This window comes from Dermabacter sp., from assembly GCF_032550575.1.
Lineage (GTDB): Bacteria > Actinomycetota > Actinomycetes > Actinomycetales > Dermabacteraceae > Dermabacter > Dermabacter hominis.
This window is the reverse complement of the sequence record NZ_JAWFZC010000007.1, coordinates 1-57,671: the sequence shown is the minus strand read 5'-3', so window position 1 is coordinate 57,671 and position 57,671 is coordinate 1. Positions and strand designations below refer to the sequence as shown.

Annotated in this window: 39 protein-coding genes, 2 tRNA genes and 1 pseudogene; 27 read left to right on the top strand and 15 right to left on the bottom strand. The window is 62.1% G+C overall.

The window, feature by feature from the left end; genetic code table 11:
- The first annotated feature begins 14 nt into the window (after positions 1–14).
- Together trxB and E6X30_RS08655 are read left to right on the top strand one after the other, a co-directional pair.
- Positions 15–1,064, top strand: a complete 1,050-nt coding sequence (trxB, locus tag E6X30_RS08660) for a thioredoxin-disulfide reductase (RefSeq protein WP_016663515.1) — start codon at positions 15–17, stop codon at positions 1,062–1,064.
- Positions 1,061–1,405, top strand: a complete 345-nt coding sequence (locus tag E6X30_RS08655) for a hypothetical protein (RefSeq protein ID WP_101687205.1) — start codon at positions 1,061–1,063, stop codon at positions 1,403–1,405. Before trxB ends, E6X30_RS08655 begins: the two co-directional genes overlap by 4 nt.
- A gap of 1,783 nt (positions 1,406–3,188) precedes the next feature.
- Here E6X30_RS08655 and E6X30_RS08650 read toward each other — a convergent pair.
- The 8 genes from E6X30_RS08650 to rpmH all read right to left on the bottom strand — a co-directional run bounded on the left by E6X30_RS08650 (position 3,189) and on the right by rpmH (position 8,705).
- Positions 3,189–4,583, bottom strand: coding sequence for a ParB/RepB/Spo0J family partition protein (locus E6X30_RS08650; protein ID WP_101687204.1), 1,395 nt, complete (start codon positions 4,581–4,583; stop codon positions 3,189–3,191).
- A gap of 12 nt (positions 4,584–4,595) precedes the next feature.
- On the bottom strand, positions 4,596–5,465 hold the full coding sequence (locus E6X30_RS08645) for a ParA family protein (RefSeq protein ID WP_316336051.1): 870 nt from the start codon (positions 5,463–5,465) through the stop codon (positions 4,596–4,598).
- Positions 5,466–5,496: 31 nt separating this feature from the next.
- Positions 5,497–6,171: a 16S rRNA (guanine(527)-N(7))-methyltransferase RsmG gene (gene rsmG / locus E6X30_RS08640; RefSeq protein WP_096882320.1), complete on the bottom strand. Its 675-nt coding sequence runs from the start codon at positions 6,169–6,171 to the stop codon at positions 5,497–5,499.
- On the bottom strand, positions 6,171–6,695 hold the full coding sequence (locus tag E6X30_RS08635; protein ID WP_096882319.1) for a R3H domain-containing nucleic acid-binding protein: 525 nt from the start codon (positions 6,693–6,695) through the stop codon (positions 6,171–6,173). Before E6X30_RS08635 ends, rsmG begins: the two co-directional genes overlap by 1 nt.
- 9 nt (positions 6,696–6,704) lie before the next feature.
- Positions 6,705–7,802, bottom strand: a complete 1,098-nt coding sequence (gene yidC, locus E6X30_RS08630; protein WP_070457662.1) for a membrane protein insertase YidC — start codon at positions 7,800–7,802, stop codon at positions 6,705–6,707.
- 81 nt (positions 7,803–7,883) lie between these two features.
- Entirely contained in the window at positions 7,884–8,165 is a 282-nt protein-coding gene (yidD, locus tag E6X30_RS08625; RefSeq protein ID WP_070457664.1) for a membrane protein insertion efficiency factor YidD, read from the bottom strand.
- Positions 8,162–8,608 carry a ribonuclease P protein component gene (gene rnpA / locus E6X30_RS08620; RefSeq protein WP_226998092.1) on the bottom strand — a complete coding sequence of 149 codons (447 nt, stop codon included), beginning with the start codon at positions 8,606–8,608 and terminating at the stop codon, positions 8,162–8,164. Before rnpA ends, yidD begins: the two co-directional genes overlap by 4 nt.
- On the bottom strand, positions 8,568–8,705 hold the full coding sequence (gene rpmH, locus E6X30_RS08615; protein ID WP_016663525.1) for a 50S ribosomal protein L34: 138 nt from the start codon (positions 8,703–8,705) through the stop codon (positions 8,568–8,570). The genes rnpA and rpmH overlap by 41 nt, the downstream gene beginning before the upstream one ends.
- Before the next feature lie 343 nt (positions 8,706–9,048).
- On the opposite strand from rpmH, the gene dnaA reads away from it, so the two are divergent.
- The 4 genes from dnaA (at position 9,049) to E6X30_RS08595 (ending at position 14,331) form a co-directional block, all read left to right on the top strand.
- A complete protein-coding gene (gene dnaA / locus E6X30_RS08610; protein ID WP_070457667.1) occupies positions 9,049–10,638 on the top strand; it encodes a chromosomal replication initiator protein DnaA in 1,590 nt (529 codons plus the stop codon).
- A gap of 452 nt (positions 10,639–11,090) precedes the next feature.
- Positions 11,091–12,209, top strand: a complete 1,119-nt coding sequence (dnaN, locus tag E6X30_RS08605) for a DNA polymerase III subunit beta (RefSeq protein WP_016663527.1) — start codon at positions 11,091–11,093, stop codon at positions 12,207–12,209.
- Positions 12,210–12,223: 14 nt separating this feature from the next.
- Positions 12,224–13,546, top strand: coding sequence for a DNA replication/repair protein RecF (gene recF, locus E6X30_RS08600; RefSeq protein WP_034371299.1), 1,323 nt, complete (start codon positions 12,224–12,226; stop codon positions 13,544–13,546).
- The gene (locus E6X30_RS08595) at positions 13,540–14,331 is read left to right on the top strand and encodes a DciA family protein (RefSeq protein ID WP_316336034.1); all 792 of its coding nucleotides are present in this window, start codon (positions 13,540–13,542) and stop codon (positions 14,329–14,331) included. The genes recF and E6X30_RS08595 overlap by 7 nt, the downstream gene beginning before the upstream one ends.
- Before the next feature lie 282 nt (positions 14,332–14,613).
- Here the strand turns inward: E6X30_RS08595 and E6X30_RS08590 are convergent, their stop codons facing one another.
- Positions 14,614–16,719, bottom strand: coding sequence for a 5'-nucleotidase C-terminal domain-containing protein (locus E6X30_RS08590; RefSeq protein WP_316336033.1), 2,106 nt, complete (start codon positions 16,717–16,719; stop codon positions 14,614–14,616).
- 318 nt (positions 16,720–17,037) lie between these two features.
- Here E6X30_RS08590 and E6X30_RS08585 point away from each other — a divergent pair, with 318 nt between their 5' ends.
- From E6X30_RS08585 to E6X30_RS08550, 8 genes are all read left to right on the top strand, one after another.
- Complete coding sequence (locus E6X30_RS08585; protein ID WP_316336032.1) at positions 17,038–22,308, top strand: S8 family serine peptidase; 5,271 nt, start codon at positions 17,038–17,040, stop codon at positions 22,306–22,308.
- A gap of 599 nt (positions 22,309–22,907) precedes the next feature.
- On the top strand, positions 22,908–24,983 hold the full coding sequence (gyrB, locus tag E6X30_RS08580; protein WP_016663533.1) for a DNA topoisomerase (ATP-hydrolyzing) subunit B: 2,076 nt from the start codon (positions 22,908–22,910) through the stop codon (positions 24,981–24,983).
- Between the two features lie 71 nt (positions 24,984–25,054).
- The gene (gyrA, locus tag E6X30_RS08575; RefSeq protein WP_101687198.1) at positions 25,055–27,685 is read left to right on the top strand and encodes a DNA gyrase subunit A; all 2,631 of its coding nucleotides are present in this window, start codon (positions 25,055–25,057) and stop codon (positions 27,683–27,685) included.
- 22 nt (positions 27,686–27,707) lie between these two features.
- Positions 27,708–28,490, top strand: coding sequence for a DUF3566 domain-containing protein (locus E6X30_RS08570; protein ID WP_316336031.1), 783 nt, complete (start codon positions 27,708–27,710; stop codon positions 28,488–28,490).
- 115 nt (positions 28,491–28,605) lie between these two features.
- Positions 28,606–28,679 (top strand) — tRNA-Ile (locus tag E6X30_RS08565).
- Between the two features lie 43 nt (positions 28,680–28,722).
- A complete protein-coding gene (locus tag E6X30_RS08560) occupies positions 28,723–28,827 on the top strand; it encodes a DLW-39 family protein (RefSeq protein WP_316336030.1) in 105 nt (34 codons plus the stop codon).
- A 7-nt stretch (positions 28,828–28,834) separates the two neighbouring features.
- A tRNA-Ala gene (locus E6X30_RS08555) sits at positions 28,835–28,907 on the top strand.
- 194 nt (positions 28,908–29,101) lie between these two features.
- Complete coding sequence (locus tag E6X30_RS08550; protein WP_316336029.1) at positions 29,102–30,382, top strand: ATP-binding protein; 1,281 nt, start codon at positions 29,102–29,104, stop codon at positions 30,380–30,382.
- Between the two features lie 227 nt (positions 30,383–30,609).
- On the opposite strand, the gene E6X30_RS08545 is transcribed toward E6X30_RS08550, so the two are convergent.
- Entirely contained in the window at positions 30,610–31,389 is a 780-nt protein-coding gene (locus E6X30_RS08545) for a hypothetical protein (RefSeq protein ID WP_316336028.1), read from the bottom strand.
- Positions 31,390–31,494: 105 nt separating this feature from the next.
- Between E6X30_RS08545 and E6X30_RS08540 the strand changes: the two genes are divergently transcribed.
- Positions 31,495–32,700: a hypothetical protein gene (locus E6X30_RS08540; protein ID WP_316336052.1), complete on the top strand. Its 1,206-nt coding sequence runs from the start codon at positions 31,495–31,497 to the stop codon at positions 32,698–32,700.
- Positions 32,701–32,733: 33 nt separating this feature from the next.
- Here the strand turns inward: E6X30_RS08540 and E6X30_RS08535 are convergent.
- Positions 32,734–33,291: pseudogene (locus tag E6X30_RS08535) on the bottom strand (SCO6880 family protein); the annotation flags it as partial.
- On the opposite strand from E6X30_RS08535, the gene E6X30_RS08530 reads away from it, so the two are divergent.
- From E6X30_RS08530 to E6X30_RS08500, 7 genes are all read left to right on the top strand, one after another.
- Positions 33,278–33,676 (top strand): hypothetical protein, encoded by a 399-nt coding sequence (locus E6X30_RS08530; RefSeq protein ID WP_316336027.1) that lies wholly within the window; start codon positions 33,278–33,280, stop codon positions 33,674–33,676. The pseudogene E6X30_RS08535 and the gene E6X30_RS08530 overlap by 14 nt on opposite strands.
- Before the next feature lie 138 nt (positions 33,677–33,814).
- Complete coding sequence (locus E6X30_RS08525) at positions 33,815–34,054, top strand: helix-turn-helix domain-containing protein (RefSeq protein ID WP_316336050.1); 240 nt, start codon at positions 33,815–33,817, stop codon at positions 34,052–34,054.
- Positions 34,055–34,085: 31 nt separating this feature from the next.
- A complete protein-coding gene (locus E6X30_RS08520; RefSeq protein ID WP_316336026.1) occupies positions 34,086–37,688 on the top strand; it encodes a helicase-related protein in 3,603 nt (1,200 codons plus the stop codon).
- Positions 37,685–40,516, top strand: a complete 2,832-nt coding sequence (locus E6X30_RS08515; RefSeq protein WP_316336025.1) for a DUF1156 domain-containing protein — start codon at positions 37,685–37,687, stop codon at positions 40,514–40,516. Before E6X30_RS08520 ends, E6X30_RS08515 begins: the two co-directional genes overlap by 4 nt.
- Before the next feature lies 1 nt (position 40,517).
- Positions 40,518–41,306, top strand: a complete 789-nt coding sequence (locus tag E6X30_RS08510; RefSeq protein ID WP_316336024.1) for an Abi family protein — start codon at positions 40,518–40,520, stop codon at positions 41,304–41,306.
- Between the two features lie 12 nt (positions 41,307–41,318).
- The gene (locus E6X30_RS08505) at positions 41,319–44,720 is read left to right on the top strand and encodes a Swt1 family HEPN domain-containing protein (RefSeq protein WP_316336023.1); all 3,402 of its coding nucleotides are present in this window, start codon (positions 41,319–41,321) and stop codon (positions 44,718–44,720) included.
- Between the two features lie 11 nt (positions 44,721–44,731).
- Positions 44,732–46,450, top strand: coding sequence for an AAA family ATPase (locus E6X30_RS08500; protein WP_316336022.1), 1,719 nt, complete (start codon positions 44,732–44,734; stop codon positions 46,448–46,450).
- Between the two features lie 369 nt (positions 46,451–46,819).
- Here the strand turns inward: E6X30_RS08500 and E6X30_RS08495 are convergent, their stop codons facing one another.
- Both E6X30_RS08495 and E6X30_RS10370 read right to left on the bottom strand, forming a co-directional pair.
- On the bottom strand, positions 46,820–47,242 hold the full coding sequence (locus tag E6X30_RS08495) for a hypothetical protein (protein ID WP_316336021.1): 423 nt from the start codon (positions 47,240–47,242) through the stop codon (positions 46,820–46,822).
- Positions 47,243–47,245: 3 nt separating this feature from the next.
- Positions 47,246–47,410, bottom strand: a complete 165-nt coding sequence (locus tag E6X30_RS10370) for a DNA cytosine methyltransferase (RefSeq protein WP_396334972.1) — start codon at positions 47,408–47,410, stop codon at positions 47,246–47,248.
- Positions 47,411–47,626: 216 nt separating this feature from the next.
- Here E6X30_RS10370 and E6X30_RS08485 point away from each other — a divergent pair, with 216 nt between their 5' ends.
- On the top strand, positions 47,627–47,878 hold the full coding sequence (locus E6X30_RS08485; RefSeq protein WP_061212160.1) for a hypothetical protein: 252 nt from the start codon (positions 47,627–47,629) through the stop codon (positions 47,876–47,878).
- Positions 47,878–48,309 carry a TA system VapC family ribonuclease toxin gene (locus tag E6X30_RS08480; protein WP_316336020.1) on the top strand — a complete coding sequence of 144 codons (432 nt, stop codon included), beginning with the start codon at positions 47,878–47,880 and terminating at the stop codon, positions 48,307–48,309. Before E6X30_RS08485 ends, E6X30_RS08480 begins: the two co-directional genes overlap by 1 nt.
- Before the next feature lie 29 nt (positions 48,310–48,338).
- Here E6X30_RS08480 and E6X30_RS08475 read toward each other — a convergent pair whose 3' ends face one another.
- Positions 48,339–49,601: a GNAT family N-acetyltransferase gene (locus E6X30_RS08475; protein WP_316336019.1), complete on the bottom strand. Its 1,263-nt coding sequence runs from the start codon at positions 49,599–49,601 to the stop codon at positions 48,339–48,341.
- 57 nt (positions 49,602–49,658) lie between these two features.
- Here E6X30_RS08475 and E6X30_RS08470 point away from each other — a divergent pair, with 57 nt between their 5' ends.
- The gene (locus tag E6X30_RS08470) at positions 49,659–51,311 is read left to right on the top strand and encodes an ABC-F family ATP-binding cassette domain-containing protein (protein WP_316336018.1); all 1,653 of its coding nucleotides are present in this window, start codon (positions 49,659–49,661) and stop codon (positions 51,309–51,311) included.
- A gap of 231 nt (positions 51,312–51,542) precedes the next feature.
- Here the strand turns inward: E6X30_RS08470 and E6X30_RS08465 are convergent, their stop codons facing one another.
- Positions 51,543–51,830: an iron chaperone gene (locus tag E6X30_RS08465; protein ID WP_259853600.1), complete on the bottom strand. Its 288-nt coding sequence runs from the start codon at positions 51,828–51,830 to the stop codon at positions 51,543–51,545.
- A gap of 426 nt (positions 51,831–52,256) precedes the next feature.
- Here E6X30_RS08465 and E6X30_RS08460 point away from each other — a divergent pair, with 426 nt between their 5' ends.
- Both E6X30_RS08460 and E6X30_RS08455 read left to right on the top strand, forming a co-directional pair.
- On the top strand, positions 52,257–55,136 hold the full coding sequence (locus E6X30_RS08460; RefSeq protein WP_316336017.1) for a Cna B-type domain-containing protein: 2,880 nt from the start codon (positions 52,257–52,259) through the stop codon (positions 55,134–55,136).
- 543 nt (positions 55,137–55,679) lie between these two features.
- The coding region (locus E6X30_RS08455; RefSeq protein WP_316336048.1) for a YPDG domain-containing protein at positions 55,680–57,671 on the top strand (1,992 nt) is incomplete at its 3' end.

Genomic DNA, 57,671 nt, shown 5'->3' with positions numbered 1-57,671 from the left:
TGTGAAAGGACATCATGACCACCTCTGAGCCTCAGACCCCGATCCTCAACACCCTCGGCGGTGGCTTCGGCATCAGCCTTGCGGGAGCGCAGACCGAGGCGGCTGAAACTGCTTCGCCTGCCGACGCTTCGGACGCCCCCGTGCGTGACATTGTGATCGTCGGTTCGGGCCCGGCGGGCTACACCGCCGCCGTTTACGCGGCGCGCGCTGGGCTGAAGCCCGTGGTCATCGCTGGCTCGCTTGATGCTGGCGGCGCCCTCATGACGACCACCGAGGTCGAGAACTTCCCCGGTTTTCCGGAGGGCATCATGGGCCCGGACCTCATGGGCAACATGCAGGAACAAGCGGAGCGTTTCGGCGCCGAGATCCTGTTCGAGGACGCTACCGACGTTGAGCTCGCAGGCGAGATCAAGACTATCCGCACCGAAAGCGGTGACGTGTTCCGCGCAAAGGCCGTCATCATCGCGACCGGTTCCGCCTACCGCAAGCTCGGCGTCGACGGCGAAGAGCGTCTTTCCGGCAAGGGCGTGAGCTGGTGTGCAACGTGCGACGGCTTCTTCTTCAAGGACAAGGACATCTTCGTCGTTGGCGGCGGCGATTCCGCTGTTGAAGAGGCAACCTTCCTCACCCGTTTCGGCAAGTCCGTTACCCTGCTTCACCGCCGTGACGCCCTGCGTGCCTCGAAGATCATGGCGAAGCGCGCGGAAGATGATCCCAAGCTTCAAATCCGTTGGAATACCCAGGTCGTTGGCATCGAGGGCGATAACGAGCTCTCGCACCTCGTGCTTGAAAATACCGTCACCGGTGAGCGTGAAACGGTTCCTGCCGATGGTCTTTTCGAGGCGATCGGGCACCTGCCCCGCTCCGATCTTTTCAAGGGCCAGATCGATATTGACGACGAGGGGTACATCCTCTGCGAGGGTCGCACGACCCACACATCCCTCGAGGGTGTTTTCGCGTGCGGCGATGTCGTCGATCACCGCTACCGCCAGGCCATCACTGCTGCCGGTTCGGGTTGCTCGGCCGCTCTCGACGCAGAGAAGTACCTCGCCACGCTCGAGTGAGCGAGCGCGAATCCGACGGTTCGCTTTCGAGCCCAGCCGTCACGTTTCACATCCATCTCTATTGGGCCTCGTGGGCGGCGCCGTCTCTTCCTGCGCCGCTCACGGCCCGAGAATTGCGCGATCTTGATCTGCCGTCCGTAAGCGTTGATGCTCATGACGTTTCGGTTGCGGAAGATTCTGAGCAGCCTGGGCCGCAATTCTCGCCTCGCGTTCTTCCCACGTGGCGCATCGTTGCGCTTCGCGGTTCCGAAGTAGTGGACGAACGAGTGCTCGAAGGTGCGTGCCCAAAGTTTGCCGTCCGCGGTGCGCTCGAAGATTTGCGGCGCGATATTGCCACCTAACACGGCGCGAACCGCCGGGACTGACGGTCGAAACGCTCTCACCGTGCAGGGCGTTACGCCGTTATGCCCAGACTTATCCACATGGTTATCCACAGCAGCTCAACTTGTCGTGGGCATTCCGGGTATGCGTGTCTGACCAGGACTTTTGTCTATGATTGCGGCCTGTGCCGGACCGCCATCGGCGCCCGGATTCCTTGGGTGGGCTTTCTCCATCGCACGTTATCCACACACCTCTTCACATATGTGAGTTAACCACCGCAACTTCACGTGGAACCCCTCTTTCCCGTCTAGCACGTCGCCCCACGCCGCCGTCCTTACCTCGCCGAGGCGGTTCGTACGGTCCGCGGAACGCATCAGTTGTGGATAGATTCCAGAAGCGGTGGTAGCACTCGAAGGGCTGTTTCCCGTGAAACCCGACAGTGTACGAACAAACACAATTAGCGATCCCTCATGCGTCAAGAACATTTCTGAAGCTAGGGTTGCTTGCCCATAGCCTCGAACACCCTTCTAAGCACGCCTTGACTCCTATACACGACATTTCACGTGAAACATCGCCAACCGACTCTTTCTTCAGCCGCACCGCAACAGCGTTGAAAATGACTTGGGCTACCAACTACCGACAGGCGTCTGCGCGACGAATCACTGTGACGAACTCGTGGCTTGCTTTTCACCACGGTTCCACGTGAAACAAATGCGTCCGCACAAGTGCTCTTAATCGACATTGTGAAAACTGGCGACAACAACATAAGCCCGCACTTTGTGCTCCAGAAACGTTATCTAAAGGGCATAAAGCGGCGTTTCACGTGGAACACCGTTAATTGGAAATACGAATATAGACTATTCCGGAAACATCCGGCTGGAGCTAATCACGTACGCGCTTCTATCTCGCGTGTTTCACGTGAAACGGTTGCAAGTAGCCGTGCCGATACAGCCCAACTCGCAAATCGTCGTATCAAAAGGTTCTATGCCAATCCAGGCCATGTTTCACGTGAAACTTGTGCCAACAAATACTCGTCGTAGAGCCGACGATTCGTACGCTTCATGATGTTTCACGTGAAACAGCGAACCTGTCTGCGCCCACCGAACGCGTTCTAGCGTGCAGGCTCCATTTGCGGTACAAAGCGAGTTTTGATTGCTAGACACGTTTAGAGAGTTTGATGTGAACCTAACTTCCCGCAAGTGCACAGCTCTCATGAGCACCAACGGCACGGGAGCGCGTAGCCGAATTGATAGGCGCAACAGCCTCGCGGCCCAGCAGTAGGGTTCCACGTGAAACAACCAGACGTACACGAATCGACGAGTACCCGCTACATTATCAGCTTTACGCTTGCGAGGGTCTCTCGGTCTTAGTGGTTTCACGTGAAACGCACGCTCGCAGCTTTGCTCGAACACGTAACCCCGGCTTTACTAGAGAATATGTTCCACGTGAAACACCGGGGGTTGCAGCCGACGGTTGAAGCCTTGAAGTAGAACGGTGCGGCCAATCTACAGGTCAGAGCAGTGCGGGAACAGCTTGGGAGTTTGGCGGTAGTGCAGTGCCACCAGAGAAATCCAGCTAAGCGCAGTCGGCCACGAATCGCATAGGGTTCCGCGAATACGGCACAGTTTCACGTGAAACTAAAAAAGGACGCACTGAGGGCCAAAAAGGGTACGTCAAATAAAACTTCCGCACATATGCGACGATGCGGCAATCTGCCACGGCCAAAAACGTTACCGACGGTTCCCGGAAAACACTTCCGCAAATATTTGACGTCTACGAGTAGGCGTCTGGGACCTGAATTGTTCAGTCCTGCGGGAGATCGACGTCCTCGAGGCCGAGCTTCGCCACGATCCGTTCGAGATCGTCGAGGTTCGTGAACTCGAGCGTAACTTTACCTTTGCGCTTACCGACATCGATGCGCACCGGTGCCTCAAGTTTCGTTGACAGCTGCGAGGTCAGGGATACCACGCGCGGGTTGTACGAGCTACGGCGGGTCACCGTGCGGGTTGCAGACGAGGACTCAACACCGTTCGCGATAAGGCGCTCAACAGCGCGAACACTCAGGCCTTCACTCACGATCCGCTGCGCGAGCTCCTCCTGGAGCTGGACATCATCGAGTCCCAAAAGCGCGCGGGCGTGGCCCGCAGAAAGCGCGCCGGACTGGAGTCGACGCTGCACGAGGGGAGGGAGGCGAAGCAAGCGCAGGGTATTAGAAATCTGCGGGCGCGAGCGCCCGATACGATCAGCGAGCTCGTCCTGGGTGCAGTTAAAGTCCTCGAGGAGCTGGCCATAGGCGGCTGCCTCCTCCAGGGGATTCAGCTGCGAGCGGTGCAGGTTTTCGAGGAGCGCATCGCGAAGAAGGTCGTCGTCGGCGGTCGAACGCACGATCGCGGGAATCGACTTGAGACCAGCGCGTTTCGCGGCCCGCCAACGGCGCTCGCCCATGACGATCTCAAAGGATTCGCCATCGACGGAGTCGGTAACGGGACGAACAACAATCGGCTGAAGAACGCCGACTTCACGGAGCGAATAAGCGAGTTCGTCCAGTTCATCCTCGTCAAAAACCGTTCGCGGGTTGCGGGGATTTTCGCGGATCTCGGCGATCGGAACCTCGACAAATTCGGCGCCCGGCACGGGCACGAGACCGTCGTGAGACGTCTGTGGGGGCGCAGCGGTAACCTGCGCATCTGATTCCGACGGCACTTCGACCGGTGCGGTCGCAGCAGCTTTCGCTGCCTTTTCGTCGTCGGCCTTACGCGCTGCCGCTGCGGACTTCGCTGTGGCCTTCTTGCCATTTCGGCGCTTCGAGCGTGCATCCCGCGCCCACGAGTCAGCGAGCTCAAGATCGGCTGCGCGCCGACGCTCGCTCGACTTATCAGTGGATTCAGATTCGGAGCTAAAGAACATGTCGGCGCCGCGTGTGCCGGCTGGCTTCGACGCGGAAGCCTTGGGCTCAGCAGGGGCGGGAGTAGCGTCGGACGCCTTCTTCGAGGGTGAGGAGGACGCGGCAGGCTTGGGCGCAGCAGACTTCGAGGAGGCGCCGGAGCGCTGTGCCGAGGTGGGCGCCTTCGTGCCGGCCGACTTCGCGGAAGGCTCGGGCGTGGGCGTGCTCTGCGCCTCGGGCTTCTCGGTTGCGGCAGGCTCGGAGCTGGGGATCAGTGCACCGATACCCCGACCAAGGCCACGTTTCTTCGCCATGATCTCCTCGTTTCAGTTCTTAGGCTCGGGGCGACGGGAAATCTCGTGCGCAGCGGCGCGGTACGCGAGAGCACCCGTGCTGTTGGGATCGTAATTCAAGACGGTTTGCGCGTAGCTCGGGGCTTCCGAAATGCGCACCGACCGGGGGATGACGGTATCGAGGGTTTGCGTGGGGAAGTGCGCACGCACATCCTCGGCCACCTGGGCCGCGAGGCGGGTGCGGGCGTCATACATCGTGAGCAGGATCGTCGAGACCACAAGGTCAGGGTTGAGGTGCTTGCGGATGAGGTCGATGTTCTTCCACAGCATCGCGATGCCCTCGAGCGCGTAGTACTCGGCCTGGATCGGCATGAACACCTCGCGCGCGGCCACAAGGGCATTAATCGTCAAAAGCCCAAGCGAAGGCGGGCAATCGATGAGAACGTACTCGAGGCGAGGAAGGCCCTTTTGCTCGCGTTCCTCGAAGTAGTCGGCAAGCGCGTTCTTGAGCCTGGATTCGCGCGCCACCATCGGAACAAGTTCGATCTCGGCACCCGAAAGATCGATCGTCGCGGGGGCGCACTCGAGAGTGTCCGCCTCGGGAGAGGGGGTCACGATCGCCGAAAGCGGCTCATCCTCGATGAGCACGTCATAAAGCGAGGCGATTTCCGGATCGTGCGGGATGCCGAGAGCCGTCGACGCGTTGCCCTGAGGGTCCGAATCGATTACGAGAACATTGAGACCGCCCTTGGCGAGCGCGACCGCAACGTTGACGGCGCTCGACGTTTTACCGACGCCGCCCTTCTGATTCGCGACGGCCATAATGCGGGTGTGTTCCGGCGCGGCGAAGGTCGCCTTCTCGAGGCGCTTGCGAAGCTCCATGTCGTTACGAAGCTGCCGCATGAGCGGTGTTTCATCGAGAGAGTTCTTCTTCTCAGCCACGACGCGGCCCCTTTCGCCCCGATACCTCACGAACGTGTGCTCGTACCACTGTAGTAGGAACCTCCACGGATGGATCTCCGAATTCCTCAACGCGAACATCGCATGCGCCAAGACGGGCGAGGGTCTTTTCTGCCTTCACAACTTCGTCGCGCGCGCTCTTGCCCTTCATCACCACGAGCTCGCCGCCGATGCGCACAAGCGGAACGGTCCACTTCGCGAGCTTATCGAGCGCCGCAACGGCACGGGCCGTCACCGCATCGAACTCCCGCTCGCCATGAAGGTCCTCAGCGCGAGCGCGCACAACCTCAACATTGACAAGATCCAGCTCCTCGACCGCTCGCTCAAGGAAGTCCACGCGGCGCTGCATCGTCTCGATGAGGGTCACGTCAATATCCTCGCGGGCAATCGCGATGACGAGCCCCGGGAGGCCGGCACCCGAACCTACATCCGCGAGCGATTCGACGAGGCCCGCGGGCCCGAGGGCACGCACCATGAGGGCGCAATTGATGACGTGCCGCTCCCAAATGCGATCGACTTCGCGGGGCCCAATGAGGCCCTCTTCCGCTCCGCGGGTACGCAGAATTTCCGCGTACTGCTCAGCGAGTACATGACGCTCACCAAAAAGGTCGCGAGCGAGAGAGTCGAGGTGTGCGGGAGCAGGAAGCATCAGTTTTCGGGGTAGATCACGACGTGGCGGGTCTTGCCCTCACCGTCGGATTCCGAGTGCAGGCCGTGGCGCTTCGCAACATCGTGCACAACCTTGCGTTCAAACGGATTCATGGGTCGAAGGGGAACGGGAACCTCGCCGTTCTTGGCCTGTTCGACGGCCTTCTCGGCAAGTTCCTCAAGCTCACTCTTGTGGCTTGCGCGGAAACCACCGATGTCCAACATGAGGCGCGAGCGCACGCCCGTCTTCGTTTGAACGGCGAGCCGCGTGAGCTCCTGGAGGGCTTCGAGGAGTTCACCCTTCGGTTCGTTGAGGGCACTCAGCTCGGCGGCGCCGCGGATCTCCACGGATGCGCGATCGCCGTCGACGTCAATGTCGATATCGCCATCGAGATCGGCGATATCCATGAGTTCTTCGAGGTAGTCGGCGGCGAAGTCGCCCTCCTCTTCGAGGCGCGCGAGGCGCTCGTCGGCGGACGTCTGAGTGTCCACCGCGTCGTTGTCAAAAGTGTCGTTCTCGCTCATCGGGAATCCTTACTTCTTCTTGCGCTTCTTGCCGAGGGCGTTGCTCTGCTTCGAGCCGCCCGCCTTCTGTGCACCGTTTTGAGCGGCCTTCTTGCGTCGCTCTTCGATCGCCTTCGCTCGCTTCTCGCGGGCACGCTGGAGCATTTCTTCATCGCTCAGCTTCCGGCCGTTTTCGTACCGCTTCGGCTGCACGCGGATGCTCTCGGCTTTGGCCGCTTCCATCTCCTGCACGCGCTTGGACTTCTTCGGCGTGAAGTCAAGCGGCTCAAGACCCTGCTTCTCACGCTTCTTGTTGATGCGCTCGTGGCGAGCCTTTTCAGCGGCGGAACCGGGGGTCGGGTTCTTCGAGATCATCCACCACTGCTGGCCAAACGTCCACACGTTGGTCGTGAGCCAGTACCCGAGCACACCGATCGGCATACCGGGACCCGAGATCACGTAGATGAACGGGAGCATATAGAGCATCATCTTCTGCGTGGACGCCATCGGGCCTTCGAGAGCCGACGGCGGCATGTTGCGCATCGTCAGCTCCTTCTGCGTCAGGAACGTCACGAGCACCATGAGTGCGATGATGACGCCCGCGATGACCTTCGCGGACATGTCGCCGGTGAGGAACGAATCGGAGATCGTCGTACCACCGAAAATGCGCGCGTTGTGGGCGCTGTCGGCTAGCTCGGGCGTGAGGATGCCGAAGCTCTTATTGCTCTTTGCGGCTTCCGGCAACTTGTAGAAAAGCACACGGAAAAGCGCGAAGAAGATCGGCATCTGAATGAGGACAGGAAGGCACGAGCCCACGGGGTTGGCGTCGTGCTCCTTGTAGACCTGCATCGTCTCGTTGGCCATGGCCTGACGGGACTCGGGATCGGTCTTGCCCTTGTACTTCTGCTGGATCGCCTTGAGCTCGGGGGCTGCCATTTGCATGCCGCGCGAGCTCTTAATCTGCTTCACGAAGAGCGGGAAAATGATGATGCGGACCACGACCGTGAGCAGCACGATCGAGAGCAGCCAGGTCCAGCCCGAATCCGGGTCCATCACGAAGGACAGGAGCTTGTGGGCCTGGACCATGATCCAGACGACGACCCACTCGATGGGGTAAAGAATGTTCAACTTCGGCCTTTTCTTCCTGCCGCTCGCATGCGCATGACGGTCATGCGATGAGCGGCGTGAGGTCGGGTGTTCGGGTCAAGCCTAGTGGGTGTGGGCGAACTCGGGGCTTTCAGTGTCCCGCCCTGTGACGGGTTTCGGGTTTGTCCACATGCCCGGTGCGGGGGTCGGGTCGATCCCGCCTCGGCCCAGAGGATTGCAGCGAAGGATCCTCCATGCGGTGAGGAGAATCCCCTTGAAAGTTCCGTGGCGGCGGATCGAGTCGAGAGCATATTGCGAGCACACAGGCGTAAACATGCACGCGGCCGGCAGGTACGGGGAAATCCCTCGCTGGTACGCGCGAATGATTCCGACGGTTGCCTTCATCCCCGTGTCCCCTCGTGCGTAGAGCTGCGCTTGGCGAGCTTGCCGAGGGCGGAGGTGAGTGCGGAATCGACTTCACTGACGAGAGTGTCGTGCCCAATGTCGTTGATGCCGGCGCGCGTGCGCACAACCACGGTTGCGTACGCGGGTAGGCGATCGAGGCGGGCTCTCATGATTTCCCGCAGCCGGCGCTTGGTGCGGCTGCGGACGACAGAGTTGCCGACCTTTTTTGACACGACAAATCCCACGCGCGGCTCCTCCTGGATCCTTTTGACCTCCGGGGAGGAAAGGACCGCGAGGTGCACGACCACGTGGGATCGGGCCGCTGACACTCCCTGGCGGGTGGTCAGGCGGAAGTCGTCGTTGTGACGTAGGCGGCTCGCTGCCCGCACGTCACGCCGCGGCTCAGGCCGAGAGGGACGCGCGGCCCTTCGAGCGGCGCGCATTGATGATGGCGCGGCCCGCGCGGGTGCTCATGCGTGCGCGGAAACCGTGCTTCTTGGCGCGGCGGCGGTTGTTCGGCTGGAACGTACGCTTGGTCATCTTTTCTCTCCAAATAAATCGGGGCCCTCGTCTCCGGGAAGGAACCGCGTGGCGGCCGGAGGGCCCGGTTAAAGACGGCCCGTGGGGCCGGTGGTTTCGGGTGTGTGCGCGAAACCGAACGCGTCGGTTCCGTGAACACAGACTGATCGAGTCTAGAATCGCGCGGCTACCCGGTCAATGGAACGAGCCTCGATTCAGCGAAGTGTGCCTAGAATCTCATGGTTATCCCCAACGATTTAACAGAGTGTGCGCCTTCTTCCACGTCATTGGGCATAAATGTGGAAAACATGGTGGATAATTATGGACGTCCGCCGCACCCCCGATTCCCACGAGGAGCCCCCGAATGGACGAGACCGCACTCGATCGCGACGCGCTGTGGGCCGAGTGCCAACAGATCCTGCGCGCCGATGACTCGGTGTCGAATCGCCACCTCGCCTACGTCACCCTCTCCAGTTTGCGAGGGTTTCTCGAGGATACGGCCCTCATTGCGGTGCCAAATGCAACGGTCAAGGACCTTTTCGAGATGCGGATCCCCGATCAGCTTCGTTCGGCGCTCTCGCAGGCGATGGGCAAGCCCGTGACGTTCGCGGTGACGATCGACCCCACGCTGGGCCTCGACGACGAGCCAGAACCGAGCGCCCCATCGAGCACCGCCCCGGTGGACAACGTTGTGGATAACTCTGTGAATTCATCGGGATCAATCCCCGTCACCCCACGTCACGATGGGGATAACTCTGTGAATGTGGCATCGCCGTGGTCCCAGCAACCGTCGGACCCCACGCCCTATTCCCCCTACACGCCCGCCGAGGGAACCGACCGAGCCGAGGCACCGGCCAGCTCCAGCGACCTCCCCACCTCCTCGTCACTCGGAAACGATTCGCGGCTCAACCCGAAGTACACGTTCGCCACGTTCGTCGTGGGCGCCTCAAACCGCTTCGCTCAGGCTGCCGCCTACGCGGTCGCCGAACAGCCCGCACTCGCCTACAACCCCCTGTTCATCTATGGCGGATCAGGCCTCGGCAAAACCCACCTCCTGCACGCGACAGGTCACTACGCCAAGCAGCTACACCCAAACATCCAGGTCAGGTACGTAAATTCCGAGGAATTCACGAACGACTTCATCAACTCGGTGCAGTCGGGCCAGTTCGGTAAGGCCCAGGAGTTCCAGCGACGCTACCGCGACATCGACATCCTGTTGATCGACGACATCCAGTTCTTGCAGCGCGCACCCGAGACCCTCGAGGCCTTCTTCCACACGTTCAACACCCTGCACAACGCGAACAAGCAGATCGTCATCACCTCGGATCTCCCACCGAAACTCCTCGGCGGCCTCGAAGATCGCATGCGCTCGCGATTCGAGATGGGGCTCATGACGGACGTGCAGCCGCCGGACCTCGAAACCCGCATCGCGATTTTGCGTAAAAAGGTCGCAGCGGAGAACAACGAGGAGGTTCCTCGCGAGGTGCTCGAGTACATCGCGGAGAACATCTCCTCGAACATCCGCGAGCTCGAAGGTGCGCTTATTCGCGTACAGGCCCTGCACTCGCTCTCGAAGCAGCCCATGGACGTTGAGCTCGCGCAGAACGTGCTGAAAGACCTGCTTACGCACGATGGGGGTGCGGAGATCACGCCGAATCTCATCATCGCGGAAACGGCGGCGTACTTCGGTTTCGGCATCGATGAAATCAAGGGCACCGCCCGCACCCGTGCGCTCGTCACGGCTCGCCAGTGTGCGATGTATCTGTGTCGTGAGCTCACCGAGATGCCGCTCATGGCGATCGGTGATGCGTTTGGCGGGCGCGATCACACGACTGTGATCCATGCCTACAAGAAAGTTTCGACCCTCATGAAAGAGCGTCGCGCCCTGTTTAACCAGGTCACGGAACTTACAGCGCGAGTGAAGGCGAACGCGCAGGAACAGGGGAGGCGCTGAGGTCCGACGGTTGCGGGCCGTGCAACGCTCCTGGTCAGGCCCGTAGTTTCCAGAATTGTGGATAACTTTGTGGAGAATGTGCACGCACGGCTCGCCTTTTGTGAGTTGCCAGCACACACGCACTCGCGAAAATGACAGTTATGCCCAATGCATCAACAGTTCCTCGTCGATCCTCACACCGAATCCGAAAGGTGTAGTTCTCGCTCTGACCAGCAATAATAGTGGTTATCCACAGCGTCAACAGGCGTAATTAAGACGGTTGTTTAAACTTGAGATGCGGGTAATGGGGAAAAGTCACGTGACAGCGCACGCTCGAGCCTCGACGATGTGGAATCCTTGGGGATGAGAATGACAAGCGTGTAATTTTGACCCGGGCGCGAAGCCAAGAATTTGGCTAAAGTTGGGAAGTACGCGCGAAGGCGCGAGAAGCTTTTTCGTAAAGGAGCCGAGGCGTGAAATTTCATCTTGATCGGGACGTGCTGAGCGATGCCGTTTCGTGGGCAACCCGCACACTCCCGCAGCGCCCCGCAATGCCCATCCTCCAGGGCGTGAGGATCGTTGCCGAAGAGGGCGAACTGAAGTTTTCGACCTTCGACTACGAAGTCAGTGCCCACATTTCCGTCGAAGCTGACATCGACGAACCAGGTGAGGTTCTCGTCCAGGGCAAGATGCTCAACGACATCGTGCGGGCGCTGCCCCACAAAACTGTGTCCGTCACGCACGAGGGCCCCAAGGTCGAAATCCTGTGTGGTTCCTCGCGGTTCTCACTCGCGACGCTCCCCGTTGCGGAATACCCCGTGCTTCCGGAGATGCCACCCGTTGTGGGCACCGTGGACTCGGGAACTTTCGCGCGGGCCATCTCGCAGGTGTCAATCGCCGCGAGCAAAGACGACGTCGTTCCCCTGCTCACCGGCGTCAAGGTCACGATCGACGGCGAAAAAGTCATGATGGCCGCGACCGACCGCTACCGCCTCGCCGTGCGCGAGTTCACGTGGAACCCCGCGAGCCCTTCAAGCGAACTGAGTGCCCTCGTACGGTCACGAACCCTTACCGAGGTGGCGCGATCGCTCAGCGGCGGCAACGTCGAGATTGCGCTCAATGAAGGCGAGACGGCAAACCTTATCGGTTTCGAATCCTCTGGCCGCCGCACGACCTCGACCCTCGTCGACGGCGATTACCCGCCCGTGCTGCGCCTGTTCCCGGACGTCACGCCGTACACCGTGAGTGTCGCGACAGCGCCCCTGATCGAGGCCGTCAAGCGCGTGAGCCTCGTCGCCGAGCGCAACACCCCCGTTCGCCTCACCTTCAGCGAGGGGCAAGTTGCCCTCGAAGCGGGCGACGGCGACGACGCACAGGCGAGCGAAGTCCTCGAAGCACAGGTCGATGGCGGCGATTTGGTCGTCGGCTACAACTCTGGCTTCCTTCTCGATGGCCTCGGTGCGCTCGGCACCGACTTCACGCATTTCTCGCTTCCCGATTCGGTCAAGCCAACCGTGCTGCGTGGCCAAGAGTCGCTCGAAGCGGCGCCGGAGGAGCACTACCGCTACCTCCTCATGCCCATGCGCATCTGAGTTCCTGATTCTCGATGCACCTCAAGGCGCTCGAACTCCTCAACTACCGCTCCTACGCACACACCCTCCTTCGCTTCACGCCCGGGATCACCGTGTTCGTGGGTGCGAACGGCCAGGGCAAAACGAACATCGTCGAGGCCCTCTGGTACCTCGCGACCCTCTCCTCGCACCGAGTCGCCCATGACGCGGCCCTCGTGCGGCGAGGCGAGAAGAGCGCAATCATCCGCGCGATGTGCGAACGCTCCGGCCGCGACGTGCGCATCGACATGCAGATCGCCCCCGGCCGCCCCAACGAAGTGCGCCTACATTCGCAACCGCTCGCACGCGCCCGCGAGGTCCTCGGGCAGGTTCGCGCCGTGATGTTCTCTCCCGAAGATCTCGCCCTCGTCAAGGGCGAGCCCGAAGGCCGCCGGCGCTTCCTCGACGAGATTCTCTTCGAAATCGCCCCGCGCTTTGCGAGCATCAAATCGGATTACGACAAGGTTCTGCGCCAGCGCAACCACCTTTTGAAGCAGATGCGGGCGATGAACAGAGGGCGCGGCGGCACATACGGGCCCTCCGACATTGGCGGCATGGACCCGCGCGAAGCTGCCGAATCGACCCTTGCCGTTTGGGATGAGCAGCTTGCGCGTCGCGGTGCCGAACTCATGCGCGCACGCCTCCACCTCGTGAATCGCTTGCGACCCCACGTTGGATACTCCTACCTGCGGGTTTCAAGCGACGAAGGCGCCGATCCTAACCTCGGTCTCGGCCCCGACGGCCGCGGCGCCGTCACGAGCCCCGCGAACATCCGCTACGCCTCGAGCATTCTCGAGGGTGACCTCGCCGCCGCGAGCGACGCTGAAACGACGCGCGACGAACCTCCGCTGCCGAGCCTCCAGCAGCTCCACGACGCCCTCCTCGCCCACATCGTCGAACGCCGCGACGACGAAATCGAGCGAGGCGTAAGCCTCGTGGGCCCCCACCGCGACGACCTCGAGATCCGCCTCAGCGACTTCCCCGCCAAGGGGTACGCGAGCCACGGCGAATCATGGTCGCTCGCCCTCGCGCTCCGCCTCGGCTCCTACGACCTCCTCACGATCGAAGAAGGCGACCTCGGCGACGGTGAACCGATCCTCATCCTTGACGATGTCTTCAGTGAACTCGATACTCACCGCCGCGAACGCCTCGGGCGCATCATCAAAGGCGCCGCGCAGGTGCTCATCACAACCGCCAACGACGCCGACATCCCCCGTTCCATCGGCGACGACGTGCACGTCATTGACGTAGTCAAGGGTTCCGCTACCGCGCGTGACGACGGACCTCGAGGGGCGAGTGGTCAGGGGGCCACGTGGTGAACGGCGATAACCGTGCATCCCTCAACCCCTACGCGCTTGGGACGTGGCAACGCCGCCCCGAGCAGGGCTACCCCGGGCAGGGTTGGCTTGAGCAGGGTTGCCCTGATGAACAAGGCGGTCACCCAGTTCCTTTAGGCGGCGCGGCGAGCAACGGCAGTGAAGCGCAGCCGCACCATGAGAAACGTGGGATCCCGGAGGGCGAGGAAAGCGTCGGAACGGAGCTGAGCGAGGACCTCGCGCCCGACCCTGATGCGCGGCCCCGTGACTTCGCGCGCCCCGAAGAGCTCGGCCGGCGCGCCCTCAACCAGGCTCGCGCCGCCGCCAAGAAGCACGGATACCGGCCGCGTGCGAGTAGGCTGACGCGCCCCAAGGGCGATCCGCGCGGCGAGCGATCGCATGGGGCGGGGTATTCGGGGGCGCGGCCCGATCCGCGCGATCCGCAGCGCCTGAACACCGTGCTCGAAAAGATGCTCGTGAACCTCGGGTGGGATCGAGGTTTGAGCGCGGGCCGTGTGCTCGCCGAATGGGACGACATCGTGGGGCCCGCTATCGCGCAGCACTGCCACATCGAGAGTTTCGAGGAGGGCGTGCTCGTGGTGAGCACCGACTCCTCCGCATGGGCGGCGCAGCTTCGAATGCTCGGCCCGCAGATCATTACGCGAATCCACGAACGGGTGGATGCCCAGGTCGTGAGCGAAATCAAGGTTGCTGGACCGAGTACGCAGTCGTGGAAAAAGGGGCGCCGCACGGTGACGTGGCGCGGCCCGCGCGACACCTACGGGTAGTGCAGCTGCGAGGGCGGTTGACTCTCGCATATAACCTCCCCGTTCCCTTTCATCACCTAAGTTCGAGCTCTTGCCGCGCTCGCCGGCCGCGCGCCGCGGTGAAAGTGGTGAAAAATCGCCCCCTCACGTAGGTAGATGGCGCTTTTTGGCCCTTTTTCACCACTTTCGTGATCGGGGGTGGTGGTGGGAGGGGGTGAGGGGTGGTGTGGGGTGTGGTTCGGGGCGCAAAGGAGGGCCGAAGCCACCCGGCTCCCGCCCTCCTTTTACAGGGCACCTATGGGATCAGGCCCGACGCCTGCGAGCGATCATCGCGCCACCCGCCGTGAGCAGCGCGAAGGCAAGGCCTGCAACGGCGAGGCTTTCCGCACCAGTGCGCGGGAGGTGGCCCGAGCCGCGACCCGCAGCAGGCTTACCGGGAGCAGCCTTACCCGGAGTCGAAGGCTCGGCCGTGCCACCGTTGCCGTCACCTGGTGTCGTGTCACCGCCATCGGCGTCGCCACTGTCGCCACCGTCGGTGGAGTCTTCCGACGGACCCTCAGCCGGATCGCCGCCCTGATCCGAGGGCTCCTCGGCACCGTCGTCGATGGGAAGATCAACCGCGGGCGCGGCCGACGTGCCCACGGTCCAGTTCTTCACGAAGAAGTTCGCCGGGTCGATCGTCTTGTTCTTGGTCGCCCAGTCGATCATGAGATCGCGGATCGCCATCTGCTCGTCGTAGACAACCTCGGCCTCCTTGACGGCCGGATAACCAGAGCCGCCCGATTGGCGATAGTTGTTGAGCGCGAGGATGAACTCGTCGTTATCCTTCACGGGGGTGCCGTCGGGCCACGTGAGGTTCTCGATGCGCTCCCCCACGGGCTTGGAAATGTTGATGTGGTAGTTCACGCCCGAGAGCACGTCGTAGGAGTAGTCGGGAATGCCGCGCGTCATGCCGTCATACTGGGCGTTCGTGACGGTCGACCAATCGTCGATCTTCGCGCCCTCCTCCTGCTGCTTGTAGTAGCGAGCCGAGTGCTCGAGGTATTCCTTGAGCTGCGCGCCGTTCATCTTCACGCCGAAGAGGGTGTTGTCGTAGATGTAGAGCGCGGCCATATCGGCGATCGTGACATCGCCCTTCTTGAACACGGCCTCGCGTGAGAACGGCGAGGCTTCAGCAACGATCGGCAGGCCTTCGTTCTCGGTGCCCTTCATCGCGCGCTTGATCTCTTCGGTCTGCACGTAGTTGATGAAGTCGAGGATCGCGGTGTCCTCCCATGCCGAAGTGGCGGCGGGCATGTCCTCGGTGGCCTTGGCGACGACGGTCTCGACCCATTTCTTGGTCTTCTCGTGCCAATCGGAAATGAGCTTTTCAATCTCCGGATCAGCCGCGTAATCCGCGGCTTTGACGGCTTCGGCGCTCGGCTTCTCCTTCTCGTTCCAGTCGACAACAACCTTGCCATTGTCGAGGCTCAGTGGGATCGTCACGTTCGAAAGGAAACGCCCGTGGTAGCCGGGCTGCGTGAAGAGAACCTCGTGACCGTCCTTGTTGGTGTAGTAGTTCTGCACCTGGTCGGTCTGGTGCGAGTGGCCACCGATCACGACGTCGACACCGGAGGTGTTTTCGGCGATCGAGCGCGCGGCATTCTCTTGAAGGTCAGCGGCGTTCCACTCGTAGCCCTCCGGGTCGAGGCCAGTGTGAGCGAGAACGACGACGATGTCTGCACCCTTCTCCTTGACCTCGGGAACGTACTTCTGGACGGCCTCGACCTGGTCGCCGAAGTTAAGGGACTCAACCTTCTTGCCGTCCCAGCCGGGGATGCCGGGCGTGACGACGCCGATCACGGCGATCTTCACGTCGTGGCCGTCGGCAGTGGTCTTGTTGATGAAGGTGTAGGGATCGAGGTAGGACTTGCCGGTCTTTTTATCGGTGACGTTAGCGCCGAGGAGAGGGAATTCGAGGGCGCCCTTGTAGTCCTGGAGTTCGTCGAGGCCGTAGTTGAACTCATGGTTGCCCACGACGCCAGCGTCGTACTTGAGGTGGTTGTAGATCGTCGCGATCGGGTCAACGTCGCCCTTGGCGTGGTCGCGCTTGTAGACCGTCTCGAGGGAGGAACCCTGGTTGGCGTCGCCGTTGTCGAGGAGAGCAACGGCGTTCTCGCCCTTGTCCTTGCGGATCTCCGTGATCGCGGTTGCGAGGTGGTCCATGCCGCGAAGGTTCTTCGGATTCTCCTTCGTGCCGAAGGGCTCGCCCGTGAAGTAGTTGTAGTTCAGCGCCGTGCCGTGAGTGTCGGTCGTCGCAAGAATCGTGATGTCTTTGATGTCGGTTCGGTCGCCGTCGGTCGCGAACGCGGGGGCGCCCGCGGTCAAAAAGAGTAGGCCTGTGAGCGCAGCTGCCGTTGCTTTGCGCATGGGATCTCCTGGTGAGGGTGGGGGACAATAACGGGCTTTTCGGAATTTAAGCGCAGAAAGTTACGGGTGGGTGAACGGCGGGGCCGGCACGGAGTCGCCTTGGCAGGGCCGGAAAGTTCCGACGGATGACCAGGTCTTTCGTTTTTTCCGTGTCATTTTTTGAGCAACCGGTCACTTAAGTCCCGCAATGTGTCTAGGCTTCTGTGATAACTGAGTCACAGAGCCGCTTCTCGTTCTTCCCTTGGCCCCGGCCCGGCGCGTTGCAGATCCCGGTGTTCTCGGTTTGATTCCTCGCAGTTTTATTCAAAGGAGAACAGCGTGTCCCCAGGCTTTATGCGCAAGGTGCTTGCCGCGTTGTCGGTGAGTGCTGTCGCCGCGGGTTTTGCCGTCCCGGCAGCGCTCGCTGCACCTACCGATGACCACGAATCAGCGCCGGCGATCTCGCAGATTCAGCGCGCGGCGATTCAGAAACAGCGTGAGAAGCGGGGCACCCGCCCCGTGTCTAACGAACGTGTGCGCGTCGTCGTCATGCTGAAGGAGCAGCCGTCGGCCCCGAGCGAATCCGGCGAGAAGATCCGCCTTTCGAGTCAGGCAAAGTTGCTTGAGTCGTGGAAGGCGAAGTACGACCTGAAGGTGGATCGACAGTTCGGGTATCTCGTCAATGGCTTCAGCGCCGAAATGCCCGAGGGCAAGATCCAAAACCTCGCGACCGAGAAGCAGGTCGCCTCGGTGCGCCGCGAGCGCGTGTACTACCAGAGCGAGTATTCGGCGCGTGAGCTCCAGGGTGTTGCCCAGGCATATAAGGACTTCGGCGTTGACGGCGAAGGCACTGTAATCTCGATCATCGACTCGGGCGTGTACGCCCAGCACCCGGATATGCGCCTTGACGACGGTGTCTTCAAGAACGCAAAGATCACGAGCATCAATCCCGAAGCGGCCGGCAAGTTCAATGAGAAGGTGCCGACGGGCTACAACTACGCGGACGACAACTTCGAGGTCATGGACCTCACCGATTCGCAGCACGGTCAGCACGTTGCGGGTATTACCGCAGCGAATGGCTCCGAGGGGGACACCCCTGACTTTGCCTCCACGGGCCGTATCGATGGCGCAGCACCAAACGCGCAGTTGCTGGCGATGAAGGTCTTTTCGAACGACCCGAAGAAGTCCTCGGGGGCGAATGATGGCGACATCATCGCCGCGATCGAAGACTCGGTGAAGCTCAAGGCCGATGTCATCAACATGTCCCTCGGCAGCCCGAACGGTGTTCCGGATCTTTCCGACGGCGCCTATGAGGCCATGAAGAAGGCCCGCGAAGAGGGCGTGATCACGCTCGTGGCAGCCGGGAATGAGGGGCAGAACTTTTCACTCGAGGGTGGGCCGGACGACGTGCTCGGTCGCCTCGATGACGGTACGGCGGGCAGCCCCTCGACGAACGATTCCGCGTTCTCGATTGCCTCGGTGAATAACTCGACGCTGAGTGTGCCGCTCGCCTATTTCGAGGCGAACGGCGAGCGCACCGATATCGGCTACCTCGAGGGCGTGGGTGAGCCCGACGCCAAGCCTCACCCGTATCAGTACGTGGGTCTCGGCCGCCCGGAGGACTACAAGGACGGCATCGACCTCAAGGGCAAGTACGCGCTCATTTCGCGCGGCGAGATCTCGTTCGCGGAAAAGTTCCAGTACGCCCTTGACCACGGCGCGGAAGGCGTCATGGTGTTCAACAGCGATGGCGAAGAGGGCTACCGCGGCATGGCGGGCATCGACAAGTTCAAGACCTTCGGTGCGGCCCTCACGAACGAGCAGGGCCACCAGCTTCTCGATGCGCTCAAGGCTGACCCGAACGCGACGATCACCTTCACGGACCAGATCAAGCAGGATCCGGCACCCGACGGCCTTGAGCCCAGCTCCTTTACGTCGTGGGGTACCCCGAACGACCTGTCGTTTAAGCCTCAGCTCGCGGGTATCGGCGGCAACGTGTACTCGACCGTCGGCGAAAACGAGTACGAGAACATGAGCGGCACGTCGATGGCGACTCCGAATGTCGCGGGCCTCAGCGCGCTTCTCACGCAGAAGTTCGAGGAGCGCTTCCCGGACATCACGGGTAAGGAACGCGTCGAGCTCATCGAAACCTCACTCATGAACACCGCGAAGATCCTCGAAAATGAGGACGGCGTTCCGTACCTCCCGCGCCAGATCGGTGCGGGTCTCGCGGAGGTCGATCGCGCGCTCGCAACTGACGTCACCGCTACCGTTGACGGCGAGGCAGCCGTCGCACTCAAGCAGATCAACGGGCCGACGACCTTCACGGTCACGCTCACGAACCGCGGCGATCAGGACCGCACGTTCAGCATCCCCGCACAAAAGGTGCTCGGGGAAACGAATGAGGCGGGAAAGCCCACTCTTGCCACGGTCTCGAATGAGACGCTGGCGGCGTCGGCCTCGAACGTGACCGTGCCCGCGGGCGGAACCGCCACGGTGCAGTTCACCCTCACCCCGCACACCGCTGCGGGCAATCACTTCATCGAGGGCTGGGCCCAGTTCAAGGGCGAGAATGGCGCGCTTGACATTGCCGTTCCCTACCTCGGTTTCGTGGGTGACTGGAATGAGGAGAACATCATCCAGGAGCCAGGTAAGCCATGGATCGAGGATGGTCCCGCCGACAACACGAACCTCGTGGGCTCCCTCGGTGAGGCCACGACCCAGTTCAACAACCCTGATGAGAAGCCGCTCGCGCTCTCGCCGAACGGCGATGGCGTTCTCGACACGGTGGCCCCGGGCATGCTGCTCATGCGCAACGCGGATGAGGTCGAATACGAGATCCTCGACGCGCACGGCACGGTCATCGCGAGCCTCGGCAAGGATGAGATGCTGCGACGCATGATCGGCTCGAAGGTGCCGACCGCGTTCGACGGCGACCTCACGTTCATGGGCCGTTCGTTCGACGGCACGCTGTGGGATAAGTCGACGGGCGAGCAAACGCCGCTTGCCGACGGCTCCTATACGTTCCGCCTCAAGGCACGCATCGCCGAGGGCTACGAGCCGCAGATCACGGACCTGCCGTTGACGGTGGACACCGCGGCGCCCACGATCGACATTCTCGACAAGGAGCCGGGCCGCGTGCATTTCACGGCCGTCGATAATCAGGGCGGCACGGGCATCCTCGACGATCCGATCGTGCTCGACGCGAGCGGAGAGAAGGTCACGGTCGAGAAGCAGGCCGACGGCAGCTTCGTCGCCACGTTCGATCCGGCAACCCCGTACGTCACGGTGGGCGCCGTCGATCGCGGCTTCAACGAGGCCTCCATCATCGTCACGTTCAGCGATGCGCCTTTGTTCGTCAACGTGAATGGGCACAGCATCCCCGAGGGGGAGAGCGCGTACGTGGGTAAGGATTCCGACGGTGCCCTCGAAGTGTCGGGCGTTGTCCAGGGCGAGGTTTCCCGCGTCACCGTGAATGGTGAGGAAGCGAAGATTACCGATGGCACGTTCGAGTACGTCGATAAGGCCTACAAGGGCCCGAATCCGTACACGCTCGAGGTCATCGCCTACGACGCTTCCGGCAAGGAGGTCGCACGGCGCACGATCATGGTCGAGCAGGACGCGCAAGCGCCCACCATCACGATCGACAAGAGCGCGCTCAACGACAATGGCAAGCTCGTTGTGGGCGAGGACGGCAGCTTCACGCTCTCCGGCACGATTACCGATGAGCGCGAGAATGCCAACCTGAAGGCGTGGATCTTCAACGAACCTGTCGAGGTCAAGCCGGATGGCACCTTCACGTACACCGGGAAGGTCGATCCGAGTGTTCCCGTCGTGACCGTGGTGGCGAGCGATGGCGCCACTGAGGGCACCCTCGATGTCGAGATCGAGGGCCGCGAGGCGCCCGCCCCCGAGGAGAAGCCCGAGGACAACGGTTTTGCTCGCCCGACCTACGACATCGAGACATGCGATGCGGAAGAGAACTGGTGCGATATCAGCTCGAAGAGCGAGGGCGTAAGTGAGGATGGAAAGACTCTCCACCTCACCGGCAAGATCCAGGATCCCGTGAGCTCGATCGAATTCATCCCGACGTCGCGTGCGAAGGACGGCACGATCACGAGGAACGAACCGATTGCGGCAACGATCGAGGGCGACACGTTCAGCGTTGACCTCCCGATCGACGTGGGAATCATCGATTTCCACCAGATCGTGAAGGACGACAAGGGCAAGGAGCAGTTCAGTGGCTCGTTCCGCCTATGGGTGGATATCAAGCCGCCGAGCCTCCACTTCACGGAGCCTGGCCTCGTCGGCGGCACGCTCTACACGAACACCGACGACGTGACCTTTAAGGGATCGATCAGCGATGACGGCTGGGGTCACTACCTTGCGATCAACAACGAGTACCTGACCGACTTCGTGCGGCACAACCACCCCGGTGAGGAGGTTAATCGCCAGGAGTTCGAGCACCTCGTGACGGTGCGCGACGGCGACAAGCTCCTCGTGTACTCGAACGACTCGATGGGCAATGAGCTCGTTGCGATCATTCCCGTTGTTGTCGATAAAGAGGCGCCCACCGTCGGCATCGACACCGTCAAGGACATGGAGGTGATCCGCGACCAGCGCGAGCTCGAAGCGTGGGGCGAGGATCCAAACCTCGCCAACGTCGCGGTGAGCCTCAACGGGAAGGAGATCTACAACGAGGACACCGAGCTGACGAGCAAGGCCGCAACGATCGACGGCGTGCTCGCGCCGCCCGAGACGACCGACGGCGATAATGCTGGCGAGGTCGCCCCGAACAGCGTGAATGCTGAAGAGGCGGCTTCCGATGCAGGCGATAGGAGCGTGCCTGAGCCGACGACCGTCGTGGATGGCTCCGAGACAAGCACCGCGCAAACTCGGCTCGGCACGCGGATCAAGACGGCCGATCTTCCGGCTGGTTTCTACACGGCAAGCGTGAAGGCGACGGATCTTGCCGGCAACGTCACGACCCACACCACGACGTTTATCGTCGACGACGATGCCGTGATCGACGGACCCGACACGGTGGCCTTCGAGGTCGAGCACGGTGCGCTCGCTGACCAGGCAGCCGCCGCGAAGACGGTGCTCAGCCACTTCACGGTGACCGACGACGGCTCGGCGTTCAAGGACGGCGACACGACTCTCGCGCTCGCGCCCGGCACGGTCCTCGTGCCCGGCGAGCAAAAGGTCACTCTCGTCGCGACGGATGCCGATGGCCGCGCGGTTGTGCGTGTCGTGACGGTGACCATTACCGAGAAGCAGAAGGCGCCCGAGTCCAGCACTCCGGAGAACCCGGCGAACCCGGGCGATGATGCTCCCGAGCGCCCCGCGAATCCGGATACCGATGGCGGGATGAACCCCGGTAAGCCGCCCGTGAAGGGTGGCGGCGAGGGTTCTCAGGCCCCGGGTAAGTCCGACGGTTCCTCGGCCGAACGCCCGTCGAGGATTCCGTCGAAGGATGCCTCCTCTCATCGCGGTTCGCATATGCCGCGCACGGGTGCGGAGATCGCGGCTACCGCGGGTGTTGCGGCGCTCATCGTGCTCGGTGGCGTGGTGGCCGTCGTTGTTGCTCGCCGGAGAGGCGGCAAGTAGCAAGCGGCGAATAGAGAACAGGGCTGTGATGTTGTAAGGCCCTGATGTGGCTCGGAAACGGGCCGAGAAATGGTGGGGTGCTGGAGGCCGGCAAGCGTCGGACTCCGCACCCCACCTTTTTCCCTTTGAATTGCATAGGGGTTGTGGGGGTTATTCCGCCCCGCCCCTTTGGATTGCATAGGGGTTGTGGGGGTTATTTCGGTCTGGCCCGGTCCGCTCCGCCCCGTCCTGCTCCGGTCCGCCCCGGCCCACTCCGCACCGCCGGGTGGTTCAAACCCCCGTTAGCCCTATGCAATTCGAAGTTGTCGGTCGCCCAAACCCCCACAACCCCTATGCAATTCAAGGGGGGAGGGGTTGTGCCGCCCGACACACGCCACCTCGATCTGTACGCATGAACGCACTTTCACCGATGCTGTGCGGTAAAATTTGAGGGTTGAGAGTGGTCGAGACTCGCTCAGCGGCCCGCAAACGGCCCTGAGAGGCCACGGGCCCCCACGGTGGGCCTGGTCCCCTACACAGGGGTCGTCGTGGTTTACGGGCCCTCGATCCTCACACCCGGGCTCAACCGACCCGGCGTTGACCATCAAGGAGATTCCTTCGTGAGCGAAGCCCAGGAAAACGCACCGCATTACGACGCCTCGGACATCACCGTCCTCGAAGGCCTCGAGGCGGTTCGTAAACGCCCAGGCATGTACATCGGTTCGACTGGCGAGCGCGGCCTGCACCACCTCGTGTACGAAATCGTCGACAACTCGGTTGATGAGGCGCTCGCGGGCTACGCGAGTGAGATCACCGTGGACGTCCTCGAGGACGGCGGCGTGCGCGTGATCGACGATGGTCGCGGTATTCCCGTGGCGATGCACCCCACCGAGAAGAAGCCCGCCGTTGAGCTCGTGCTGACGGTGCTCCACGCGGGCGGCAAGTTCGGTGGCGGCGGCTACGCGGTCTCGGGCGGTCTGCACGGCGTGGGCTCGTCCGTCGTGAACGCGCTTTCGAAGCGCCTCGAGGTCGAAATTAAGCGTGACGGTTACGTGTGGCGCCAGCAGTACACGCACGGCGTGCCGAACGCCCCGCTCGAAAAGGGTGAGGAAACCACCGAGACCGGCACGAGCGTGACGTTCTGGGCCGACGGTGACATTTTCGAGACCACCGAGTACGAGTTCGAGACGCTGCGTAAGCGTTTCCAGCAGATGGCCTTCCTCAACAAGGGCCTCAAGATCACGCTCACCGATCACCGCCCGGTCGAGGATCCCGTTGACGATGATCTTCCTGATCTCGACAATCTCGACCAGGATGTCGACGAAAACGATGGCATCAACGATGCGGCGCGCCCCACCGAGGCTGGCGCCGACACCGCGGAGAAGCCCAAGACGAAGTCCGTGACGTTCCTGTACGAGCAGGGCCTTGAGGATTTCGTCAAGTACATCAACAAGCAGAAGCGTGCCGAGGTGATCCACCCGGAGATCATCAGCTTCGAGAGCGAAGACACCGACCACATGATCTCCGTGGAGATCGCGATGCAGTGGACCTCCGCGTATTCGGAATCGGTGCACACGTACGCGAACACGATTAACACGCACGAGGGTGGCACGCACGAAGAAGGCTTCCGCAGCGCGCTCACCGGCGTGATCAACCGCTACGCGCGAGCGAACAACCTCATGAAGGAAAAGGACGCGAACCTCACGGGCGAAGACATCCGCGAGGGCCTCACGGCCGTTGTGTCCGTCAAGCTCGGCGAGCCTCAGTTCGAGGGCCAGACGAAGACCAAGCTCGGTAACACGATCGCGCGCACGTTCGTGTCGAAGGTGATGACCGACAAGCTCGCGGACTGGGCGTCGGCCCACCCGAATGAGATGAAGACGATCGTCACGAAGGCGCAGTCGGCGGCCGCGGCCCGCGAGGCAGCCCGCAAGGCGCGCGATGCGACCCGCCGCAAGTCGCCGCTTGAAACGGGCGGGATGCCCGGCAAGCTTCGCGACTGCTCGAGCCGCAACCCCGCGATCAGCGAAATCTTTATCGTCGAGGGTGACTCGGCAGGCGGTTCGGCGGTTTCGGGCCGCGACCCGAAGACCCAGGCGATCCTCCCGATCCGCGGCAAGATCCTTAATGTCGAAAAGGCGCGGCTTGATCGCGCTCTCGACAACGCGGAGGTGCGTTCGCTCATTACGGCGTTCGGCACGGGCATTGGTGAGGATTTCGATCCCACGAAGCTGCGCTACCACAAGATCATCCTCATGGCGGATGCCGACGTTGACGGCCAGCACATTTGCACGCTTCTGCTCACGCTGCTGTTCCGGTACATGCGCCCGCTCATCGAGCTCGGGCACGTCTTCATCGCGATGCCGCCGCTGTACCGCCTCAAGTGGACGAACGCGCCACACGAGTACGTGTTCAGCGATGCGGAGCGCGACCGCAAGCTCGAAGAGGGCCGCGCGGCCGGTAAGCGCATCCCGAAGGACAACGGCATCCAGCGCTACAAGGGTCTCGGCGAGATGGACTGGCGCGAGCTGCAAACCACCACGATGGACCGGGACCTTCGCACCCTCAAGCAGGTGACGATGGACGAGGCCGCCGACGCCGACGCGGTGTTCAGCGTGCTTATGGGTGACGACGTCGATGCGCGTCGCCGGTTCATTCAGGAAAACGCGAAGGACGTGCGCTTCCTCGATATCTAAACCGGTGCCCCGAGGGGTAAGCAGCGGTTATTGAGAGAGCATTCACGCGAGGAAGAGTAGGGGAGAAGGACATGAGCGACGAGAACATCGAGGACCAGGGCCCGAAGAGCGCCGAGGATCTCGAACACGCGATCCCGCAGGGCCTCACCACCACGGTCGACGCGATCGATGAGGACGAGGGCGATCAGATCTTCCAGGTTGATCTGAACAAGGAGATGCAAAAGAGCTACCTCGATTACGCGATGAGCGTGATCGTGGGGCGTGCACTTCCCGATGTGCGCGACGGCCTCAAGCCGGTGCATCGCCGCATCGTGTATGGCATGTACGACGGTGGCTACCGCCCCGAGCGTTCCTTCAGCAAGTGCGCGAAGGTCGTTGGCGAGGTCATGGGTAATTACCACCCGCACGGCGACTCCGCGATCTATGACGCGATGGTGCGCCTCGTGCAGCCGTGGAACATGCGCTATCCGCTCATCCTTGGCCAGGGAAACTTCGGCTCCGCGGGTGACGACGGTGCCGCCGCCTCGAGGTACACCGAGTGCAAGATGTCGCCGCTCGCCCTCGAGCTCGTGCGCGACATTAACGAAGACACCGTCGATATGACGGGCAACTACGACAACACCGTCGACGAGCCCGTGATTTTGCCGGCGCGTTTCCCGAATCTTCTCGTGAACGGCTCGGCCGGTATCGCCGTGGGTATGGCCACGAATATCCCGCCGCACAACCTGCGCGAGGTGGCCTCTGCCGTTCAGTGGCTGCTCACGAATCCTGAGGCCACGAAGGAAGAGCTTCTCGAGGCTTGCATCGAGCGTATCCAGGGCCCCGATTTCCCGAACGGCGCGACCATCACGGGCCGTAAGGGGATCGAGGAGGCGTACCGCACGGGCCGCGGCTCGATCACGCAGCGCGCTGTCGTGAAGACCGAGGAGATCAACGGGCGCCTCGCGCTCGTCGTGACCGAGCTTCCCTACCAGGTCAACCCCGACAACCTCGCGCGCAAGATCGCCGAGCTGGTCAAGGCCGGCCGCCTCCAGGGCATCGCCGACATCACCGACGAAACGTCGGGTAAGACGGGTCAGCGCCTCGTGCTCACTCTCAAGCGCGATGCTGTGGCGAAGGTTGTGCTCAACAACCTGTATAAGCAGACGCAGCTTCAGGAGAATTTCTCCGCGAACATGCTCGCGATCGTCAACGACGTGCCGCGCACGCTCTCGATTGACTCGTTCGTGCGCGAGTGGACGAAGCACCAGATCGACGTCATTGTGCGCCGCACCCGCTTCCGCCTGCGCAAGGCCGAAGAGCAGATCCACATCTACCGCGGCTATCTCAAGGCTCTCGATGCCCTCGACGAGGTCATCGCGACCATTCGTCGCTCGCCCGACGTGGACGAGGCCCGCACGGCCCTTATCGCGCTCCTGGATATCGACGAAATCCAGGCGAACGCGATCCTCGCGCTGCAGCTTCGCCGACTCGCCGCCCTCGAGCGCCAGAAGATCACGGAAGAGCACGATCGTCTCGCCGCGCTCATCCTCGAGTACGAAGAGATCCTTGGCAGCGAGCAGCGCCAGCGCGAAATCGTGAGCGAGGAGCTCGAGGCGATCGTCGAGAAGTACGGCGATGAGCGCCGCACCCAGATCGTGCCGTTCGATGGCGATGTGTCCGTTGAGGATCTCATCCCCGAAGAGGACATGGTCGTCACCATCACGCGCGGCGGTTGGGTCAAGCGCACCAAGACCGACGAATACCGCGCGCAAAAACGTGGCGGCAAGGGTGTGCGCGGCGCGAGCCTGCGTGAGAACGACGTGGTCGACCACTTCTTCACCACGACGACCCACAAGTGGCTGTTGTTCTTCACGAACTTCGGCCGCGTGTATCGCATCAAGGGCTACGAGCTTCCCGAGGCGCCGCGCGATTCGAAGGGCCAGCACATCGCGAATCTTCTCGAATTCCAGCCCGATGAGACGATCCGCTCCGTGCTCGTGATCGGTGGTTATGACGAGGCCGAATATCTCGTGCTCGCTACGAAGCACGGCATCGTGAAGAAGACCGCGATGAGCGCGTTCGACTCGAACCGCAGCGCCGGCCTGATCGCGATCAACTTGCGTGAGTTTGAGGGGCCCGACGGTTCCCTCGTCACCGATGAGCTTGTGGCGGCCCGCGCCGTCAACGGTGACGATCACCTGTTGCTCGTCTCGAAGAACGGCCAGAGTGTGCGGTTCCCCGCTTCCGACGACGTTCTGCGCCCGATGGGCCGCGTCACGGGCGGCGTGACCGGCATGAAGTTCCGTGGCGATGATGAGCTTCTCGCGATGGATGTCGCCCACCCCGACACGTTCGTGTTTACCGTGACCGATTCCGGCTTCGCGAAGCGATCCTCGATTGACGAGTACCGCGTGCAGGGCCGCGGTGGCCTGGGCATTAAAGTCGCGAAGCTCCCCAACGACCGCGGTCACCTCGTGGGCGCCGCGATCGTTGAAGAAACCGATGAAGTATTCGTGCTCATGGAGAAGGGCAAGGTCGTGCGGTCCTCCGTCGCGGGCGTGCCGTCCAAGGGCCGTGACACCATGGGCGTTGTCTTCGCAAAGCCCGACCAGAAAGACTCGATCATCCTCGTCAACGTGTTCAAGGAAAGTGAGCCGGATGACGACGAGGCCGACGAAGCTGGCAGTGATGATGCCGGCGATGCCGTAGTCTCGGACTGATCGAATGAGCGAGGAGAACACCGTGAGTTCCACTAGCGACGATAAGACCCAGCCGATCGCGAAGCAGGGCGGGCCCGACCAGAGCGCCGAGTCGCGCACGACTGCGCTCTCGGAGGGCGTAACGAGCCGCATTGACGCGATCAAGAGCGGCGAAGGCGATGCGCCGAAGTCGACCTCCCGCACCAAGAAGAATGCTCAGGCACCCGGTGCCCAGGAGGCAAACGTGGGTGGCGGGCAAGCGTCGGACCATGCCGCAGGCCCACGGGGCGGGCAGAGCTATGGCGGAAAATCCGCTGGCCAGAACCGTGGCGCGAACCCCGGTCAGCCGAACGGTGCGCCGATGGGCGCCCAGCCGGCACCGCGTAGCCGCACCACCCACCAGCCCGCCGCACGCCCCATGCCGGGCGCCCACGACACCGCGCCGGTGCAGGACGCCCCCCGCCAGGGCAGCCGCCGCGTAAAGCTCACGCTTTCGCAGCTTGATCCGTGGAGCGTCATGAAGCTGTCGTTCCTCGTGGCGATTTCGTTCGGTATTGCGCTCGTGGTCGCGGTGGCTCTTCTGTGGCAGGTCGTCAACTCGATTGGCCTGTGGGATCAGGTCAACCAGATCGCCTCCGACCTCAACAGCGGCAAGCCGCTGCCGTTCATGGAGTATCTCGAGTTCTCGAAGATGCTCTCGTATTCGGTGATCGTGGCCGTCCTCAACGTCATTCTCATTACCGCGCTCGGCACGCTGTTTGCGTTCCTGTACAACATCGTGGCCTCGCTGCTCGGCGGCTTGAAGGTCACGCTGACGGATAACTAAGCCGCAGCACCCTGGCCCGTGTGGCGTCCCATACACATGCGCGCTCGCGTTTGTGCGAGGGGCCTGCACTGGGCTAGAGTGTTTCCTCGTTGGAGTTACGCAAGTTGCTCCAGGAGGGCCTATAGCTCAGTCGGTTAGAGCGCTGTCCTGATAAGACAGAGGTCGCTGGTTCAAGTCCAGCTAGGCCCACTCAACGAACGGAGGCATCGTGAAGTTTGTACGAGCACTTCTCATGCTCATCGCCTCCACCGCCGTCGGCCTTTTTGCCTGGCGGAAAGTTGAAGAAAAACAACTGCGAGACGATCTCTGGCAAGAAGCCGAAGAACGGACTCGCTGACATACCGGGGGCTATGGCGCAATTGGTAGCGCACCTGCTTTGCAAGCAGGGGGTTACGGGTTCGAGTCCCGTTAGCTCCACAGATAAAACCCCAGGTTGGCTAGAGCCGGCCTGGGGTTTCTTCATGCCTTGATACGCACGGCCGGTGGTGCCAAACCGAGGTGGCAAATCCTCGGAAATGGGGTGGCAAATCCCCGCTCTAAGGGTGGCGAATCCCCGGAAATGGGGTGGCAAATCCTCGCTTTTTCTGCGTGCAGGAGCATAGAATAAGCGCATGAACTCGGTAAACGCCCACATTCCCCGGCATGCGGTGTCAATCGCGCGAGAGATCCTCGAGGACTCGCCTCTGCTCGTTGTGCAGGGCGCGCGCCAGGTGGGGAAATCAACGCTCGTGGGGCAGGCTGTTGATCCACAACACGCTCATATGGTCACCCTCGATGATCCGCTTGAGCGAGCGTTCGCGGAAGCGGACCCGGCAGCGTTTTTACAACAGGCGCAAGGTAAGACCCTTGTGGTCGATGAGGCGCAGCGCGTTCCTGCGCTCGCACTTGAGTTGAAACGCACGATCGATGCTGACCGGCGCCCGGGACGATTCGCGATCACCGGATCGTCCGATCTGCTGCGCACTCCAGGTGTTTCCGATTCTCTCGCGGGGCGTGCGGAGTTTCTCCGCGTGTATCCGCTTACGCCGGGCGAAATTACGGAACGGCCAGAGCCCGAGGACTGGGTCTCGTGGATCCTTGATGGCGCGGCGGGCGCAAATGCTGGCAGGGTCTCGTACTGCGGCGGGGATGAGCTTCGAGTCATGGTCCTCGCCGGTGGCTACCCGCTTCCAGTGCAGCGTGAAGGGGAGCGTCGCAAAGCACGGTGGTTCGATTCGTATGTCACTTCACTCATCGAGCATGATGCGCCTCAGCTCGCGGGAGGCCAGTTCCCTTCCCAGTTGCGAGCACTCCTGCGGCACATCGCGGAGCAGGGGCAATCGGAACTCGTGAAGGCGAAAACGGCACGTGCTCTCGGGGCTGGCGAGACGGCACTCGGGGACTATCTGGCTCTCGCTGAGCGCATGTACCTTCTTGATGTTACGCCCGGGTGGGGAGTGGGTTTCACGAATCGCGTGGTCAAGCGCCCGAAAGTCGCCGTGGCTGATTCGGGCCTTGCCGCGTTTTTATCTGGGCTCACGCTCGAAAAAACGCGCGTCGCGGGAGGCGCGGAGCTTTTCGGGGCAACACTTGAGTCGTTTGTGGGGGAGCAACTGCGAGCGCAATCGACCTGGTCACGGGAGCGATTCAGCCTCCACCACTATCGCGAACGAGATCGGGAGATCGACGTTGTTGTTGAACTCGCCGATTCTCGCTTGATTCTCATCGAAGTGAAGGCGTCCGAAACCGTGACGGAACGCGCGTGGAAAAACCTTGATGTGGGATCAGCTCCCTTCAAGGATCGAGTCGCGGCGCGCGTGGTGCTGTACTCGGGAACACGTGCAGTCACCATGAAAAACGGAGGAGCCCCCCTCCACGTTCTGCCGGTTTCGAGTCTTTGGCAGCACCCTTAAAAGAGCGCTTCTCGCCTTTCCGCCGGCGGGTTCGGGTGCAATTTCATGCCTCGAGCCGTTTCGCCGCGGAGCTTGAAGACAAAGCCTTGGCGCACAAGCTCCCGAAGGTCGCTAAGGCACGCCAGGGCTTTTGCGCCGCAGCATCAGGCGGCATGCATCTCAATTAGAAGTAGGTCACGCACCAGCCCCCGCGTCTGCTTGGTTGCCGTGATCTTGGCCGGCTCGAATCACGAAGCTTCCCGCTTCGCCGCCGGAATGTCGGCCCGCTTCGGAGCGCCCGGCGACGAGTACGACACCAGCAGTTCCGGCCCGCCCTGTACCGGAGCCGGTCCGACCTGTTCGGCGTCCTGGGGCTGTGCCTCTGGTTCGGTGTAGCGGCGCAGCAGCGAGGCGTAGCCGACGTGCGGGTTGACGACCAGTGCGTAGTCGCCCGAGAGCACCATGCGATCGTTGGTGCCCTGGCCGGGTTCGTCGTAGACGTTCCCGTTCTCCAGCGCGGCCTGCGTGGTCTCGTCGCCGTAGTCCCACTGTGCGAGGAGGTCCACCGCATCGACATGCCCCAGCTCGCCGAGGATGCGGAACGGCCTGTCGGCCTCCTCGCCTAGCAGGAAGACCACGTTGACCCACCGCGACGGCGCGGCCTCCTCGACGACGGGCTCGGGGTGCCAGGCGATCCGGCCCGCAGCGACGAAACCTTCCGTGAGCCGGTCGTAGGCCCGGTCGACGAGGTTCGCGGCCCGACGCAGCTCTTCCGCAGCAGCGAGGGCGTCTCGCACTCCTGCTTCGTGATTGCCGGCGTCGTTGAAAGCGTGCGCGGCCGTGCGCTCATGAACATCGGCGATCTGGTCGAGCGCCTGCCCGAGCGAACGCATCCCCGAGGACAGATCACCGATCACCCCATACATCTCGGCAGGCTGATCGAACCTCCGACTCGCGTGCGCGAGCCCCCGCAGCGCCTCGGACGCCTCAGCAGTATCGGCAGTCGAATCGAAGAACGTGGGCATCATGGGCCTCCTGGAGCCGTGTGACGGGGAGGTGCGCAGGACTCCCACTCGGCTGTCAGCGGTCACGAATACTCTTCAGTCAGGACGCACACAGAGGAGGAGCGGCAGGTGGCTGATGAGATCGAGTTGATCCATGACGGCGAGGGGTTGGCTGTCATCGGCAACCCGTCGGCCGTCGAGCGCTTCCTTGATTCAGCGGGGCTGTTGTCCATCTCCCGTGAGTTTCGTCTCGACAGGCTCGGATCAATGCTCGGCACGGGGTCGATGATGGCGGAAGCGGCATCCAACATCGCTGAGAACGCTGGCCGGTACGTGAGACTCACCAAGGAGTCGGCCGAGCAGGTCAAGGAATTCGGCCTGATGCCTACAAAGACCAAGGGCATCAGCCACGCGATGCTGGGCGACCCCGGCTCCATCAGCAAGTGGATTCAGATCGAGGATGGTCCGGCATCACTTCTCATGAACCCCGCGATCCTCTCCGGCGCTGCCGGAGTGATGGCTCAGGTTGCTCGGCAGCAAGAGGCGCAGGAGTTGAAGCAACTTCTTGTCGCCATCGACGGAAAGCTCGACGACGTACGCCGTAGGCAAAGAGACGAAGTCCTCGCCAAGATGGATCGCGTCAGCCTCGTCATCGACGAAGCGATGGCGATACGCGAACACGGCGGGGACCGCGAAACCGCTTGGGACAAAGTCAAGACCGAGGTGGGCACAATCGCCGAGGTCCAAGCAGACGCACTACGTGCTTTAGAAGCCTTCGCCGACAAGGCCAACGACCAGTCGGGCATGGGTGCACTCGCAAGGGCGACCCAGGACATTGAAGCAGAAGTCGGCATCTGGCTCGCCGTGCTTACGCGATGCTTCCAGTTGCAGAACGAGTATGCGGTGCTGGAGTTGGATCATGTCTTCGACAAAGCGCCGGCTTCGCTGGATGGACATCGAATCAGTCTCGATGTTGCGCTCCAGCAGCGACGCAGCAAGATCGTCCTGAAGACAGGGCACCTCATGACTCGCCTCGATCAGGCTGGTGGTATCGCGCGCGAGAACGTCGTGCTGCATGCCCGCGCCGCACGTAAGGTAATCAACTCGATCAACAGCGTCAGCGACTCCATTGACGACTTCCACGCGCCATTTGCGATCGAGTCTGACCGGGAAGCACTGACCAGCACTCGTTGGATAGACGCAGTGCGCGATCCGCAGCAGTTGCGAAACGCCGCAGCAGACGCTAGGCCGATGGCTGCTGCTGTGGGTGGTGGTGTCCTGGTCATCGGGACCCTCGTCAAGGCGGTCCTCAAGAACGGCGACTCGAAGGGATAGTCTGGCGGAGACGCCTGAGTGACTGAAGTCACCCCTACGGCAGAGCGGGAGCGCGGCGGAGGTGAACACGGCGGCTTGCTGGCCGACGAGGAGCCGGGTCTCGCACGACGCCTGGATGGCCGCTTGTTCGATGGCGGCGACCGCTGCGTCGAGTTCCTCGACGGTGGGTGCGGAGACGGCGATGATGTTGGTGTAGCGGAGGATGCCATGGCCGGCGGTGAGGTCGGCTTCTTGCTGGAGCACGTCGTGGTTCTCGGCGGTCTGGGAGGCGTCCTCGATCTGGCCGATCTTCGCGCGCTGGGCCTGGTCGGAGATGTGCTCGACCTTCTTCTTGCGGATGTCGCGAGCAGCCGCATCGGATCGCATTGGGGTGCAGATCAGTGAGAACGACCGTTGGATGCCGGCGGACAGCAGTACCGGCGACAGGAACCCCGGATAGACGAGCGACCTGGACCATTCGCTGACCCAGAGCACGGCGTGGTGGGTGGATTCGGTGCGCAGCTTGCCCCAGGTCTCGGTGACCGCAACTGGCCCGGCCGTGGCGAGGGACTGGCCGAGCCTGCCGTGGAGTTCCAGGGTGGCCGCGATCGTCCTCGTCTCACCCGTCCTCGACTGGACCGAAGTCATCAAGGCCAACTGCGTCCATAGCGGACTACCCGCAGCAGCCGGCCACCTGGCGATCCCGTGGCTCACCGTCACCCCACTGGCACGTGCAGTCGGGTTGCCGGGCCACATCCCCGTTCGCTCCTTCGACTGGACCGCACGATCAGCAGACCTCACCACGCCGACCCTGATCCTCCACGGCACGCGAGACGGATCCGTACCGATCCAGCTCTCACAAGCACTCCGACACGCCCGCCCGGGCCTCGTCGAGCTGGAGTCCTTCGACGCCGGCCACACACTCTGCTGGAACTCCGACCCCGACCGGGGGCAGGAAGCAGTGACGACCTGGCTTCAAGCACGTGTCCCGCGCTGATCGCTGAACGGAGCGACCACCCTCGGCACCCATCTCGTTCGGCCACGCCCGGAGAAACCCAACTCAAGCCGTACCTTCACCGTTATCATCGTGAGTGTTGGCCTGCCTGGGCCATCGAGCGAGGGAGGACCAACCTAGCTGTCCGCAGACGACATCGCCGCCCACCTCGGGGTCACCAAAGACACCGTCTACACCTGGATCGCCGAGAAGGCCATGCCCGCCCACAAGGTCGGACGCCTCTGGAAGTTCCAAGCCAGCGAAATCGACGACTGGGTTCGACGAGGTGGGGCTGCCGCCGCTCCGAACCCTCCGCACCGGGGTGAGCGCATCGCTCGCCCCGAGCCACTAACATTTTGTCGGTGGCACCACATATCCTGATCCACTGCCCAAAATCGGAAGGAGGCACCTCGTGACAGAAGCGACGACCGGCACGACATTGACGCTTGCGACGCTGCGTGCGGGCCAGCGCCTCCGTGGCTTGGTGCCGGGGCAGACGGTCACCCTGATTGCCATCGATCCCATCGACGCCGAGCTGTTCGAGGTCTTCTACCGTGACGACTCCGGTCGCAGCGGCGCTCGTGCGATCACCGACGCCGACGCGGCACGGTTCGAAGTCGCGGCCGACTCCGACTCCGCTCCCGCCTACGACGCCGACCCGGACGAGTTCCGGCTCGCAGCCGAGGCGCTGCGAATCAAGTACGCCGCGCTCTACGACCCGATGGTCGCGGTCAACAGTTCGGACGTTGACCCGCTACCGCACCAGATTCGCGCCGTCTACGAGGAGTTGTTGCCGCGCATCCCGCTGCGGTTCCTGCTAGCCGACGACCCCGGCGCGGGCAAGACGATCATGGCTGGGCTCTATCTGAAGGAGCTGATCCTGCGCTCTGACTGCGAGAGAGCGATTATCGTCGCTCCCGGCGGGCTCGTGGAGCAGTGGCGGGAGGAACTCAGCCAGAAGTTCGATCTGCGGTTCGAGGTCTTCAGCCGCCAGATGGTCGATGACGCCCAGGGGCGCAACGTCTTCGCAGAGCACCCGTTCCTGATCGCCCGCATGGACCAGCTCTCCCGCAGCGAAGACCTGACCGAGCAGCTCGGTGAGGTCACCTGGGATGTCGCGGTCGTTGACGAGGCCCACCGTATGTCGGCCCACTACTCCTCTTGGGCGGGCGAAGTCGATGAGACCAAGCGCTTCAAACTCGGACGCCTGCTGTCGGAGACCGCGCACAACTTCCTGCTGATGACCGCGACGCCGCACGCGGGCAAGGAAGAGGACTTCCAACTGTTCATGTCGCTGCTGGATCGCGACCGGTTCGAGGGCCAGTACCGGCAGGGCGTGCACCGCACCAACACCGACGGTCTGATGCGCCGAATGGTGAAGGAAGACCTGCTCACCTTCGAGGGCAAGCCGCTGTTCCCCGAACGCAAGGCCTACACGGTCGAGTACGAGTTGAGCCCGGCTGAGCGAGACCTTTACGAACAGGTCACCGACTACGTCCGCACCGAGATGGGACGGGCCGAGCGGATCGCTCAGGCCGGGGACAAGAAGCGCGGCAACAATGTCGGGTTCGCGCTCACCGTGCTGCAACGCCGTCTTGCCTCCAGTCCCGAAGCGATCCTGCGGTCCCTGGAACGACGCCAGCAGCGCCTCGACACGAAACTGCGCGATATGCAGCGCATCACCGACGATGCCCGCTTCAGCACCTCCATCTCCTCGCACATCGACGAATGGACGACAGGCCAGACGACGCTCGACTTCGGGAGCGACGCGCTGCCCGCGTTCTCGGTCGATAATTTCGAGGACTTCGACGAGGAGACGACCGACGAGGAGCGAGCCCAGTTCGAGGAGCAAGCAGACCAGGTCGTCGATCTTGCCACGGCCGCGCAGACGATCCCTGAGTTGCAGGCTGAGATCGCGATTCTCGAAGACCTCATCAAGGTCGCCCGGCGCGTCCGGCGGCAAGACGATGACAAGAAGTGGGTGGAGTTGCGCAACATCCTCGACGAGCAGCTCCTGACCCACGATGGCTCAGGTGATGCTCGCAAGATCATCATCTTCACCGAGCACCGCGACACCCTCGATTACCTGCAAGCCAAAATCACAGCCCAGTTCGGGCGTGCCGATTCGGTCATCACCATCCACGGCGGCACCCGCCGCGAAGATCGCAAGCTCGCCCGTGAACGCTTCACCCACAACCCCGACACCGTGGTCCTGCTCGCCACGGACGCCGCTGGCGAAGGCCTGAACCTTCAACGTGCGCACCTGATGGTGAACTACGACCTGCCCTGGAACCCGAACCGCATCGAGCAGCGCTTCGGCCGCATCCACCGCATCGGCCAGCGCGAGGTCTGCCACTTGTGGAACATGGTCGCCCGCGACACCCGCGAGGGAGACGTGTTCACCCGGCTGCTGGCGAAGATCGACCAGATGTCGATCGCCTACAACGGCAACCTGTTCAACGTGCTCGGCGACGCCGACGCCTTCCAGGAGCGGTCGCTGCGTGACCTGCTTATCGAGGCCATCCGCTATGGCGACCAGCCCCAGGTCAAGGACAAACTCGACCGCATCATTGATGCCGGCGTCTCCCACGGCCTCGACGAGATGCTCGCCGAGCGCGCACTCCACCCTGAGATGTTCTCCGCGCTCAACCTCGATGAGGTGCGGGCACGCATGGAGAAGGCCCGCGAGCGCCGACTTCAGCCCGGCTACATCTCAGCCTTCTTCCTCCCCGCGCTCACACGGCTCGGCGGACGCATCCGCAAGCGCGAGAACGGTCGCTACGAGATCACTCGCGTCCCGGCCCGCGTCATCGACACGGCGCGTCGCCTCAACCGATGGGCACCCGTCGCCGAGCAGTACGAGCGCATCACCTTCGAACTCTCACGCATGCACCCCGACGGTCTCGCCGACGCCTCCCTAATCGCACCGGGCCACCCGCTGCTGCACGCCGTGATCGAGGCCACCATCGATGACCTCGGCCCCACACTCAAACAGGGCACGGTTTTGGTTGATCGACGTTCCAAGCAGTCCGATGCGCCGATGCTGATGTTCAGCGTCGAGCAGCGCATCGAGAACACCGCCGCCGATGCCGACACGGTTTCTCACCACTTCGACTACCCACTCCTCGAACAAGACGGCACCGTCACCGTGTCCGCAGCACCGCCCTACCTCGACTATGACCGACCGGACTCGACTGAGACCGAAGCCATCGCGGAGATCACGGGCAGCGACTGGGCGCGGCAGAACCACGAGAAGCTCGTGCGTGCCTGGGCCTACCGTGAAGGGCTCCAGCCCCGCATGGACGAGATCAAGACCCGGCTCGACATCGAGACCGCGCGCACCCGAACGCAGGTGAAGGGTCGCCTGCTGGCCGAGATCAACCACTGGGATAGCGAACACAACCGCCTCGAAGCCCTCGAACGAGCAGGCACCGTCGGTCGGCTCCGCGCCGAGACCGCGCTCGTCCGGGCCCGCCAGCTCGACGAACGGCTGAGCCACCGGCTCGAACAGCTCGACGAGGCCACCAACCTTGTCGCCGTGCCCGCCGTCATCCGCGGCGCCGCGCTCGTCATCCCCAGCGCACTCCTCACGACTGACAACGAGTCCGAAGCCCAGACCTTCGCCCGCCATATAGAGGAGGTCGAGCGACGAGCCGTCGAAGCCGTGCTCGTTGCTGAGCGGGCACTCGGACGCGAACCCGTCGAGATGCCGCGCAACAACCCGGGCTACGACATCCAGTCCACCGACCGGAACGGCTTCGTCCACTACATCGAGGTCAAGGGCCGCATCGAAGGCTCCGACACCTTCACCATCACTACGAACGAGATTACGTTCGCCCAGACCCAAGGTGATCGGCACCGGCTCGCCTTGGTGGAGGTCTCTACCGATGGAGCCGCTAACGACCAGTTGCGCTACGTGAGCGACACCTTCACCCACCTTGAGCCATCCGCGACCACCCGTTCCTACAACGAGGTCTGGCGCGACTACTGGGAGCGCGGAGGACCACCGCGATGACCCACACCACCGACAACAACCAGCCCGACGCCAACGAGAGAATCCCTGTGACCACCGCACCCAAGAAGAAGCTCATCGAAGTCTCGCTGCCACTCGAAGCAATCAACGCGGAGGCATCGCGCGAGAAGTCGATCCGCCACGGCCACCCCTCGACACTGCACCTCTACTGGGCACGCCGACCACTCGCTGCCGCGCGCGCAGTCCTCTTCGCACAACTCGTCGACGACCCGTCATCACGCCCTGACGAGTTCCCGACGGTGGAGGCGCAGGATGCTGAGCGCGCTCGACTTCACGCGCTCCTGGAGAAGCTCGTCGTGTGGGAGAACAGCAATAACGAAGAACTCCTCGCGCAGGCGAGCGCCGAGATCCGCAAGTCAAACAATGGCGAACTTCCGGCGGTGCTTGACCCCTTCGCGGGAGGCGGTGCGATTCCACTTGAAGCGCAAAGGCTTGGTCTCGAAGCCCACGCAAGCGACTTGAACCCGTTGGCCGTCCTCATCAACAAGGCACTCATTGAGATACCACCAAAGTTCTCGGGACGACCACCGGTGTTCCCTGGAGTTGCAGGCACGAAAATGTCGTGGGACCGGGCTAAGGGACTAGCTGAGGATGTGCGCAGGTACGGGGAATGGATGCGCGACGAAGCCGAACAGCGCATCGGTCACCTATACCCTAAGGTCAAGGCTGAGGGTGGTACAGAACACACGGTGATTGCCTGGATCTGGGCTCGCACAGTCAAGAGCCCAAACCCCGCGAACCCGATCGAGGTGCCGCTCGTGCGCTCGTGGTGGCTGAGTAAGAAGAAGGGCAAAGAAGCCTGGGTGCACGCCGAGGTCATCAACGGCGAAGTTCACTACGAAGTCCGACAGGACGCGCATGGACCCAGGGGTGATGACGACGGGACGGTCGGACGCCAGGGCGGGATCGCTATCAGCGACGGCACACCCATGTCTCTGAACTACATTCGCGAAGAAGGGCGAGCTGGGAGGATGGGCGTCCACCTCATCGCCGTCGTGGGCGAAGCAACCCGCGGACGCGTGTACGTGACCCCGTCACGTGAGCACGTTGAAGCGGCAGTCGTTTCTCGACCGACGGACGTTCCTGAAGGTGATCTGCCGAAGAATCCGCGGGACTTCAAGACTCCGAACTATGGCCTGACAGCGTGGGCCGATCTATTTACGGATCGCCAGCTCGTGGCGCTCACGACGTTGAGCGACCTCGTGGGCGAGGCCCGGGAGCGTGCACTCACCGACGCACTTGCGGCAGGCATGGAGCCCGGAGCGCGCCTCGAAGACGGCGGCACCGGAGCCGAAGCCTACGCCGATGCCGTTGCTACTTATCTCGGTTTGGCTGTCAGCAAGATGACCGACTACAACTCATCACTGACAGGCTGGAACACCGCACGTGAAGGAACGCGTGGTGTCTTCGCGCGGCAGGCGATCCCAATGGTGTGGGACTACGTCGAGGTGAACCCGTTCTCGGGGTCGTCCGGCAACTTCGTCGGACAAATCGACTGGATCGTTCGAGCTATCGATCATCTTCCGGCTACGCCTACTGGGTTCGTCACGCAGTCCGATGCGGCCTCTCGCAGCTATCACGGGCTTGCGATCTCAACTGACCCGCCGTACTACGACAACATCGGATACTCAGACCTCTCAGACTATTTCTACGTGTGGCTCCGCAGGTTGCTCGGATCAATTCAGTCGAAAACCGTTGGCACCATGCTCACACCAAAGTCCGAGGAGCTGGTAGCCAATCCGTATCGACATGATGGAAAGGCTGGCGCCGAGAAATTCTTTATTGAGGGATTCAACTCGGTCTTTGCGCGAGTGCGTTCAGGGGCAATCCCCGACCTACCTATGACGGTCTATTACGCCTACAAGCAGCAGGAAGCAAAGTCCGAAGGTACTTCATCCACTGGCTGGCACACCCTGCTGAATGGCCTGATCGATGCCGGATGGGAGATCACCGCGACTTGGCCCATGCGCAGTGAGCGCGGAGGCCGAATGATTAGCGTCGGAACGAATGCTCTTGCGTCCTCAATCGTGCTGGCGTGCCGACCGCGCGCCGAGGATGCTCCCACCACGACGCGGCGGGCCTTTGTTGCGGCTCTGAAATCGGAACTTCCCGAAGCGCTCAGAAGGCTGATTCAAGGATCAATCGCTCCAGTTGATCTGGCGCAAGCGGCTATCGGCCCAGGTATGTCCGTGTTCTCCCGCTACTCGCGAGTACGTGAGGCAGATGGGTCGGACATGAGCGTGAAGGATGCGCTCCTGCTCATCAATTCGACGCTCGACGAGGTGATTGGCGAGCAAGAGTCGGACTTCGACCCGGACACGCGCTTCGCAGTGAAGTGGTACCGGCAGTACGGCTGGGGACAAGAGAACTCCGGGATCGCGGACCAACTTGCGCGCTCCTCCGACACTTCCATAGGCACTCTCGAACGCGGCGGCATCTTCGAGGCGAAGGGCGGTAAAGCCCGTCTGCTGCCGCCGTCCCAACTTGACGACGAGTGGGACGCAGCAACCGACGAGCGTGTCAGCGTATGGGAGGCCACGGTTCGTCTCGCGGCGGTGATGGCGAAGGACGGTGCCGACAAGGTGGCGGAGCTGCTGCCGTCGGTGCAGACCCGCGTGAACCTTGACGCAGTGAAGGAACTGGGCTTCCTGCTGTTCCACGAGGCCGAGAAGAAGAAGGACACGGAGGACGCCATCCTCTTCAACGGCCTGGTGAGTGCTTGGGGTGACGTGAACGAACAGGCTCGCAAATACGCCCCGACGCCGCGCTCGTCCCAGCAGGAGTTCGACTTCGACGAGGACGAGGACTGAGATGACGGGCGGGCCACAGGGGCAGGTGCCAGGGCAAGAAAATTGCCCCGGCGCGGCGACCGCGTCAGCGGCCTCGTCCGGGGCTTACACCAGCTATGTTACAGCATCCGGGACTGCGGCACCAGGACAGCAGCTTGATGACGTTGAGCTAACCCGACTGCTCAACGCTGACCGTCTCGCCACCTACGTGCGCGCCTGCCACGGCGACCAAGACGCGGCACTGCGGCTCTACGCCTGGAACGTTGAAGTGGCCTCTGCATTCTGGGGCAGCTTCAACGTGCTCGAAGTTGCGCTCCGCAACGCGATCCATGCCAAACTCAGCACGCTCGCCAGCCAGGAAGACTGGTGGAACGCACAGATCGGTCTCCACCAGTTCGAACAGCACCGCGTCACCGATGCGATCGGTGCCGCGCGGCGAGCCAAGGGAACAGCCGTGGTCCCAGGGCATATCGTGGCTGAGCTGAGCTTCGGGTTCTGGACCGGACTCCTGGCCAACCGGTACCACCAGCGGCTGTGGGTGCCTGCGCTCCACGGCGCGTTCCCGCACCTGGTCGGTCTACGCCGCGAACTTCACCGCAAGCAGGAGTCACTGCGCAAGCTCCGCAACCGGATCGCGCATCACGAGCCGATCTTCGCCCGGAACCTCACCGCAGACCATGATCGGCTACTTGACATCCTCGGCGCGATCTCACCCGTCGCCGTCGGTTGGGTGACACAGAATTCCCGAGTCCCTCAGACCATCTCCCGGCGAAACGATGTCGTCACCGGGACGCAAAGCACCACGTTCTAGGAGACAATAGCGATGGCGATGAACAACCGAGATCGAGTGGGCAAGGCGTTCGACCTGCTCTCCGAGGGGCTCCTCGACGAGGTTGATGAGGTCATGACGCGCGTCCACAGCTCAAGCGACTGGCCTACAAAATGGGCCGAGGACGATGCCCGGCGCAGGGGCGGGTCTCCGCGCACCTATTCGAAGCATGACGTGCAGGTCCAGCTTCGTGCGATTACCGAGCAGGGCTACCATTTCAAGGACGTGCTCTCCCGCGCCCAGCAAGGCTTCGCGTCCGAGCTACGCGAGACTCGGAACCTGTGGGCTCACAACGAGCCCTTCAGCTCCGATGACGCATCGCGCGCACTCGACACGATTGAGCGGCTGCTTCACGCGGTAGGCGCGGTCGATTCAGCTGAGGATGTGCGGAAATTGCGCATCAATCTACAGCGGACTGTATTCGAGGATCAGACTCGCAAGCAGGTGAAGCGCGCGAAGGTGTCGCTCGAACCGGGTTCCGGCCTGCGACCGTGGCGTGAGGTGATCCGTCCTCACGATGATGTGGCGCGCGGCGCATTCACCGCATCGGAGTTCGCGGCTGACCTCCACCTGGTCCACACCGGTCAGGCGACGAGCCCCGAGTACGCCGATCCGGTCGAGTTCTTCACCCGCACCTACCTCACCGAGGGCTTGCGCGACCTGCTATCGCGCGCGCTTCGACGCCTGAACGGTGACGAAGGCGCAAGCCCAGTGGTGAACCTTCAAACCAACTTCGGCGGTGGCAAGACCCACTCGATGCTGGCGCTGTACCACCTGTTCAGCGGCACTCCGGTCAAGGACTTTCCGCAGGAGCTTCAGGAACTCATCGCCGAGAACGGCAACCCCGATCTCGGCGCACTCGATGTTCGACGGATCGCGCTTGTCGGCACCTACCTGAAGGCCGGCTCGCCGATCATCAAGGACGACGGCACCGAGGTTCGCACGCTCTGGGGCGAACTGGCCTGGCAGCTCGGCGGGCGTGAAGCCTACGATCTGATCGCCGAGGATGACCGTGCTGGCACCAACCCCGGTGAGGCGCTGCGCACCCTGATCGTGCGCTACTCTCCGTCGCTAATCCTGATCGACGAGTGGGTGGCGTACGCGCGACAGCTCGTTACGGACAAGGAACTCCCGTCCGGCTCATTCGAGACGCAGTTCACCTTCGCGCAGTCGCTGACGGAGATCGTGCGCTCGGTGCCGGGCGTGATGCTCGTGGTCTCGATCCCTGCATCCGACACCGGCACCGAGGGGCGCGGAAGCGACATCGAGATCGGTGGCGCGAACGGGCAGCTCGCGCTCGAACGTCTCCAGAACGTGATCCGCCGCGTCGCGGACCAGTGGAGGCCGTCGAGCAAGGACGAGTCGTTCGAGATCGTCCGGCGACGTCTGTTCCAGCCTCCGAACGCCGAAGGGCTCACGACGATCTCCGCTGTGGCGCGGAGCTTCACGAACCTGTACCGGAACAACACCGCGCTGTTCCCGCGCGATGCGGCGAACCCGAACGATGACTACGAGAAGCGCATCCGCGCCTCCTACCCGCTCCATCCCGAACTGTTGGATCGCTTGTATGAGGACTGGTCGACGTTGGAGCGGTTCCAGCGCACCCGTGGCGTGCTGAAGCTCGTCTCGTCGATCGTGCACGAGCTGTGGGCATCGAACGACGCCTCGCCGCTGATCCTGCCCGGCAACGTGCCGCTAGATGCGACGACCGTGAACACGGACCTGACGCAGTACCTTGAAGACCAGTGGAAGCCGATCATCGACTCCGACATCGACGGCCCCGGCTCGACCGCGCAGCAGATCGACCTCGACCGTCCCAACCTCGGCCAGCGGTTCGTTACCCAGCGCATCGCCCGTACGATCTTCATGGGCGCGGCACCCCGGATCAAGAGCACCCGCAAGGGACTCGACAAGCAATACCTCTGGCTCGGTACCGCAGTTCCCGGTGACACGCTCGGGAACTTCGGCAGCGCCGTCGAGCTTCTTGCGCAGCGCTCGACCTACTTCTATGAAGAGCAAGGCCACTACTGGTTCGATACCCAGCCCTCGGTCACTAAGACCGCGAACGACTACGCCGAGCGGCTCCGCGAGGATGTCGAGACAGTCTGGAACGAGATCACTCGGCGCCTCCAAAGAGAAGAACGCGTGCGCGGCGTGTTTGACCGAGTCCACATTGCACCGTCGTCGTCCGCCGATATCCCCGACCTCGAAGACACGCGCCTGGTGATCGTCCACCCGCGACACTCGCGCCGCAAACGAGACGGCGCAGATTCATCCGCGCATGTGTGGGTCCGTGACGCTATTGAGAGCAAAGGTGCGAGCCAGCGTATCCACCGAAACACGCTGATCTTCCTGCTCGCCGACAAGAGCGAGTTGGAGAGCCTCGAAGCTGCCACGCGCAGCTACCTCGGCTGGAAGCGAGTGCAGGCCACCAGCGACAGTCTCAACCTGTCTGCGCAACAGCGCAAGCAGACCGACGACTGGGTATCCCGGCTCGACCAGACCGTGACGGACCGCATCCGCGACACCTTCGTTTGGGCCGTCTACCCCGAGCAGTTCGACCCGACCAAGCCATTTGAACTCGTCGCAGACCGGGTGCCCGATTCAGGCGGACGCTCCCTGGCCGAGCGCGTCAGTGCAAAACTTGGGCGCGAGGATCAGCTCGTCACCGACTTCGGCGCGCCGATTCTCGGGGCCACCCTGTATCACGAACTCGGTGCGCTCTGGCGCGACGCTGGCGAGATCACCGTCGGCGAGCTGTGGGGCTACTTTACCCGCTACACCTACATGCCCCGCCTCGTGCGCCGCGAGGTGCTCGACCGTGCCATTGACCAGTCACTGTACGCAACGCTGGTCGAGAACGAGCGCTTCGCGATCGCATCGGGGAAGGATGTCGAGACTGGCCGCTACCGCGGTCTGCTCATGTTGCCGAATTCCAGCACCAGCATCCAGATCACGGACAGCACCCTCCTCATCGAGATCGAGCGTGCGAAGCGGCAGGCTGAGGCGGACCGGCTCGCCGTGACTCGCGAAGCCGCGGCCAATGCCGCCGCTACGGACGGTGACTCCGCCGGTGGTGGGCCGGTTGACTTCGTATGGACGGGCAATTCGTCCGCCGAGGGCGGTGAGCCGTCCGAGGCCGAGTCTGCGATGGAGGCGGTGCTCGCGCGGTTCTTCGGATCGGTGAAGATCGACTCCGACCGCTACGCCCGAGACATTGGCAATGTCACCCGAGAGGTCATCGACCGGCTCGCCGGCACCGGTGCCAGGCTCGACATCACGATCGACATCCAGGCCACCAAGTCCGAAGGATTCGACGAGTCCGAGGTCCGCACCATCGGCGAGAACGCACGCGTCCTCAAGTTCGACCCTAGCTCCGGCTTCGAGAAGAGCTGAGGTAAAAACTCGTGAAGATCACGTCGGTTGAAATATCGAACTTCAAAGCTATCGAACGAACGAGACTTGTTTTACACCCGACCTTCAACGTACTCGTTGGAGCGAACGGGTCTGGGAAGAGTTCCGTGCTGCAAGCACTCCACTGGATGTTCCAGTCTGGGCGCAACCGCAGTATCGAGCCGAAGAAGGGTGATACCGCCTCGACTCTCTCCGAGAAGGACGCGATCTACATGCCTTCCCCTGACTATAGGAACGCGGGGCACGGCACAGAGTACGGCAATACGCACGGCAAACCTCAGCTTGGCGTCACCGTCGTCGCGAAGACCGATGAAGGCTCCGAGGTAACGGCAGAGATGTGGCTGAAGGCCGCACGTAACGAGGGCATTTCTGTGCATGTGCCCACAGGTAACACGATCGTGTCGCATATCCGTGACCAGTCCCGCGAGTTCAGCGCGTATATTCCGGGAGTCGCGGGCATCCCTCTCAACGAGGAGAAGCGTTCAAAACTTCTCGTTCATCGATCCGCGGCGGCAGGCGACGCGAACACCGTGCTCCGGAATATGTTGGACCTTCTTCGAAGAGAAAAGGTGAAGGACCGCAATGGACTCGTAGTCGTTGAGAGCTTGGTGTCGCAGGTAATGGGCGACTTTTCGTTGAAGGTGGACTTTGACGACGAGAAGCACACTCGCGTCATGGCGACCTTCAGGGCTGGGGACATGGGGGACGGGGACGACAAGGCGTATCGACCGCTTGAACTCGCAGGTATTGGTTACCTTCAGGTGCTTCAAATCTTCTCCTACCTTGTGTACTTCAGGCCGGTCGTACTCCTGGTGGACGAGCCAGATGCTCATCTTTACCCGATCGCTCAGGAACGTCTCGTCAAGGTTCTGGCGCAGGCGGCACAGGACTTTGATTCGCAGATACTACTGACCACACATAGCCCGTCCATCGTTCGCGCGCTCCCAAGCGAGTCCCAGGTCATCTGGATGCGGGACGGCGAAGTTCAGTCCGAGGGGGACACCGACGGCCGACTGCTCATGGGTTGGGGTCTACTTGACCGGAAGATCGTTCTCCTAACCGAAGACACGAACACGGACATGCTCAGGTCGATCTTGGCGCAATGGCCAGATATCGAACGTGCTACCGCGATCTGGCCATTTCACGGGTCGTCTAATATCCCACCGGCCGACGCTATCGATGGGCTTAAGGCTCTACTGGGAGGGGACGTACGATTGGTGATCCACCGTGATCGTGACTTCCTCATGCCTGCTGAAGTTGCGAAGATTGCCAAACCCTATGAAGACAGCGGGCATCAATTCTGGGCCACTAAATACTCCGACATTGAGGCTTATTGGGCGGCCCCGGAGGTCATTGCATCGCATTTCGACGTTACCCACGATGAGGCATCCAACCTCTTGGCGAACGCGCTCGCCGAAGCGGAGAAGAACGACGATCACCTGAAGAAGAGAAGAAAAAAGCGAAGCGAAGCTTTGAGCAAGATCAACCGCGATGGCAACCTTCCTCACTTCGGCGATGAAGCCGTGCGCGTCGAAGTCGAGGCCGATGGCCCCCAGTTTGGTGTGCTCGGCAAGACAATGATCGGTCGCATACGGGAAGCAGCTTCAGCGGCAAATCTTGATGGAAGTGGGGATTTCGGCAAGTACGTTCCAGCGACGCTCGTGCGCCCGATCGCGGATGACCTCCGCGCGCTACTTGAGTCCCCAAAGTAGGCGCACGGAACATCGGGTGACGTGTGCGCGTTTTCCGAACCAAATCGGGCTTGCCCAAGGGCCAAGCAGTGAGACAAGGGCGAGTGCAGCCTGTAGCGGCAGAACTCCATTGCCGAGCGCGGTGATCTGTTGGTTCTGGGTCAAGTCGTCGGCGTCAGTGACCCATCCAGTTGGCAGGTCCATCAGCCACTCAACGAATGCTGGCGCTGCGCGGGGACCGTCGGCGTCGTCCAGGAGGGCGGGCGCTGGTGCGGGGCGTCCGGTGATGTGTTTCCAGAGGGTGATGGCGTCGGCGTAGCTTCCCCAGCGCTGAACAGTCCGTCGATCAGCGACCACAGCGTCTCCGATTTGCCTCTCCTGCTCGGTGAGTTAGCCGGTCTGTGCAGGGCGAAGTCGATGATCTGGTGCGACAGCGCGATCGTCCCTCGCCTCGCTCGCACCTGGTCGAGCGTTTCCCCGCCGCGCGATGAGTCCGTCGCCAGCGGGGCGCGGAAGAGTGCGCCGAGCGAGGGCGAAGATGCGGAAGCGTTGGTGAGGAGTGCCGACAAGGGAAGCCGGTAGGCCGATCCACCGCACATCCAGCCGAAGGTCGGCCAGATCGCCGAGAACGGCGCCGAGGACCCGCAGAGGTCGAGCTGCGTTGTCTCCTAGATGCCACGGGTCGGATTCCACGCCGCGAAGGGTTGCGCCGTCGTGGGTTGCGCCGCCGGGGTTGCGTCGTTCATGAGCGCCTCCTTGTGCTGGTAACAGTGTCGCGGGCGAGGACATCAGCCCGCGGACGCTCTCGATCACGACTCATTCGGGCTGGAGAGCGTCGATGGCTGCCGCCATGTGCGCCCAGAGCCCCGAGTGCGTACATGGTGCGAGACCGACGCGCTTGCCGACGGACACGTCTTGGCACGGGAACCCGCCGATGAGGATGTCCACGGGCTCGACCCGGCTCCAGTCGATGGCCGTGATGCCGCCGAGGTTCGGTGCGTCGGGCCGGTGGAGCCAAACCGAGGTGGCAAATCTCCGGAAATGGGTTGGCGAATCCTCGTGTGGAGGGTGACGAATCCCCGGAAGTAGGGCGGCAAATCCTCGCGCTTCAGGGCGACCCGCACCAGATTGCCCCGATGAACTGGCATTCTTTGGTGAGCATCAAAACATCATGACCATTGATGCTATGATGTGTGCATGCGAACGACACTCACACTTGACCCCGACGTATCCTCGCTACTCGAGCGTGAAATGGCGAATCGGAAGCTTCCCTTTAAGCAGGTTGTGAACGATGCAATCCGCAAGGGGCTAGGAGCTAGCTCGCCAGCGGACTTTACGTTTGCTCGCTACGAGATGGGGCAACCGCGTGTCGACCTCACGCATGCAACCCGAATTGCGGCGGATCTGGAGGATGAGGCCCTCGCTGCAAAGCTGTCCGAGGGCCGCTGATGCTCATTGTTGACACGAATGTGCTGGTCTATGCCGTAAATGCAAACGCAAGGCAACACGAAGCTAGCCATACATGGCTTTCGGAGCAGCTCCGTAGCGGGACAGAAGTTATCGGTATGCCGTGGATGTCGCTCCTGGGCTTTGTGCGCATCTGCACCCATGCCCGTATCCTCGACCGCCCAATCACGCCAGAGCAAGCAATGGCTCTGCTCAATGCATGGATTTCTCATCCCAGGGTCGTCACTCCAGAGCCCTCGGTTCGGCACGGGGCACTTCTTGCCGGCCTACTTGCGGAGGCAGGAGCGGCGGGGAACCTGACGAACGATGCCCATCTCGCCGCACTGGCGCTTGAGTACGACGCCACCATGGTCACGTTTGATCGTGACTTCGCACGGTTTGGCGTCCGCGTTCACGTCCCGACGGTCCAGTGACCGCGGGTCGCGTCTAGAAGTAGTTGCGTTTAGAAGTAGGTCACGCACCACGGCTCGCGGCGGCGCTGCAGGAGGATGCCGAGCTTGTCGACCGCATCCTCGTCACCGCGCACCCAACCCACCGTTTCGAGAGCCTGGATGTTGACGCCGCCAAGGAGAGTCGAGCCGAGAGCCGGAACATCGATCTCGACCTGCGGCTCGCCCTCGTAAGGCTCGCACGTGCCCTTGCCGTCCTTCACGGTGAGGCGCCAGGTGCCGTCGGCAAACCCCATCGGGTCCACCACGCGGAAGGTGACGTCGCCCTCGGTGTAGTAGTTGCGGGCCTCGAGCAGCGCCTTCGGATCGATCACGCGCAGCCACAGGAAATCATTGTGCTCGTTGATGTGGTAGCGGCGGCGATCGGCGAGAGCCCACGGGAGGTGCTCGTCGTTGCGGGCATTATCGAAGCGGACTCGGCGCACGAGATCGAGCGAGCCGAGGAACTCCCACATGGCGATGCTCGCGTCGGTCGTGCAGGGCACGAAGTCGATGACGTCGAGGGCGCCGCCGCGGCTCTCAAGGCGCCATGTCGCGTAACCGTCGAGTTCGCCTTTCTCGTTCCAGTGGCCGATCGCGCGGGTTTTGTTGTTCGTTTCGCGCGTGGGCTTGTCGATGGAGCCGTTGCGGATCTCCATTTCGGGCGCGCAGCGGCTGATCGAGCCGGTTTGGCGCGCGTGGAACTTCTCAAAGACGTGGCGGGAGGCTTCCGCGAGTTGGGTGACGTCGATGTATTCGCACCTGCCTTTGATGGGTGCGGACACGCTGAAGCCGGAGCCGGCGTGCAGCTCGACGGAAGTGCTGAAGATTGCGGGGCCGAAACCGAAACGCCCGTAGATCGCTGCTTCGGTTGCGGTGAGGGCCGCAACGGCGAGCCCCTTCTCCTTCGCGTCCTTGAGCGATTCCGTCATGAGGGTCGTGGCGATGCCTTGGCGGCGATGGGAGGCGAGCACGGTGACTTCGCTGATCTGGTGGCAGTCGATGACCTTGCCGCCAACGTTGAGTTCACCGGTCCAGTCCATGAAGGTGGCAACGGGAATGTCGTTGCCGAGGCCGTAGGTGGGTCGTTCGGAATCGAGAACGGTGCGCGCGGTCGCCTGGCGCTCCGCGTCAATCTTCAATTGGTGTTCGAGGAACTTCTGCGAGGGGTAAGGATCGTGAAAGCCCTGCTGGACGGCGGTGAGCCATGCGGGGTACCAGGGGTTATCGTTCGGGTCGGCGCTTGTGACGTGATGGGTTTCATATTTGAGATTCACGCGAGTGACACTAGCAAAGTAGAGTTTGGAGGATCTGAGCCAAAAACGGGAGGTGTCATGGCTGCTCTAGTTTTCGATTCCGTCTCGTTCTCGTTTTCCTCGCGCCCGCTTCTCGAGCGCGTGACCTTCCGCGTGGGTGCGGGGGAGCGCGCGTGCCTCGTGGGCCCGAACGGGTGCGGCAAAACCACTCTGCTTCGGCTTGCGCTCGGGGAGCTCTCGCCCGAAGGCGGCGCGGTCACGTGGGAAGGAATGGGGTCCGACGCTCGCCAGCCTCCGTCGGCAGAAAACTTCACGGGGCGCGTAAGCGAGTATTTTGATGAGGCACTCGCGCCCGTTCGTGCTCTTTCCGCGAGATTCGAGCAGGTCACGGCGCACATGGCGCAAGCTGCGGGTGAAAGCTCCGGTGACGAGCGCGAGTATGACGCGCTACTCGCGGAGATGACCGCGCGCGATGTGTGGTCGCTTGAGTCGCGCATCGCTGAAGTGCTTGCGGGGCTCGGCCTTGCGATGCTCGCGGGGGAGGGCCGCGAACGTGAGGTGGCGACGCTTTCCCCAGGCCAGCGCGGGAGGCTTCCGCTCGCGGCGATGCTTATCGCGCGGCCCGAGGTGCTCATTCTCGACGAGCCCACGAACCACCTTGACGCCGAAGGCGTGGACTTCCTTGCGCGCACCGTGCGCCAGTGGGAAGGGCCAGTGCTCATGGCGAGCCATGACCGCGCGTTCATCGAGGAAACTGCCACGGCAATCTACGACCTCGACGTTGCCACGTGGCAAGCGCTCGCATTGGCCGAGGGACACGAGCTTCACGGGGTGTATCGCACCTCGGGCTCGTATTCGATGTTCCTTGAGGCGAAGCACAAGGCCCGAAAGGCGCATGCGCAGATTCACGCGGCGCAGCAAAGCGAAAAGCGAGAGATTGGCGAGCACCGGCACGCGGCGGGGGCGATCGCGAGCGGAGGGGTGCGCCTCGCAGAGGCGAGCGGTATGGCAAAGAAGTTCTTTGCCGATCGCGCGCAAGCCACCTCAACTCGGCGCACGCGCAACGACGACAAAAAGCTTGAGGCGCTTGAGGAGCGAGAGGTGCGTCGGCCCCGTTCTTACGACCTGACGTTCCCGCTCGCGCCCACGCAGAACGCCGCTGGCCTCGCCCTTTCCACGCGCGCCGCCGCTGTTGAAGGCCGCTTGGCACCGCTCACCCTCGACTTGTCTCGCGGCGAGCACTTGCTCATCACGGGCGGTAACGGCGCCGGCAAATCAACGCTCCTCACCTGGATTGCCACGGGTGAGCCGCCTGCGAGCGCGAGTGCGCACGGTTCCGTGTCGTGTGATCGGCCCGTGGGATTCGTGCCGCAACGCTTGCCGCGCATGGGCGATCCAGGCTTCACGCGCGAGGTGTGGACCGAGGGGATCGGGGAGCGCGGATCGGGAATGCTGCACCCCTCCATGTGGCGCACGCGCATCGACGAGCTCTCCGCCGGAAATCAACGCCGCGCGCAGCTAGCCCTCGCGCTTCACGAGGCGCCGTCGTTCCTCGTGATTGACGAGCCCACGAACTATCTCGACCTCGACACCGTTGAAGCGCTCGAGCGAGCCTTGAGCGAATGGACGGGGACGCTCATCATCGCGAGCCACGACCGCTGGCTCATCGAACACTGGGCGGGGCGGCGGCTCAATCTCGCACCTGCGCCCGCTTTGGGTGCTACCGGGTGAGGTGTGGCGGATCCGCTGAGTGAAGGTCTGGGGGAGACACTGGGTGGAAGTGGTGAAAAATCGCCGTGTCGAGGCCGTATTCGGGTCTAACCGGGTCGTTTTTCACCACCTCCGCCACGGCCGTTCCGAAAGGAGCCAGAGATTAAGGGCGCCAGAAGCTCGTCACGTTCTCTTTCGTGGCGATTTGGTAGTCGATGAACGCCGCGAGAAGCTCGTAGTCGAAAGGCTGCTCTACGGCTGGCGGGCGAGCATTGCGGTGCGGTCGGTGCCTCGCTCCTTCATGTACTCCTCGAAGTGGTCCATTGTGGCTTTTTCGGGGGAGACCGACATGTGCATTTTTGCTGCGGAGAATCCCACGATGAAAGTTCCCTGACGCGTGAACATGGGCGTACTCCATGCGATTCGCATCTCGAGCTCGGGATAGGTGGCCTTCACCCAGTCGAGTACTTCGACCATGCGCTCGCGCTTTGGGCCCTCGGGCACCGTCTCGAGGAATTCCGGCAAGGTTTTGATCGCCATGCCTTCACCCTAGTGGTGGACGCAGTATCGACGTTCCACACCGTTGCGCCTCTTGCGATCGGCAACAACGTGTGGCTCGGCTCCGCCACGTGAGGGAGTGCCGCGCATGTGCACCGCACGGGGTCCGACGGTTCCGTATCTGCTATGGCCTAAGGGCCCTGAAGACTCGCTGACCTGGGCGTACTGTTAATGACAGCATTATTTTTACGGCGCCGCTGCCCGATCGCGGGCTGCTGACGCCATGCCTAGAGAGTCCGAGTCGTGAAGAGTGAACTTCGCGCCCACCGTGGGGCGCCTTTTGTGGCAGCGTGTCTAACTTTGTTGTTGATGTTGGCGGGGATGGTGAGCTTTCCGTCGGCGGCGGTGGGGGAGCCGCAAGCCGTGAACCGGCAAGTATTGAAGTGTTATGTGGAGGGGCGCTCCCACATGTGCGAGGAGGGGCAGCTCCGGGCGCTAGTGGAAGAAGCGGGCACGATCCCGTCGCGGATTGAGATCGGCAATGGCGCTGACGTTGAACTATCGAAGACGCTCGTGATCCCGGCGGGGGCGGACATCGAGTTTGTGAATACTCTTCGGCTCCCCTTCGGTGATTCGAGAATCATCCGTGCCGATGGGTCTTTCACCGGCAGCCTTATTAGGGTGGAAAAGGGCGCGAAGCTCACGCTTTCGCAAGATCCGAGTAGCAACGATGAGCGACTCATTATCGACTCGCGTGCCCAGTATGAACACGTGGTCAAAGGCTCGTCGTTCGCCCCTACTGTGGATGTGCGCGGCGAACTTGTGATGAACGAAGGAAGCATCACGGGGGCGCGAAAGCTTACGGGGAGTTATGAAGGCGCGGTCACCGTCACGGGTGAAGACGCGAAATTTACCCTCAACGGTGGTTCGGTCACGGACAACCAGCGAAAACTCGGTTCCGCATCCTCCACGCAGTACGGTGCCGCGAACGTGGCACTTTACAAGGGCGCGACGATGGTCATGAACGGGGGAGAGATCTCCAAGGGCCGAACGGAAACCTCTGACGCCTACGGCGAAACGGGTGGCATCGGCGTTTTCGATGGCGCTCACCTGACCGTGAACGGCGGGAAAATTACTGACAATCACGGCTGGGTTGGCAATATCAACGCCTTCAATTGGCAGCAGTCCGTGTGCTCTAAGGAGGACACTGCGGCAACGCGCGCACGCGTCGATATTAATGGCGGTGAAATCTCCAACGGCAGCGCCGCGTTCGGTGGCGGCGGCATCAATGTCTTTGGCAACGCCGACGTCACGATGAATGGTGGCACCATCAAAGATAACTACGCATCGAACGGTGGCGGCGTAAACGCCATGGATTTGTATGTGTGGGGAGCGAGCGGTACCTGGGCTGAAGTTGCTGGTGACGGAAAAGCTTGCGGTTTTACTCCCGAGGAATGGACGAAGGTCTCACCGGGCAGCTTCACGATGAACGGCGGCTCAATCACGGGCAATACTGCCTCTCGTACCGGGGGCGGCATCAACGTGGTGTCAAACGGCGTGCACGTGAACGCGGGCCTCATCGAAGGCAATGAGGCAAGGCAGCAGGGCGGTGGCGTCTACATTGCGACCAAGTCGTATGCCGCTCATTTCAAGGACGCTCTTATCACCGAGAACGAGGCAACTTCGGATAGGGGAGTGGCCTTTGGCGGCGGTATTTGGCTTTGCCCAACCGGCAATCTGACGATGCACGTGACGAACGGCGCCGCGGTGTTTGAGAACATTGCGAGCCGGGAGCGAGCCAGTGACCAATGGGGCGATGACATTGCCCATGACAACTACGGGACCGCAAGCAAGGCCGGTGTGCGCTTGGATTCGCGCATGCTTGGTGGCGGAATTCCCGCGTACTACAAGGATGGTTCGTACTCGTCCGATCGCTTCGATCCCGAGAACCCCGGGAAGAAGCAGGTGTTTGACGGGACTGCGAGGGATTCTGATGACTCGAGCGACTACCGAACGTCGATCTCGAACGAAGGTTTGAAGACAGTCGCGAACGCTCAAGCGAAGGATGCCGCACGGTCGTGGGCGCGACTCACCATTTCGAAGAATAAGGCTCCACGCGGGGGCGGAATCGGGTCAAACGGTGGCGTGGTTTTCGGCACCCCGGAATCCACCACTATTGAGGTGAAGAAAGAGTGGAAGGGGTCCGACGGTAGCCAGCTTGCGAGTGAGTCTACGGTTCCGGTCAAGGTCCAGCTTTGGGCTTCGGTTGATGGCGAGAAGTTCCCCGTGGGCCACCCCGTCACGTTGAACGGCGAGAACGAGTGGAAGTACACGTTCACGGATCTGCCGAAGTCAAAGACCGTTGACGGTGAGCAAGTTCCCGTCTCGTACACCGTTGAGGAAGTAGCGGTTGAGGGCTTCACCTCGAAGGTGACTGGTGACGCTGAGAAGGGCTTCACGATCACGAATACGCAGACTCCGCCGACACCGCCCACGACCGAGGTCTCGGTGAACAAGGTTTGGAAGTCGTTTGATGGTGAGGATCTTGATCCGGTGTTGACGATGCCGGTGAAGGTTCAGTTGACGAAGACCGTTGACGGGAAGACAAGCCCCGTTGGCGAGCCGGTCGAGTTGAATGCCGAGAACGGGTGGACGCATACGTTCAAGGATTTGCCTGAGTGGCAGCTTGTGGACGGTAAGAAGGTTGACATCGCCTACTCGGTTGAGGAGCTTGAGGTCGACGGTTTCACGTCGAAGGTGACTGGTGACGCTGAGAAGGGCTTCACGATCACGAACACGCAGACACCGCCGCCCGTCACGTCGGTTGATGTGACGAAGGTGTGGAAGTCCGCCGATGGCAGTGTGCTTGATGCGGATTCCACGGTGCCGGTGAAGGTGCAGCTCTTGGAGTCGACTGGCGGTGAGAAGTCGCCGGTGGGTGATCCTGTTGAGCTGAATGCGGAGAACGGCTGGAAGTATTCGTTTAACGATCTTCCGCAGTGGAAGCTTGTTGACGGCAAGAAGGTTGATGTCACTTATTCGGTTGAAGAGCTGAATGTTGAGGGCTTCACCTCGAAGGTGATGGGCGATGCGGCAAGTGGTTTCACGATCACGAATACGCAGACCCCGCCTCCGTCGACCCCTCCGACCCCTCCCACACCACCGTCGACGCCTCCCACACCACCGGTCACGCCGCCGGAGCCGCCGTCAACGCCGCCCGCGCAGGCAACGCCCGGGGAGCCTCGTCTGCCACTGCCTCGCACGGGTGTTGAGGTAGGCGTAGTCGCGGCCCTGGCATTGGTCTTCATGGGAATCGGCGTGGTGCTGGTCGAGCGTCGGAAGGCTTAAAACCAGTGGGTGTATAGCGTTCTGAACGCACGTGGCTCCCGGAACTCACATGAGTCCCGGGGGCCATTTGCGTATTTTCCCTGGGACGTGTCGCGCTTGGCTGGAGTGGCGCAATTGCGAGCGGCGAAATCCTTTACGGTAGGTGTTGTGCCGGATAGTGAGGCGATGCCTCGGCATCGAGCGTGCGACTCCCACCACCGTCGAGGCTCTCCTCGAGTACACGTGGCTTGGGCGGACCGGACCGCCACCAGCAGGTACTGCAAAAGTAGAATATGTTTGCGGCGCGCTCCTACGGCGTTATAGGCTCACCTCGAGCGTTTCATATGAGTAACATTCGTTATTGAGTTGCGGGCGACGTTTTGCGATGTACTTCTGCGTGCTCGTTCTTGCTTCTCGTTACGGAGCCAATCTCATGCTCTTAAATCCCTTGAGAAATCACGAGAGGACCCCTCACTCATGGTTGAACGAAAGTCGCACGAGGCTTTTTATCGCAAGCCCTTGCGTATTGGATCAGCTGCTCTGACCCTGGCTCTGGTGACCAGCATGGCGCCGAGCTTCACCGCTAGCGGTCTCGACCGTGCCATGGCCGCACAGCCGGCTCAGACTGCACCGAGCTTCGCCCCGATGGCCAATGAGCCTGCACAGGACCAGATCATTGATGCTGACATGATCGAAAGCGGTCGCGTCACCAAGGCTGCCAACCTTACCGACGCTCACGGTGTTGGCAAGGGTCTCATCTCGGGTCACGTTTACCTGACCAGCCCCAAGGGCAACCCTGGCTCGACCATCGACAACGGCAACATCCCGATGGATGGCGTCACGGTCTACGCGCAGTTCCGCGACAAGGACGGCTCCTACTCGCCGATCTTCAGTGCGAAGACCCACACCCTCCCCGGTGTTGTCGGCGGTAACGGCGGTAAGGGCACCTTCGCTTTCGGTACGGGCAATAAGGGCATCACCTGGACCGATAAGTTCGGCAAAGAGCACACCTGGGCCGCACGTACTGACCAGAAGCACCGCATCTGGGTTGAGCCTTTCACCAACAAACGCGGCAACCGTGTCGAGATGTTCCGCCAGGCCAACGGTTTCGTGCCCGGTTCTTTCAATGGTTTGGTGGAAGCCCCGCTCGGCTCGTTTGCTGCGGCTGACGGCAACATCCAGCTGATGGCGGCGTTCCTGCAGGAAGCCGCTCCGAGCCACGAAAACTCGTATATGGTCGCCCGTGATGAAACCGGAGCCGCGAAAATCGAGCATGACTCGAACGGGTTCATCGATGGTCAAAATCCGTGGAACTCTGTTTCAGGTCGCGTGTGGCTCGAAACGGGTGGCCTGGACAAGGGCATTGTGGCCACGGGACCGAGCAAGAACACTGCCGACCCAGCCGCTGACGGCTACACCGTGTACGCGTCCACCCTCACCAAGGATGGTGCAGCGGCGAACCAGAAACTGCACGAGCAGTACAAGAACGACCCGGACAAGCTGGCTGAGGCCACCAAGAAGATGCTCGAGGACCACCCCGAGTACATCCTCAAGACCGTTTCTGGCACAACGGACGCGGAAGGTCGCTATACGCTGCGATTCAATGATGGTCAGACCGCCACACAGCAGTCGAGGGATAACCTCAACGTTGACCATATGTTCCTGTGGGTGGAAAACAAGGATGGTGTTGTTCAGCACGGTTACACCGGCTTCCACACTCCGGTCTTCCAGCGGTTCACAGCGGGTGGCAACTTCCGTCCTTCAGCGGTTCCTGCGCCGAACGTTCTTACCCCGGATATCTCGCGAAACAGGATTTACAACGTCAACTACGCGCTCATGCCGTATAGCCCGGTGTCGATCACGGCGGACTACAACGCAATCGACAAGCCGGCTGCCCCGGGCACCACGGTGACCCCTGAGTTCAAAGGTGACCTGTCGGATCTGCCGTCGAAGATTGAGTGGCGCGATAAGAACGGCAAGGTTGTCAAGACCTGCGATCTCGATCAGTCCAAGAGCGTTAAAGCTCAGGTTGCGGCGTGCACCTTCGGCATCCCCGCGGATGCAAAGAAGGGCGATATCTTCAACGTCGTCGTAGTCTCGGGCGGAAACGATGTCGCCGCATGGTCCGTCCTCGTGACCGACAAGAACCCCGACGCAGACATTTACGAGCCTGCGTATGAGGACAAGCTGGTTGTTCCTGGCAAGGAGACCAAGTCGTCCCCGTCGTTCACTGGCAAGGACGGTAGCTCGGCTAAGGCTCCTGAGGGTTCGAAGTTCAAGATCACTGATGGCTTCAAGGTTCCTGAGGGCTACGAAGTAACGATTGATGAGAACACCGGTGAGATCTCCGTTAAGTTCCCGGATAAGTCGAAGCTGAACAAGGACACCGTTGAGCAGTTCGATGTTCCTGTCACGGTGACCTACCCGGATGGCAGCACCGATAAGACGGATGCGAACTTCAAGCTGGATACCGATAACGACGGTAAGCCTGACACTGAAGACGGCGATGACGATAACGACGGCATCCCGGACGAGGACGACAGCAACCCGAAGGTT

Excerpts from the sequence above, each read along its gene's own strand:
- trxB (WP_016663515.1), top strand. The coding sequence starts at position 15 with ATGACCACCTCTGAGCCTCAGACCCCGATCCTCAACACCCTCGGCGGT.
- E6X30_RS08650 (WP_101687204.1), bottom strand. The coding sequence starts at position 4,583 with ATGGCGAAGAAACGTGGCCTTGGTCGGGGTATCGGTGCACTGATCCCC.
- E6X30_RS08645 (WP_316336051.1), bottom strand. The coding sequence starts at position 5,465 with ATGCGGCAGCTTCGTAACGACATGGAGCTTCGCAAGCGCCTCGAGAAG.
- rsmG (WP_096882320.1), bottom strand. The coding sequence starts at position 6,171 with ATGCTTCCTGCTCCCGCACACCTCGACTCTCTCGCTCGCGACCTTTTT.
- E6X30_RS08635 (WP_096882319.1), bottom strand. The coding sequence starts at position 6,695 with ATGAGCGAGAACGACACTTTTGACAACGACGCGGTGGACACTCAGACG.
- yidD (WP_070457664.1), bottom strand. The coding sequence starts at position 8,165 with ATGAAGGCAACCGTCGGAATCATTCGCGCGTACCAGCGAGGGATTTCC.
- rnpA (WP_226998092.1), bottom strand. The coding sequence starts at position 8,608 with ATGCGCGCCGCTCGAAGGGCCGCGCGTCCCTCTCGGCCTGAGCCGCGG.
- rpmH (WP_016663525.1), bottom strand. The coding sequence starts at position 8,705 with ATGACCAAGCGTACGTTCCAGCCGAACAACCGCCGCCGCGCCAAGAAG.
- dnaA (WP_070457667.1), top strand. The coding sequence starts at position 9,049 with ATGGACGAGACCGCACTCGATCGCGACGCGCTGTGGGCCGAGTGCCAA.
- recF (WP_034371299.1), top strand. The coding sequence starts at position 12,224 with ATGCACCTCAAGGCGCTCGAACTCCTCAACTACCGCTCCTACGCACAC.
- E6X30_RS08590 (WP_316336033.1), bottom strand. The coding sequence starts at position 16,719 with ATGCGCAAAGCAACGGCAGCTGCGCTCACAGGCCTACTCTTTTTGACC.
- gyrA (WP_101687198.1), top strand. The coding sequence starts at position 25,055 with ATGAGCGACGAGAACATCGAGGACCAGGGCCCGAAGAGCGCCGAGGAT.
- E6X30_RS08560 (WP_316336030.1), top strand. The coding sequence starts at position 28,723 with ATGCTCATCGCCTCCACCGCCGTCGGCCTTTTTGCCTGGCGGAAAGTT.
- E6X30_RS08550 (WP_316336029.1), top strand. The coding sequence starts at position 29,102 with ATGAACTCGGTAAACGCCCACATTCCCCGGCATGCGGTGTCAATCGCG.
- E6X30_RS08545 (WP_316336028.1), bottom strand. The coding sequence starts at position 31,389 with ATGATGCCCACGTTCTTCGATTCGACTGCCGATACTGCTGAGGCGTCC.
- E6X30_RS08515 (WP_316336025.1), top strand. The coding sequence starts at position 37,685 with ATGACCCACACCACCGACAACAACCAGCCCGACGCCAACGAGAGAATC.
- E6X30_RS08510 (WP_316336024.1), top strand. The coding sequence starts at position 40,518 with ATGACGGGCGGGCCACAGGGGCAGGTGCCAGGGCAAGAAAATTGCCCC.
- E6X30_RS08505 (WP_316336023.1), top strand. The coding sequence starts at position 41,319 with ATGGCGATGAACAACCGAGATCGAGTGGGCAAGGCGTTCGACCTGCTC.
- E6X30_RS08485 (WP_061212160.1), top strand. The coding sequence starts at position 47,627 with ATGCGAACGACACTCACACTTGACCCCGACGTATCCTCGCTACTCGAG.
- E6X30_RS08480 (WP_316336020.1), top strand. The coding sequence starts at position 47,878 with ATGCTCATTGTTGACACGAATGTGCTGGTCTATGCCGTAAATGCAAAC.
- E6X30_RS08470 (WP_316336018.1), top strand. The coding sequence starts at position 49,659 with ATGGCTGCTCTAGTTTTCGATTCCGTCTCGTTCTCGTTTTCCTCGCGC.
- E6X30_RS08465 (WP_259853600.1), bottom strand. The coding sequence starts at position 51,830 with ATGGCGATCAAAACCTTGCCGGAATTCCTCGAGACGGTGCCCGAGGGC.
- E6X30_RS08460 (WP_316336017.1), top strand. The coding sequence starts at position 52,257 with ATGTGCGAGGAGGGGCAGCTCCGGGCGCTAGTGGAAGAAGCGGGCACG.